At 56.3% G+C, this 55,848-nt stretch carries 43 protein-coding genes and 6 pseudogenes; 33 read left to right on the top strand and 16 right to left on the bottom strand.

Translation table 11 applies throughout. The annotated features are described in order from the left end of the window. The 6 genes and pseudogenes from HA48_RS11235 to fhuB all read left to right on the top strand — a co-directional run. A pseudogene (locus tag HA48_RS11235) lies at positions 1-1,056 on the top strand (ATP-dependent helicase C-terminal domain-containing protein); the annotation flags it as partial. Positions 1,057-1,155: 99 nt separating this feature from the next. After that, positions 1,156-3,685, top strand: a pseudogene (gene mrcB / locus HA48_RS11240) (bifunctional glycosyl transferase/transpeptidase). Positions 3,686-3,896: 211 nt separating this feature from the next. After that, positions 3,897-6,110, top strand: coding sequence for a ferrichrome porin FhuA (gene fhuA / locus HA48_RS11245; RefSeq protein WP_128601388.1), 2,214 nt, complete (start codon positions 3,897-3,899; stop codon positions 6,108-6,110). A 50-nt stretch (positions 6,111-6,160) separates the two neighbouring features. Next, positions 6,161-6,955 (top strand): Fe3+-hydroxamate ABC transporter ATP-binding protein FhuC, encoded by a 795-nt coding sequence (gene fhuC / locus HA48_RS11250; RefSeq protein ID WP_128601389.1) that lies wholly within the window; start codon positions 6,161-6,163, stop codon positions 6,953-6,955. An 8-nt stretch (positions 6,956-6,963) separates the two neighbouring features. Further along, positions 6,964-7,841 (top strand): annotated as a pseudogene (fhuD, locus tag HA48_RS11255) (Fe(3+)-hydroxamate ABC transporter substrate-binding protein FhuD). Continuing rightward, the gene (gene fhuB, locus HA48_RS11260) at positions 7,841-9,817 is read left to right on the top strand and encodes a Fe(3+)-hydroxamate ABC transporter permease FhuB (protein ID WP_128601390.1); all 1,977 of its coding nucleotides are present in this window, start codon (positions 7,841-7,843) and stop codon (positions 9,815-9,817) included. Before fhuD ends, fhuB begins: the two are co-directional and overlap by 1 nt. A 185-nt stretch (positions 9,818-10,002) precedes the next feature. Here the strand turns inward: fhuB and hemL are convergent, their stop codons facing one another. Continuing rightward, positions 10,003-11,283, bottom strand: coding sequence for a glutamate-1-semialdehyde 2,1-aminomutase (gene hemL, locus HA48_RS11265; RefSeq protein ID WP_128601391.1), 1,281 nt, complete (start codon positions 11,281-11,283; stop codon positions 10,003-10,005). 221 nt (positions 11,284-11,504) lie between these two features. Here hemL and erpA point away from each other — a divergent pair, with 221 nt between their 5' ends. Beyond that, positions 11,505-11,852, top strand: a complete 348-nt coding sequence (erpA, locus tag HA48_RS11270; protein ID WP_013507930.1) for an iron-sulfur cluster insertion protein ErpA — start codon at positions 11,505-11,507, stop codon at positions 11,850-11,852. Between the two features lie 32 nt (positions 11,853-11,884). On the opposite strand, the gene HA48_RS11275 is transcribed toward erpA, so the two are convergent. The 3 genes from HA48_RS11275 to mtnN form a co-directional block, all read right to left on the bottom strand. Further along, on the bottom strand, positions 11,885-12,136 hold the full coding sequence (locus HA48_RS11275; protein WP_128601392.1) for a hypothetical protein: 252 nt from the start codon (positions 12,134-12,136) through the stop codon (positions 11,885-11,887). A gap of 104 nt (positions 12,137-12,240) precedes the next feature. Beyond that, positions 12,241-13,050: a vitamin B12 ABC transporter substrate-binding protein BtuF gene (gene btuF / locus HA48_RS11280; protein WP_128601393.1), complete on the bottom strand. Its 810-nt coding sequence runs from the start codon at positions 13,048-13,050 to the stop codon at positions 12,241-12,243. After that, entirely contained in the window at positions 13,043-13,741 is a 699-nt protein-coding gene (mtnN, locus tag HA48_RS11285; protein ID WP_128601394.1) for a 5'-methylthioadenosine/S-adenosylhomocysteine nucleosidase, read from the bottom strand. Before mtnN ends, btuF begins: the two co-directional genes overlap by 8 nt. Positions 13,742-13,839: 98 nt before the next feature. Between mtnN and dgt the strand changes: the two genes are divergently transcribed. From dgt to HA48_RS11300, 3 genes are all read left to right on the top strand, one after another. Next, entirely contained in the window at positions 13,840-15,333 is a 1,494-nt protein-coding gene (gene dgt / locus HA48_RS11290; RefSeq protein ID WP_128601395.1) for a dGTPase, read from the top strand. A gap of 136 nt (positions 15,334-15,469) precedes the next feature. Next, positions 15,470-16,909: a serine endoprotease DegP gene (degP, locus tag HA48_RS11295; protein ID WP_128601396.1), complete on the top strand. Its 1,440-nt coding sequence runs from the start codon at positions 15,470-15,472 to the stop codon at positions 16,907-16,909. A gap of 192 nt (positions 16,910-17,101) precedes the next feature. Further along, positions 17,102-18,259, top strand: coding sequence for a CdaR family transcriptional regulator (locus HA48_RS11300; protein WP_128601397.1), 1,158 nt, complete (start codon positions 17,102-17,104; stop codon positions 18,257-18,259). A 39-nt stretch (positions 18,260-18,298) separates the two neighbouring features. Here HA48_RS11300 and HA48_RS11305 read toward each other — a convergent pair whose 3' ends face one another. The 4 genes from HA48_RS11305 to map all read right to left on the bottom strand — a co-directional run bounded on the left by HA48_RS11305 (position 18,299) and on the right by map (position 23,511). Beyond that, positions 18,299-18,691, bottom strand: a complete 393-nt coding sequence (locus tag HA48_RS11305) for a DUF3461 family protein (protein WP_010616197.1) — start codon at positions 18,689-18,691, stop codon at positions 18,299-18,301. 294 nt (positions 18,692-18,985) lie between these two features. Next, positions 18,986-19,810: a 2,3,4,5-tetrahydropyridine-2,6-dicarboxylate N-succinyltransferase gene (gene dapD / locus HA48_RS11310; RefSeq protein ID WP_128601398.1), complete on the bottom strand. Its 825-nt coding sequence runs from the start codon at positions 19,808-19,810 to the stop codon at positions 18,986-18,988. Positions 19,811-19,994: 184 nt separating this feature from the next. Continuing rightward, positions 19,995-22,649 carry a bifunctional uridylyltransferase/uridylyl-removing protein GlnD gene (gene glnD, locus HA48_RS11315; RefSeq protein WP_128601399.1) on the bottom strand — a complete coding sequence of 885 codons (2,655 nt, stop codon included), beginning with the start codon at positions 22,647-22,649 and terminating at the stop codon, positions 19,995-19,997. Positions 22,650-22,716: 67 nt separating this feature from the next. After that, complete coding sequence (gene map / locus HA48_RS11320; RefSeq protein WP_128601400.1) at positions 22,717-23,511, bottom strand: type I methionyl aminopeptidase; 795 nt, start codon at positions 23,509-23,511, stop codon at positions 22,717-22,719. A gap of 316 nt (positions 23,512-23,827) precedes the next feature. Here map and rpsB point away from each other — a divergent pair, with 316 nt between their 5' ends. The 21 genes and pseudogenes from rpsB to HA48_RS11425 all read left to right on the top strand — a co-directional run bounded on the left by rpsB (position 23,828) and on the right by HA48_RS11425 (position 48,306). After that, the gene (rpsB, locus tag HA48_RS11325) at positions 23,828-24,553 is read left to right on the top strand and encodes a 30S ribosomal protein S2 (protein WP_139807983.1); all 726 of its coding nucleotides are present in this window, start codon (positions 23,828-23,830) and stop codon (positions 24,551-24,553) included. Between the two features lie 182 nt (positions 24,554-24,735). Continuing rightward, entirely contained in the window at positions 24,736-25,587 is an 852-nt protein-coding gene (gene tsf, locus HA48_RS11330; RefSeq protein WP_128601401.1) for a translation elongation factor Ts, read from the top strand. Between the two features lie 153 nt (positions 25,588-25,740). After that, entirely contained in the window at positions 25,741-26,466 is a 726-nt protein-coding gene (pyrH, locus tag HA48_RS11335; RefSeq protein ID WP_128601402.1) for a UMP kinase, read from the top strand. Positions 26,467-26,728: 262 nt separating this feature from the next. Beyond that, entirely contained in the window at positions 26,729-27,286 is a 558-nt protein-coding gene (gene frr, locus HA48_RS11340) for a ribosome recycling factor (protein ID WP_128601403.1), read from the top strand. Between the two features lie 142 nt (positions 27,287-27,428). Next, positions 27,429-28,631: a 1-deoxy-D-xylulose-5-phosphate reductoisomerase gene (ispC, locus tag HA48_RS11345; RefSeq protein WP_208613127.1), complete on the top strand. Its 1,203-nt coding sequence runs from the start codon at positions 27,429-27,431 to the stop codon at positions 28,629-28,631. A 166-nt stretch (positions 28,632-28,797) separates the two neighbouring features. Beyond that, positions 28,798-29,550 (top strand): (2E,6E)-farnesyl-diphosphate-specific ditrans,polycis-undecaprenyl-diphosphate synthase, encoded by a 753-nt coding sequence (gene ispU, locus HA48_RS11350; RefSeq protein ID WP_128601405.1) that lies wholly within the window; start codon positions 28,798-28,800, stop codon positions 29,548-29,550. A gap of 18 nt (positions 29,551-29,568) precedes the next feature. Then, positions 29,569-30,426, top strand: coding sequence for a phosphatidate cytidylyltransferase (cdsA, locus tag HA48_RS11355; RefSeq protein WP_128601406.1), 858 nt, complete (start codon positions 29,569-29,571; stop codon positions 30,424-30,426). 12 nt (positions 30,427-30,438) lie between these two features. Then, a complete protein-coding gene (gene rseP, locus HA48_RS11360) occupies positions 30,439-31,788 on the top strand; it encodes a sigma E protease regulator RseP (protein ID WP_128601407.1) in 1,350 nt (449 codons plus the stop codon). Between the two features lie 51 nt (positions 31,789-31,839). Beyond that, a complete protein-coding gene (bamA, locus tag HA48_RS11365) occupies positions 31,840-34,251 on the top strand; it encodes an outer membrane protein assembly factor BamA (RefSeq protein WP_128601425.1) in 2,412 nt (803 codons plus the stop codon). Positions 34,252-34,365: 114 nt separating this feature from the next. Next, positions 34,366-34,863 (top strand): molecular chaperone Skp, encoded by a 498-nt coding sequence (gene skp, locus HA48_RS11370; RefSeq protein ID WP_128601408.1) that lies wholly within the window; start codon positions 34,366-34,368, stop codon positions 34,861-34,863. A gap of 3 nt (positions 34,864-34,866) precedes the next feature. Beyond that, the gene (gene lpxD, locus HA48_RS11375; RefSeq protein ID WP_128601409.1) at positions 34,867-35,892 is read left to right on the top strand and encodes a UDP-3-O-(3-hydroxymyristoyl)glucosamine N-acyltransferase; all 1,026 of its coding nucleotides are present in this window, start codon (positions 34,867-34,869) and stop codon (positions 35,890-35,892) included. A gap of 191 nt (positions 35,893-36,083) precedes the next feature. After that, positions 36,084-36,538 (top strand): annotated as a pseudogene (gene fabZ / locus HA48_RS11380) (3-hydroxyacyl-ACP dehydratase FabZ). 3 nt (positions 36,539-36,541) lie between these two features. Continuing rightward, positions 36,542-37,330, top strand: a complete 789-nt coding sequence (lpxA, locus tag HA48_RS11385; protein WP_128601410.1) for an acyl-ACP--UDP-N-acetylglucosamine O-acyltransferase — start codon at positions 36,542-36,544, stop codon at positions 37,328-37,330. Positions 37,331-37,333: 3 nt separating this feature from the next. Beyond that, positions 37,334-38,481: pseudogene (gene lpxB / locus HA48_RS11390) on the top strand (lipid-A-disaccharide synthase). Beyond that, positions 38,474-39,100, top strand: a complete 627-nt coding sequence (gene rnhB / locus HA48_RS11395; RefSeq protein ID WP_128601411.1) for a ribonuclease HII — start codon at positions 38,474-38,476, stop codon at positions 39,098-39,100. Before lpxB ends, rnhB begins: the two are co-directional and overlap by 8 nt. Positions 39,101-39,131: 31 nt before the next feature. Next, positions 39,132-42,614 (top strand): DNA polymerase III subunit alpha, encoded by a 3,483-nt coding sequence (gene dnaE / locus HA48_RS11400; RefSeq protein WP_128601412.1) that lies wholly within the window; start codon positions 39,132-39,134, stop codon positions 42,612-42,614. A 12-nt stretch (positions 42,615-42,626) separates the two neighbouring features. Continuing rightward, the gene (gene accA, locus HA48_RS11405; RefSeq protein ID WP_128601413.1) at positions 42,627-43,586 is read left to right on the top strand and encodes an acetyl-CoA carboxylase carboxyl transferase subunit alpha; all 960 of its coding nucleotides are present in this window, start codon (positions 42,627-42,629) and stop codon (positions 43,584-43,586) included. Between the two features lie 428 nt (positions 43,587-44,014). Further along, on the top strand, positions 44,015-46,165 hold the full coding sequence (locus HA48_RS11410) for a lysine decarboxylase LdcC (protein ID WP_128601414.1): 2,151 nt from the start codon (positions 44,015-44,017) through the stop codon (positions 46,163-46,165). Positions 46,166-46,240: 75 nt separating this feature from the next. Further along, the gene (locus HA48_RS11415; RefSeq protein WP_128601415.1) at positions 46,241-46,630 is read left to right on the top strand and encodes a VOC family protein; all 390 of its coding nucleotides are present in this window, start codon (positions 46,241-46,243) and stop codon (positions 46,628-46,630) included. Positions 46,631-46,684: 54 nt separating this feature from the next. Continuing rightward, on the top strand, positions 46,685-47,983 hold the full coding sequence (gene tilS / locus HA48_RS11420) for a tRNA lysidine(34) synthetase TilS (protein WP_128601416.1): 1,299 nt from the start codon (positions 46,685-46,687) through the stop codon (positions 47,981-47,983). Positions 47,984-47,997: 14 nt separating this feature from the next. Continuing rightward, complete coding sequence (locus HA48_RS11425) at positions 47,998-48,306, top strand: c-type cytochrome (protein ID WP_128601426.1); 309 nt, start codon at positions 47,998-48,000, stop codon at positions 48,304-48,306. A 39-nt stretch (positions 48,307-48,345) separates the two neighbouring features. Here HA48_RS11425 and rof read toward each other — a convergent pair whose 3' ends face one another. Then, on the bottom strand, positions 48,346-48,609 hold the full coding sequence (gene rof, locus HA48_RS11430) for a Rho-binding antiterminator (RefSeq protein WP_128601417.1): 264 nt from the start codon (positions 48,607-48,609) through the stop codon (positions 48,346-48,348). Next, entirely contained in the window at positions 48,596-48,796 is a 201-nt protein-coding gene (locus HA48_RS11435; protein WP_013507964.1) for a YaeP family protein, read from the bottom strand. The genes rof and HA48_RS11435 overlap by 14 nt, the downstream gene beginning before the upstream one ends. Positions 48,797-49,012: 216 nt before the next feature. On the opposite strand from HA48_RS11435, the gene arfB reads away from it, so the two are divergent. Beyond that, positions 49,013-49,423 carry an alternative ribosome rescue aminoacyl-tRNA hydrolase ArfB gene (arfB, locus tag HA48_RS11440; protein ID WP_128601418.1) on the top strand — a complete coding sequence of 137 codons (411 nt, stop codon included), beginning with the start codon at positions 49,013-49,015 and terminating at the stop codon, positions 49,421-49,423. A 31-nt stretch (positions 49,424-49,454) separates the two neighbouring features. Here the strand turns inward: arfB and proS are convergent, their stop codons facing one another. The 6 genes and pseudogenes from proS to metN form a co-directional block, all read right to left on the bottom strand. After that, on the bottom strand, positions 49,455-51,173 hold the full coding sequence (proS, locus tag HA48_RS11445) for a proline--tRNA ligase (RefSeq protein ID WP_128601419.1): 1,719 nt from the start codon (positions 51,171-51,173) through the stop codon (positions 49,455-49,457). Between the two features lie 68 nt (positions 51,174-51,241). Beyond that, a pseudogene (gene tsaA / locus HA48_RS11450) lies at positions 51,242-51,969 on the bottom strand (tRNA (N6-threonylcarbamoyladenosine(37)-N6)-methyltransferase TrmO). Continuing rightward, positions 51,966-52,367 (bottom strand): Rcs stress response system protein RcsF, encoded by a 402-nt coding sequence (gene rcsF, locus HA48_RS11455; RefSeq protein ID WP_128601420.1) that lies wholly within the window; start codon positions 52,365-52,367, stop codon positions 51,966-51,968. Before rcsF ends, tsaA begins: the two are co-directional and overlap by 4 nt. A 128-nt stretch (positions 52,368-52,495) precedes the next feature. Continuing rightward, positions 52,496-53,311 (bottom strand): MetQ/NlpA family lipoprotein, encoded by an 816-nt coding sequence (locus HA48_RS11460; protein WP_128601421.1) that lies wholly within the window; start codon positions 53,309-53,311, stop codon positions 52,496-52,498. A 37-nt stretch (positions 53,312-53,348) separates the two neighbouring features. Then, entirely contained in the window at positions 53,349-54,002 is a 654-nt protein-coding gene (locus HA48_RS11465; RefSeq protein WP_128601422.1) for a methionine ABC transporter permease MetI, read from the bottom strand. Continuing rightward, a complete protein-coding gene (gene metN / locus HA48_RS11470) occupies positions 53,995-55,026 on the bottom strand; it encodes a methionine ABC transporter ATP-binding protein MetN (protein WP_128601423.1) in 1,032 nt (343 codons plus the stop codon). Before metN ends, HA48_RS11465 begins: the two co-directional genes overlap by 8 nt. A gap of 188 nt (positions 55,027-55,214) precedes the next feature. Between metN and gmhB the strand changes: the two genes are divergently transcribed. Further along, entirely contained in the window at positions 55,215-55,775 is a 561-nt protein-coding gene (gene gmhB / locus HA48_RS11475; RefSeq protein WP_128601424.1) for a D-glycero-beta-D-manno-heptose 1,7-bisphosphate 7-phosphatase, read from the top strand. The last annotated feature ends 73 nt before the right edge of the window (positions 55,776-55,848 follow it).

Below are 55,848 nucleotides of genomic sequence, written 5' to 3' on the forward strand. Positions count from 1 at the left end.
TCATCCGCAGCCGCACTGGCAGCGGCGCGCGCGGCAGTGGCAGCAGCGGCTGAATGGCCGTGGCGGACAGGTAAACGCGGCGCTTTTCCCGTCGCTGCTGGCCGCCGGTTTTGCCGATCGTCTGGCGCAGCGTCGCGGTGACAGCGCGCGTTACCAGCTTGCTAATGGCATTGGCGCGATGCTGGATGAGCAGGACGGCTTAAGCCGCTCTGCGTGGCTGATCGCGCCTGCGCTATTACAGGGTGCCAGCGCCAGTGATGCACGTATGCTGCTGGCGCTGCCGGTTGATATTGAGACGTTGCGCCAGCAGTGCCCGAATCTGGTCACGCAGCGTATTGACGTCGAGTGGGATGAAGAGCGGGGCACACTGCGCGCCTGGAAACGCGAGCTGGCGGGCGCACTCATCCTGAAAGCCCAGCCGCAGGCGCGGCCAGCGGCTGAGGTGCTGCACCCGGCGATGCTGCGCTGGATTCGCACAAAAGGCTTATCGGTACTAGCTGGACGCCGGACGCTGAGCAATTACGCCTGCGCCTGCACTGTGCAGCGCAGTGGCTGCCGGAAGAGCACTGGCCCGCGTTTGATGATGATGCGCTGCTGGATACGCTGGAAACCTGGCTGCTGCCGGAGATGGGTACGGTACGCGATCTCAAAGGATTGCAGGGTATCAACCTGGCGCGCGCATTATTACATTTGCTGACATGGTCACAACGCCAGCGGCTGGATACTGTGCTGCCAACTCATTACACTGTGCCGACCGGAAGCCGCCTGCCGATTCGCTACGATGCGGAGAAGCCCCCGGCGCTGGCCGTGCGTATTCAGGAGATGTTTGGTGAAGCGCACAACCCCGCGGTGGCCGAAGGGCGTATTCCGCTGGTGCTGGAGCTGCTCTCGCCGGCGCACCGTCCGCTGCAGATCACCCGCGATCTTGCGGCGTTCTGGCGCGGCGCCTGGCCTGAGGTGCAGAAAGAGATGAAAGGGCGCTATCCCAAACATCTCTGGCCGGACGATCCGGCCAGTGCTTTACCGACCAAACGCACCAAAAAATTTTCCTCGTGAACCGCAGTGGTACGAATTCAGAGGGTTCTGCCATGCGCGGCGCGAGAAAGCAGTTAGAGTAACGGCCGCAGCTGAAGCTATGCCTGGAGAAGAGAGAGCATGTCTGGGAACGATCGCGAACCAATAGGGCGTAAAGGAAAAGCGCCAAAGCCGCCGCGCAGCAGTGCGCGCCGGGGTCGCCGCAGGGAGCTTGATGATGATATCGATCAGGACGATTTTGACGAAGATGATGAGGAGCGCGCGCCAGTGCCACCTAAAGGTAAAGGAAAACGCCCGCCGCGTGGCAAACGCCGCTGGTTAGGCTGGTTGATTAAACTCTTCCTGGTATTTGTGGTTGTGATGGTCGCCTGGGGCGTCTATCTCGACTCGGAAATCCGTAGCCGTATTGACGGAAAAGTGTGGCAATTACCGGCTGCCGTTTACGGCCGCATGGTGAGCCTTGAACCGGGCATGGCGTACAACAAAAAAGAGATGATTGCGCTGCTGGAAGGCACGCAGTATCGCGAAGTGTCACGCATTACCCGCCCGGGTGAGTTCAGCGTTAAAGGCAACACTATTGACCTGCTGCGCCGTCCGTTTGACTTCCCGGACAGCAAAGAGGGGCAGATCAACGCGCGTCTGACATTCAGCAATGATGAGCTGAACGAGATCAAAAACCTCGATACCGGACGTGATTTTGGCTTCTTCCGCCTCGATCCGCGGTTGATCACCATGCTGCAATCTCCTAACGGTGAGCAGCGTCTGTTCGTGCCGCGCGCCGGGTTCCCGGACCTGCTGGTCGATACGCTGATCGCGACAGAGGACCGCCACTTCTACGAGCATGATGGCATCAGCCTTACTCGATTGGTCGCGCGTTTCTGGCCAACATCACGGCCGGTAAAGCGGTGCAGGGCGGCAGTACCCTGACTCAGCAGCTGGTGAAGAACCTGTTCCTGACCAATGAGCGTTCGCTGTGGCGTAAAGCGCGTGAAGCTATATGGCCGTGATCATGGATGCGCGCTACAGCAAAGACCGCATTCTTGAGCTCTACCTCAACGAGGTCTATCTCGGCCAGGCGGGTAACGATCAGATTCGCGGCTTCCCGCTGGCGAGCCTCTACTACTTTGGCCGTCCGGTGGACGAGCTGAGCCTCGATCAGCAGGCGATGCTGGTTGGCATGGTAAAAGGGGCATCGCTGTATAATCCGTGGCGCAACCCGAAACTGGCGCTGGAGCGACGCAACCTGGTGCTGCGTCTGCTGCAGCAGCAGAAGGTGATCGATCAGGAGCTCTACGACATGCTGTCGGCGCGTCCACTCGGCGTGCAGCCAAAGGGCGGCGTGATTACACCGCAGCCCGCCTTTATGCAGATGGTGCGTAATGAGCTGCAGGCGAAGCTGGGCGATAAAGTGAAGGATCTCTCCGGCGTTAAGATCTTCACCACGCTTGATCCCATCTCCCAGGATGCAGCAGAGAAGGCGGTGGAAGATGGCATTCCAACGCTGAAAAAGCAGCGCGGCCTGAAAGATCTGGAGACGGCGATGGTGGTGGTTGACCGCTTCAGCGGTGAGGTACGCGCCATGGTCGGCGGTGCCGATCCGCAGTTTGCTGGTTATAACCGTGCACTGCAGGCGCGCCGCTCGATTGGCTCGCTGGCGAAACCCGCTACCTACCTGACAGCGCTCAGCCAGCCAAACAGCTATCGCCTTAACAGCTGGATCGCCGATGAACCGATCGCCCTGAAGCAGCCGAACGGTAGCGTCTGGAAACCGATGAACGACGATCGCCGCTTCAGCGGCAAAGTGATGCTGGTGGATGCGCTGACGAACTCAATGAACGTGCCAACGGTCAATCTGGGTATGACGCTGGGGCTGGATGCCGTGGTTGATACCTGGACCAAACTGGGCGTGCCGAAGGACCAGCTGCATCCGGTGCCCGCCATGCTGCTGGGCGCGCTGAACCTGACGCCTGTTGAAGTGGCTCAGGCGTTCCAGTCCATTGCCAGCGGCGGTAACCGCGCGCAGCTTTCGGCGGTACGTTCAGTGATCGCCGAAGATGGCACGGTGCTCTATCAGAGCTTCCCGCAGGCGCAGCGTGTGGAGCCGGCGCAGGCCGCTTATCTGACGCTCTATACGATGCAGCAGGTGGCGGATCACGGTACGGCGCGTGCGCTGGGCGCGCGTTATCCGAAGGCGCATCTGGCCGGGAAAACCGGTACGACCAATGACCTGATCGACAGCTGGTTTGCCGGTATTGATGGCAAAGAGGTGGCGATCACCTGGGTTGGCCGCGACAACAACCAGAGCTCGAAGCTCTATGGTGCCAGTGGTGCAATGCAGATCTACCGTCGCTACCTGGATAACCAGGCACCGATGCCGCTGGTGCTGACGCCGCCGGAAGATATCACGCAGATGAATATCGATTCTGCCGGTAACTTTGTCTGTGGCACCGGCAGCAGCACCTGGCGTTCGCTGCCGGTCTGGGCGCTGGATCCGAACGCGCTGTGCCAGCAACAGCAGCAGCAAATTCAGCAGCAGCAACAGCAGCAGATGCAGCAGGAACAGCAACAGCAGTCGCAACAGCAGCCGGATGAGCAAAAAGATTCGGACGGTGTCGCAGGCTGGATCAAAGATATGTTTGGCAGCAAATAGTTACCCAACGAAACCAGGGCGCTGCGGCGCCCTTTTTTGTGCCCGCTACTTTGTTAACCGCGATCATGGATATGCGCGATCCGGTGGCAAACTCACCGCTATCAGGCATTACATCTTGCGGATCTTCCGGCACTTCGCCTAAAATCCGTGCGTCTAATAATCATTCTCGTTTTCATTCGCCTGCATTGTTCTATTTTCAAGAGATCCCACTATGAATGCGCGAAACACTTTTCCTTGTTCTCTGCGCGCGATGACCTCCCGTCGTCCGCTCGCGGTATTAATTGCTTTAACACTGGGTACACTCAGCACACAGGTACTGGCCGAAGAGACCGTGGTCGTTACCGCCGATGGCGGCAGCGGCGTGGCGCAGGAGAGTGCCTGGGGGCCGTCACCGACCATTGCTGCTAAACAGAGCGCCACCGGCACCAAAACCGATACGCCAATCGAGAAGAACCCGCAGTCGGTGTCAGTGGTTACGCAGGAAGAGATGTCGATGCGCGCCGTCACCAGCGTGAAAGGGGCGTTTAACTACACGCCGGGCGTACTGACCGGCAACCGTGGCAGCTCGGACGTGATCGATGCGCTGTCGATTCGCGGGTTCAGCGAAACCAACACTAACCAGTACCTTGATGGCCTGAAACTGCAGGGTGATAACTACTCTGAGTTTGCGATCGATCCTTACTTCCTTGAGCGCGCCGAACTGCTGCGCGGTCCGGTTTCGGTGCTGTACGGGAAGAGCAACCCGGGCGGTGTGGTTGCGCTGGTGAGTAAGCGCCCGACCCAGGAGACGCTGCGCGAAGTACAGTTCCAGATGGGCACTGACAATCTCTTCTCCACCGGATTTGATTTTGGCGGCTCGCTGGATGATGACGGCGTTTACAGCTATCGGCTGACCGGTCTGGCACGCAGTGCCGACGCGCAGCAGGAGATGAACAAAGAGAAGCGCTACACCATCGCCCCCGCTTTCAGCTGGCGCCCGGATGCCAATACGCGTGTTGATCTGCTGACCTATTTCCAGAACGAACCGGAAACCGGTTATTACGGCTGGCTGCCGCGTGAAGGCACCGTGGTGGGGATCACCCGTCCGGATGGTAGCAGCTATAAGCTGCCAACCAATTTTGATGAGGGCGAGGACCGCAACAAGATTTCGCGCAACACCAAAATGGTGGGCTACAACGCGGAACACAGCTTTAACGACACCTGGACGGTCAGGCAGAATCTGCGCTATGCGGAGTTAAAAACAGATTATCGCAGTATCTACGGCCGAACTTTCAATCCAGCGACGCTGGAAATTAATAGAATGTATGCTGGTTCGAAAGAGAAGCTCGACCAGTTTGCTGTTGATACCCAAGCGCAGGCAAAATTTGCCACTGGCGCTCTTGATCACACTGTTTTAGTTGGTGTTGATTACCAGCGCACGCGAAATGATATTGATGCAATATTTACGGGCGCAACGCCAATAAGCATCGTCAATCCACAGTACGGTAATGATAGTCTGGTTGGTGCACCCTACTTATATCAATATCTGAATAAACAGGAGCAGACTGGCTTATACACACAGGATCAAATGGAGTGGAATAAATGGGTCCTGACGCTGGGAGGCCGCTATGACTACGCGATGACATCAGCGTTAAATCGTAACGGTGGTGTCCAGGATAAGAATCACGATCAGGCATTTACCTGGCGTGGTGGCCTGAACTATGTATTCGATAATGGTATTGCGCCTTATTTCAGTTATAGCGAGTCCTTTATTCCAACGTCCGGAACGACCTCAAGCGGTAAGTCTTTCGATCCTTCCCGCGCTAAGCAGTATGAAGCTGGCGTTAAGTACGTGCCTAAAGATCGACCGATCGTTATTACTACTTCGGTTTATCAAATTACCAAGAATAAAAATTTAACTGTCGATCCTGCTAACTCGTCATTTAGCGTGCAGAGCGGTGAAATTCGGTCGCGTGGCGTTGAATTCGAAGCGAAAGCAGCAGTCAACGCCAATATTAATGTGACCGCTGCATATGCCTACACAGATGCAGAATATACGCATGATACGACTTTAAAAGGCAGAACACCGGTTCAGGTGCCGAAGCATATGGCATCGCTTTGGACTGATTATACCTTCCATGAAACGGCACTGTCTGGGTTTACCATCGGTGCGGGTGTTCGCTATACCGGTGAAAGTAAGGGATTGTATGAAGAGTCAGCGCAGAACGGTGCAAAATCTAATCAAAACTTCGACGTTGCTGCCTACACTACGGTAGACGCCGCACTGAAGTACGATCTGGGCCGCTTTGGCCTGCCGGGCTCTACCGTTGGCGTCAACATCAACAACCTGTTTGATCGCGAATACGTTGCCAGCTGCTACCGCGACTACGCCTGCTACTGGGGCGCAGAGCGTCAAATCGTCGGAACCGCGACCTTCCGCTTCTAAAAATATCTGATGAACACGGGCGCTACGGCGCCCATTAACCAGGGATTATCATGCAGCATCCGCATCATGCAGAAACCACCTTCACGCTGGAGAATGTCAGCTTCCGTGTGCCGGGGCGCACGCTGCTGCATCCGCTGTCGCTGCGCTTTGCGCAGGGTAAAGTCACCGCGCTGATCGGCCATAACGGCTCGGGTAAATCCACCCTGCTCAAGATGCTTGGGCGTCACCATGCCGCCAGTGAAGGGCGGGTACTGCTCAACGATCGACCGGTGCAAAACTGGAGCAGTAAAGCCTTTGCCCGCGAAGTGGCTTATCTGCCACAGCAGCTGCCGGCAGCCGAAGGGATGACGGTACGCGAGCTGGTGGCGATTGGCCGCTATCCATGGCACGGCGCGCTGGGTCGCTATGGTCAGGAAGATCGCGATCGGGTAGAAGAGGCGATTGCGCTGGTGGGTCTGAAACCCTTTGCCGGCCGGCTGGTCGATAGCTTATCTGGCGGGGAGCGCCAACGCGCCTGGCTGGCGATGATGGTGGCGCAGAACAGCCGCTGCCTGTTATTGGATGAACCGACCTCTGCACTCGATATTGCCCATCAGGTGGATGTGCTGGCGTTGATTCAGCGTCTCAGCCGCGAGCGCGGCCTCACGGTGATTGCCGTCCTGCACGATCTCAACATGGCGGCGCGCTACTGCGATCGCCTGGTGGCGCTGCGCGGGGGAGACGTGATTGCAGAGGGCGGACCCGAAGCGATCATGCAGGCAGATGTACTCGGCGCTATTTACGGGATTCCGATGGGCATTCTGCCGCATCCACAGGGCGGTGCGCCCGTCAGTTTCGTCTACTGAGCTTCGCCATGTTTGATATCTCTCGCCGCGATCTGCTGGCGGCGCTGGCCTTGTCGCCGCTAATGAAGATTGCGCCCCTGCAAGCTGCCTCGCCAGATAATAGGCGCATTGTGGCGCTGGAGTGGTTGCCGGTTGAGCTGCTGATGGCGCTCGGCCTGGTTCCGCTCGGCGTGGCCGATGTGCACAACTACAACATCTGGGTGAGCGAGCCGCGCCTGCCGGCGACCACACTCGATCTTGGCCTGCGTACCGAGCCCAACCTGGAGCTGATGACACAGCTCGAGCCCTCGCTGATTCTGCACTCTAACGGTTACGGCCCGTCGCTGGATAAGCTAACGCGCATTGCGCCGACCATGGGGTTTGACCTCAATAGCGGCGATGGCAAACCGTTGACCACTGCCCGTCAATCCCTGCTGGCGCTGGCGCTCGACTGGGGCTGCAGGCGGTGGCGGAAGCGCACCTGCAGGTTGTCGATCGGCAACTGGCCGCCGCGCGTCAGCGCCTCAAGCCGTGGGCACATCGCCCGCTGCTGTTGATGTCGCTGATGGATCCGCGTCACGCCATTACCTTTGGTACCAATAGCCTGTTTCTGGAAGTGATGGAGCAACTTGGCCTGACCAATGCGTGGCACGGCGAAACCAACTTCTGGGGCAGCGCGGTCGTCGGGCTGGAGCGGCTGGCGGAAGTAGGGGATGTGCAGGTGATCTGTTTTGATCACGATAACGAGCGCGATATGCAGCAGGTGATGCGATCCGCCCTGTGGCAGGCGCTGCCGTTTGTCCGTGCAGGCCGTTTCCGGCGCGTGCCTGCGGTGTGGTACTACGGCGCGACATATTCGGCACTGAAATTTATCCGCGTGCTGGAACACGCGCTGGAGTCGCACTGATGCGCATTCGTCTGTTTCCCGTCCTGCTATTAAGCGCGCTCACTCTGCTGGCGCTGGCGCTCACGTTTCTCAACCTGCGTCAGGCGCTGCCGCCGGCGCAGTGGCAGCAGGCGCTCTTCTCGCCGGAGATCACTAACATCCGGCAGGTGGTGTTCCACCATAGTCTGCTGTCACGCCTGGCGCTGTCGCTGCTGGTGGGCGCGGGCCTCGGCCTTGCCGGGCTGCTGTTTCAGCAGGTACTGCGCAATCCGCTGGCGGAACCCACCACGCTCGGCGTGTCGTCCGGTGCGCAGCTGGGGCTGACCGTCGCCACCCTGTGGCAGCTTCCGGGCGGGGAGCTGACGCAGCAGTTTGCGGCGATGGGGGGCGCAGTGCTGGTCGGCGTGCTGGTCTTTGGCGTCGCCTGGGGCAAACGCCTGTCGCCGGTCACGCTGATCCTGGCGGGGCTGGTGCTCAGTCTCTACGCCGGGGCGGTGAATCAGATCTTTGCCATCTTTAATCACGATCAGCTGCAGAACATGTTCCTGTGGAGCACCGGCGCCCTTAACCAGCTCGACGGGCATAATGTGGCGCAGCTGTGGCCGCGTTTACTGCTGGCTTTTCTCGTGGCGCTGGCGCTGCTGCGCCCGCTCACGCTGATGGGGCTGGATGATGGCGTGGCAAAAAATCTTGGTCTGGCGCTCTCTGCCGCCCGCATCGCGGCGCTGGCGCTGGCCATTCTGCTCAGCGCGCAGCTGGTTAACGTTGCCGGTATCATCGGCTTTATCGGCCTGTTTGCGCCGCTGCTGGCAAAAATGCTGGGCGGCCGTCGTCTGCTCAGCCGCATGCTGCTGGCGCCGCTGATTGGTGCGCTGCTGCTGTGGCTGGCCGATCAGATCGTGTTATGGCTGACGTCACACTGGCGTGAAGTCTCCACCGGTACGGCGACCGCGCTGATTGGCGTGCCGATTTTGCTGTGGCTGCTGCCCCGCTTGCGTACCGGCGCGGTGCCGCCGGCCATGAATCTCGGCGATAAGGTGCCGGCAGAGCGTCATGCGGTGCTGCGCAGTTGTCTGACAGGCCTGCTGGTGCTGGCGCTGCTCAGTCTGGCAGGGATAACCTTTGGCCGTGACGCGCACGGCTGGGCGTGGGTCAGTGGCGATATGCTGCAGCAACTGCTGCCGTGGCGCGCTCCACGCGTGCTGGCGGCGTTAGTGGTTGGCATGATGCTGGGCGTAGCCGGCGCGCTGATTCAGCGCTTAACCGGTAACCCGATGGCCAGCCCGGAGGTGCTGGGCATCAGCTCCGGTGCAGCCTGTGGTGTGGTCGTGATGATGTTCTTTGTGCCGGGCGATGCGGTGGCGTGGCTGTTGCCTGCCGGCGCGCTGGGTGCTGCGCTAACGCTGCTGGTGATTATGCTGGTAGCGAGCCGTGGCGGCTTCTCACCGGAGCGCATGCTGCTGGCCGGCATGGCGCTGAATAGCGCCTTTGTCACTCTGTTGATGGTGCTGCTGGCGAGCGGCGATCCGCGCATGGCCGGTTTGCTGAGCTGGATCTCCGGCTCGACGTACAACATCACCCTGACGCAGGCACTGCAGAGTGCCGCGGTGGCAATCGTGCTGGTGGCGCTGGCACCGCTTGCCAGCCGCTGGTTGACGCTGCTACCGCTCGGCAGCGCGACCGCGCGCTCCGCCGGTATGGCGCTGACCGGGTCACGATTGGCGCTGCTGCTGCTGGCGGCGGCGTTAACCGCGACGGCCACGCTGACTATCGGTCCGCTGAGTTTTGTCGGTCTGATGGCGCCGCATATTGTGCGCATGCTGGGCTTCCGCCGCGCGCTGCCGCAGCTGCTGATGGCCGGCTTGCTGGGCGGCGGTTTGATGATTTTCGCTGACTGGTGCGGCCGAATGCTGGCGTTTCCGGATCAGATCCCGGCGGGCCTGATGGCAACCTTCTTCGGCGCACCCTACTTTATCTGGCTGCTAAGGCGCAGCTAACACCGGCGCCGGGCGCATACCGAGAGACTGCTCAAAACCATCTGCAAAATTCGGTTTACGATCGATAAAAAGGGTAGTGTTCGTGCTGAGTAGCCGTTGGTTAAGGTTAAACCTTTCAGCAATCACAACATGAATAAAAATATTATTCAGCGGAAGGAAAGGCCGGCACTACACCGGCCTGAAGATTACAGCTTCGCGAAGCAGCGGCGCGCTGCCTCTACGGTGCGCTGAATGTCCTCCTGGCTATGCGCCAGTGACATAAAGCCCGCTTCAAAAGCAGAAGGCGCGAGGTAGACACCCTCATCCAGCATCAGGTGGAAGAAACGCTTAAAGCGTTCAACATCACACTGCGTGACGTCGGCATAGCAGGTTACGCTGGCGGCATCGGTAAAGAAGATCCCGAACATACCGCCAACGTGATTGACCACCAGCGGGATGTTTTCCGCCTGTGCTGCCGCCAGCAGGCCCTCACACAGCTGCGTGGTCAGATCGGTGAGCGTAGCGTGCGTGCCCGGCTGGGCAATCTGCGACAGGCAGGCAAAACCGGCGGCCATGGCGATCGGGTTGCCCGACAACGTGCCAGCCTGATAAACCGGACCGGTGGGCGCCAGCGCGTCCATAACGTCACGACGGCCACCAAACGCACCGACCGGCATACCGCCGCCGATGATTTTGCCCAGGCAGGTCAGATCCGGTGTGACATCGTAGTAAGCCTGAGCGCCGCCCAGGGCTACGCGGAAGCCCGTCATCACTTCATCAATAATCAGCAGCGCGCCAAATTCGTCGCACAGCGCACGCAGGCCCGGCAGGAAATCGGGCTGTGGCGGAATGCAGTTCATATTGCCTGCGACAGGCTCAACGATGATACAGGCGATATCCTGCGGATACTGTTCGAACGCGGCGCGTACCGATGCCAGATCGTTATAGGTGCAGGTCAGGGTATGTTTGGCAAAATCAGCCGGTACGCCTGGCGAGTTAGGCTGGCCCAGCGTCAGTGCACCAGAGCCGGCTTCCACCAGCAGGCAATCCGCATGACCGTGATAGCAACCTTCAAACTTGATGATTTTGTCGCGGTGCGTGAAGCCACGCGCCAGGCGAATGGCGCTCATGGTGGCTTCGGTGCCGGAGTTGACCATGCGCACCATATCCATGCTTGGTACCAGTTCGCATACCAGCTCTGCCATTTTCACTTCCATCTCGGTGGGGGCGCCGAAACTCAGGCCGCGCGCCGCCGCTTCAATAACGGCATTACGGATGGTGGCATTGTTATGACCCAGCACCATCGGGCCCCATGAGCCCACATAATCGATATAGGCTTTGCCATCGGCATCATACAGATAGGCACCATCAGCCCGTTCGATGAACAGCGGCACGCCGCCCACACCGGTAAAGGCACGTACCGGGGAGTTCACACCGCCAGGAATCAGGCGCTGCGCTTCGGCATACAGGTTTTCAGACTTACTCATGGTTCGGCTCCTGCTGTTCTGGAAAAATTTGTCGCCATTCTACGGGAATTAACGCCTGCGGTGAAAGGCGCGCAGGCATGAAAGGCGCTGACATCCGCTTACTTTAACGCATAACCGGCGGCACACAGTGTCAAGGGCGGCACTTGATTGCACCGGGCGGCTGGCAGATAATAGTAGGATTAAGGTCGTTTTCTGACCTGGACGTTTACCCGGAGTATAAGATGAGTGACGACGTAGCAGCGCTGCCTTTGCAATTTACCGATGCAGCCGCGAAGAAAGTGAAAAACCTGATTGCGGATGAAGAGAACCCGGAGCTGAAACTGCGCGTGTACATCACTGGTGGCGGCTGCAGCGGCTTCCAGTACGGTTTTACGTTTGACGATCAGATGAATGACGGCGACATGACCATTGAAAAACAGGGCGTGGCGCTGGTGGTTGATCCCATGAGCCTGCAGTATCTGGTGGGCGGTTCTGTGGACTATACCGAAGGTCTGGAGGGTTCACGCTTTATTGTGACCAATCCGAACGCGAAAACCACCTGCGGCTGCGGCTCCTCCTTCAGTATCTGATACTGCACGGGCTGCCGTTCTGGCGGCCCGTTTTACCACTCAATGGTTACCAGACGTGCGATTTCGCGACGTTGCGCATCACGGCTTATGACGCTTTGCGTGACGCGTGGCTGCGCGCTGGTGTGACCGCCGCACGCCACCGATGGCAATGTCTGCTCATTCTGCCGTGAAATATCACAGCGGGAAAAGATGGTTAGCGAGACGGCAATAGAGCCGGTTGTGGTTGCCGCGCCAGCAGGCGTGGCGATCGCGAGCCCTATGGCCAGCAGCAGTGCTCTGGTCATGAAAAGTTCCTGGTGTGTCAAAATGCGCAGTGCGCTAAAAGGGCACAGAGCATACGTGGCCGCTGTGCCTTGTATATTGATTAACGACAAATTCTGCCGAATCTTTACTCTTTAATCGTATTATTTTTCGCCGCATGTAAAGCTTCACACAGCTGTTTAGCGGCCAGTAGCAGACGCGGCCCGGGGCGGCTCAGCCAGTCATCGTTGATGGCGATTACTGGTACATTCAGCTGCGGCTGCCAGAACTTCACCACGCTGGCGGCGCGCGCGGCATCGCCACCGATGATAATCGCCTGCGGATGGCGCATCAGCACCTGCTCGCGGCTCACCTGCGGCCAGCTCACGGTACTGTCGGCAAAGATATTGCGGCCGCCGCACAGCGAGATGATTTCATTCTGCAGCGTGTTGCGGGAAGCCGTAAAGAGCGGCTGCTGACCAAACTGTAAAAACAGCGGCACGGCGGGTTGATGCTGATAGCGCTGCCGCAGTTCTGCTTCTCCGTCCCGCAGCGCCTGTGCGGCATCACGTGCCCGCTGTGGCTGCGGGCTCCACTGCTGCAGCTGCGTCAGTGCAGCGATCATCTGATCAAAACTCTGCGGATCGATCCACTCGACCTTTACGCCCAAACGCTGTAGCTGTTCAATTTGCCGCTGCGGATTGCCGCCACGCCACGCCAGCACCACATCGGGTTTCAGATGCAGAATGCGCTCGACGTTGATGCCTTGCCAGTTTGCCACCTGCTCCAGCGAGCGGGCGGCGGTAGGGTAATCCGACCACGCGCTGACCGCGACCGGCGTAATGCCGGCGGCGAATGCCAGTTCAGTCAGATGCGGTGATAAGGTGATAACGCGCGGCGCGGCCGCAAACAGGCTATTGCACAGCAGCAATAGCCCGCACAGCAGATATTTAGCCACGAACCAGCTGGGCCAGCAGGTTTTCCACCATCAGCGAGGACTGTTTTGCTGCCACGGTGAGGAACTCTTCAAAGCTCAGATGCGAGGCTTTGTCTGCAACGTCTGAAATCGCGCGGACCACGACAAAGGGCACACCAAACTGGTGGCACACATGACCAATCGCGGTGGCTTCCATCTCTACGGCAATGGCCTGCGGGAAGGTGCTACGAATACGTGCCAGCGGCTCGGCGCCGTTGATAAAGGCATCGCCGCTAACCACTAACCCGCGCACGGCGTTGAGATCCAGCTGTTTAATCACCTGCTCGGCTGCAGCAATCAGTTTATCATCTGCCACAAACGCTGCCGGGCAGCCAGCCATCTGGCCTGGTTCATAACCAAACGCGGTGACGTCGGCATCGTGATAACGCACTTCATCCGAGACCACAATGTCGCCAACCTGCAGGGTCGGCGCCAGGCCGCCGGCGGATCCGGTGTTAATAACCACGTCCGGTTTACACAGCTCCAGCAGCAGCGTGGTACCGAGCGCAGCCGCCGTTTTTCCGATGCCGGATTTCAGCAGGGCAACCTCAACGCCATTCAGCGTGCCGGTGTAAATTTCGCAACCGGCCAGCGTCAGCGTCTGACGGTTTTCAATTTTGTCACGCAGCAGCGTCACTTCCTGCTCCATCGCGCCAATAATGCCTGCTTTCATAAAGAATCTCGCTGTAGTTATGGATGTAAAAGGCCAAAGTGAGGCATAGTCTACCATGGCTGACAGAGGAAGAATTCACGAAAAAATAAGGGGTAATTATGGCGACGATCAATTTCAGGAAGAAGATCAGTTTCACCCGCCCTTATACCAGTCGCAAAGATCCCGAAGGGGAATATTTTATTACCCGCCACTTTGAAAGCGACCGCGGACGCATTATTAACTCCGCGGCGATTCGCCGCCTGCAACAAAAAACACAGGTGTTTCCGCTGGAACGTAATGCCGCCGTGCGCTCACGCCTGACGCATTCACTGGAAGTGCAGCAGACCGGGCGCTATATCACCAAAGAGATTTTGCATACGCTTAAGACGCAGGGCGGCGGGCTGGCTGCGTACGGCCTGGAAGGCTTCGAGGGCGCGGTAGAGAGCCTGGTGGAGATGGCATGCCTGCTGCACGATGTGGGCAATCCCCCTTTCGGGCATTTCGGTGAAGCCGCTATTAACGACTGGTTCGATGATAATTTACCCGCCGAGCTGGTGGACCCGCTGGTTGCCGGCGTGGCTGACGAGGCGCAGCGTGCCGATTTCGACCAGTTAAATGCAATGATTCGTCAGGATTTATGCCATTTCGAAGGGAATGCGCAGGCAATTCGGCTGGTGCACACGCTATTGCAGCTGAATCTGAGTTACGCCCAGGTTGCCTGTATTCTGAAATATACCGCGCCCGCCTGGTGGCAGGGGGATAAACCGGCAGCGTACAGCGTGCTGATGAAAAAGCCGGGCTTTTATCTCTCCGAGCGGGAATATGTTGCTAACTTGCGTGCGGCTACCGATATAGCCGAGCACCATCGCTACCCTTTAACCTGGATAATGGAAGCCGCTGACGATATCTCTTATTGCATTGCCGATCTTGATGACGCGGTAGAGAAAGATATCTTTACCGTGGATACGCTTTATCACGCCTTACTTAATGCGTGGGGCACGGTAAAAGCCGGCGATGCTTTTAGTCGCACTATCGGGGAAGCGTGGAAAGAGGCAAACCAGAAGACGCGGCGCAGCATCAGCGATCAATTCTTTATGTCGTTGCGTGTCAATGTGCAGAATGTTTTAGTGAGCCATGCGGTGCGACGCTTTGTGGATAATTTACCCGCTATTTACGCGGGCAACTTTAATCACGCTTTGCTCGAAGATGACGGTGACGAAGGGCGTCTGCTCAATTTGTTTAAAACAGTGGCGCGTCAGCAGGTATTTAATCATCCGGAAGTTGAGCAGCTTGAGTTACAGGGCTATCGGGTCATTAAAGGATTGCTGGAAATTTATCAGTCATTAATGCAACTGGATTATGAGCAGTTTACCCATCTGATGCGTGACGATTTCCTGGCTAAACATCCGATTGAAACGCGACTTTTTCATAAGCTTTCGGGCAAACATCGTAAAGCGTATCAGCAACAGATGCGGGCGCTGGTGGTTGACCATAAATATCAGCGTTTACTGTGGGAGCGCTATTATCGTTCACGGTTGATTCAGGATTATATTAGCGGGATGACGGACAATTACGCCTGGGATGAGTATCGTCGGTTAATGGCTGTGGAATAAGCGACGTTTTGTAAAGATGAAGAATAAATTTTTACCTTTGCCTAAAACTTTCACAGGAACTTCGCGCTAAAAACTTAATCTCACCATCACGACCACAGCAATGGTCTGGCCGTAATTCTAAGAGAGATACAGACGAATGAAAAAAAGCTCATTAATGTTAAGTGCGCTGGCGCTTAGTCTGGGCATGGCGTTAAGCCCTGCCGCTGTTTTCGCGGCAGAGACTGCCTCCTCCTCCAGTCAGCAACTGCCCAGCCTGGCGCCGATGTTGGAAAAAGTCATGCCTTCCGTCGTGAGTATTAGCGTGGAAGGGAGTACGACCGTAAAAACGCCGCGCATGCCGCAGCAGTTCCAGCAATTCTTTGGCGATAATTCGCCGTTCTGCCAGGACGGATCGCCGTTCCAGAGTTCACCGATGTGCCAGGGCGGTGGCGGTGATGGCAGCGATGATGGTGCCAATGCGCAGAAGCAGCAGTTCCGCGCGCTGGGTTCCGGTGTCATCATTAATGCCGACAAAGGTTATGTGGTAACCAACAACCACGTGGTCGATAACGCCACAAAAATTCAGGTGCAGCTGAGTGACGGCCGTCGCTACGAAGCGAAAGTGATCGGTAAAGATCCACAGTCCGATATCGCACTGATCCAGCTGCAGGACGCGAAGAACCTGACCGCCATCAAGCTCGCCGACTCCGATAATCTGCGCGTAGGCGATTACACCGTGGCGATCGGTAACCCGTATGGCCTTGGTGAGACCGTGACTTCAGGTATTGTCTCAGCGCTGGGCCGCAGCGGCCTCAACGTCGAAAACTATGAGAACTTTATTCAGACTGATGCGGCGATCAACCGCGGTAACTCGGGCGGCGCACTGGTCAATCTGAACGGTGAGCTGATTGGGATTAACACCGCGATTCTGGCGCCGGACGGCGGCAACATCGGGATCGGCTTTGCTATCCCAAGCTCCATGGTGAAAAACCTGACGGCGCAGATGGTGGAGTTCGGCCAGGTGAAACGCGGTGAGCTGGGCATTATGGGAACGGAGCTTAACTCCGAGCTGGCGAAAGCGATGAAGGTCGATGCCCAGCGCGGCGCGTTTGTCAGCCAGGTCCTGCCAAACTCTGCGGCGGCAAAAGCGGGTGTGAAAGCCGGCGATGTGGTGGTATCGATGAACGGTAAACCGCTGACCAGCTTCGCCGCGCTGCGTGCCGAGGTCGGTTCACTTCCGGTCGGCACCAAACTGCAGCTCGGCCTGCTGCGTGACGGTAAGCCGGTTAACGTAACGGTTGAACTGCAGCAGAGCTCACAGGATAAAGTGCAGTCGGCGACTATCTACACCGGTATTGAAGGCGCCGATCTCAGCAATATCGACAGCAACGGTCATAAAGGCGTACGCGTCGATAACGTGAAGCCTGGCAGTGCTGCGGCGCGTATCGGCCTGAAGAAGGGCGACGTGATTCTGGGCGTGAACCAGCAGGCAATCGCCAATCTTGGCGAGCTGCGTAAAATTCTGGATACGAAACCTTCAGTACTGGCGCTGAACGTGCAGCGTGGCGACAGCAGCCTCTATCTGCTGATGCAGTAAATAATCGCTAATAAAGTCAGGCGAGCTTCGGCTCGCCTTTTTTATTGTGCCACGGAGCCAGCCAGCCTGGCAGATTCAGTGTGACGTCCGCCGCAATTCCCGGAATCTCCATCCGGCTATGTGCATTTGCACAATGCCAGGCGCTGACAGGATGCGTATTCTGTCGGTTCGTCCTTTTATCTGGAGTGATTGATGGCCACCTATCATCTCGATGCGCGACTGGCTCAGGATATTGTTGCCCGCACCATGCAAATTATTGACAGCAATGTCAACGTGATGGATGCGCGCGGCCGCATCATCGGCAGTGGCGATCGTGAGCGTATTGGCGAATTGCACGAAGGTGCATTGCTGGTGTTGTCGCAGGGAAGGGTAGTGGACATTGATGAGGCCGTGGCAAAACACCTGCACGGCGTGCGGCCCGGCATTAACCTGCCGCTGCGAATCGATGGCGAAATCGTCGGCGTTATCGGCCTGACTGGCCTGCCCAGCGCACTGCGTCACTATGGTGAGCTGGTCTGCATGACGGCCGAAATGATGCTGGAACAGGCGCGACTGCTGCATATGCTGGCCCAGGATAGCCGGCTGCGTGAAGAGCTGGTGCTGAACCTGATTCGCAGCGACACCTTATCGCCGGCGCTGAGTGAGTGGGCACAACGCCTGGGGATCGATCTCAATCAGCCGCGCGTAGTGGCGGTAGTGGAAGTGGACAGCGGGCAGCTTGGCGTCGACAGCGCGATGTCTGAACTGCAGCAGCTGCAAACGCTGCTGACCACGCCGGATCGGGACAACCTGATCGCGATCGTCTCACTCACTGAAATGGTGGTACTGAAACCGGCGCTCAACGCCCATGGCCGTTACGATCAGGAGGATCACCGGCGGCGCGTCGATCAGCTCCTGCAGCGTATGAAAGAGAGTGGCCAGGTCAGGATGCGCATTGCGCTCGGCAACTTTTTTACCGGACCGGGCAGCATTGCCCGCTCCTATCGTACCGCGCGCACCACCATGATGGTCGGCAAACAGCGCATGCCGGAGCAGCGCAGCTTCTTTTACCAGGATTTGGTGCTGCCGGTGCTGCTTGATAGCCTGCGCGGTGGCTGGCAGGCTAATGAGCTGGCACGTCCGCTGGCAAAGTTAAAGGCAAACGATAACAACGGCTTGCTGCGCCGTACGCTGGTGGCGTGGTTCAGCCACAACGTGCAGCCGAGCGCCACGGCCCGCGCGCTGTTTATTCATCGCAATACGCTGGAGTACCGGCTTAACCGCATATCGGAACTGACCGGCCTGAATCTGGGTAACTTCGACGATCGGCTGCTGCTCTATGTTGCGCTGCAGCTGGACGAACAGGCATAAAAAAAGCCAGCATCGGCTGGCTTAGGGTAAACGCGGATATTAACGACCGTTGCGGGTCAGCTGATCCAGATCGGATTCGATCTCAGCAATTTTATTCGATACCACGTTTTCCAGATGGCGCAGGTCGGCCAGAATTTTGCGCTTCAGATCCACTTCAACCTGATCGCGCTGGCAAATCTGATCCAGCTCATCGATTACATAACGCAGATTCGGGCTGATCTCCTGAATCTCTTTATACCCCTGCGTAGTGTGGTCGGCGACCACGGTTTTACGCTGACGCGGGTATTTGAATTTCACGCTTTTCGCGAAAAACTCCCCTTTGTCTTTGCGGAAGTAGATTTTCAGGATGTCGTTGTTGGCTTCCTGACGCAGGCTGTAACGGTCAATGTCTTCAGGATTGCTGATACCTAAGCTTTTCAGGTTGTCGTACATAGCGTTTAAATTCCATCTAAGAGTGGGTGAGCGCGCAGGACTATCATCATCATTCGGGTGCGGCTTAAGCGCAGCAACCAGAACGCTTACGGCATACTTAATCAACTGTAGACACAAAAACCGGGATGAACAGTGCGCGACCGGAGTTAACTGGCGCGGATTATGAACTGTTTGAAAAACAAACGCACCTGTTAATTCGCGTCGCGAATCAGGTAATTGGCGGAAGAGTGTAAAGAAAAAATGACGGGCCTGAATACAGGCCCGTCAGGCAGGATAATCCGCATCAGGCAGCGCTTAGTCGATGGTGCGCAGCAGCTCGTTGATGCCTGTTTTTGCCAGCGTTTTCGCGTCTACTTTCTTCACGATAACGGCACAGTAGAGGCTGTAGCTGCCATCTTTTGACGGCAGGTTGCCGGAGACCACAACAGAGCCAGCCGGTACGCGGCCATAGTGGATCTCACCGGTTTCACGATCGTAGATTTTGGTGCTCTGACCAATGTATACGCCCATAGAGATGACCGAGCCCTCTTCGACGATAACGCCTTCAACGATCTCGGAGCGTGCGCCAATGAAGCAGTTGTCTTCAATAATGGTTGGGTTAGCCTGCAGCGGCTCCAGTACGCCACCGATGCCGACGCCGCCGGACAGATGAACGTTTTTACCAATCTGCGCGCAGGAACCAACGGTCGCCCAGGTATCAACCATGGTCCCTTCATCAACAAACGCGCCGATGTTGACATAAGAGGGCATCAGTACGGTATTGCGGGCGATAAATGCACCCTGACGCACCGCAGCGGGTGGCACCACGCGGAAGCCGGCCGCTTTGAAACGTGCGTCATCCCAGTTGGCGAACTTCATCGGAACCTTGTCGTAGAAACGGGTTTCTGCGCCGTCGATCACCTGATTGTCATTGATGCGGAACGACAGCAGAACTGCTTTCTTCAGCCACTGATGCGTTACCCACTCACCGTTGATCTTTTCAGATACGCGCAGTTCACCGCTATCCAGCAGGCTGATGACCTGGTTAATGGCATCACGCGTTGCGCTGTCTACGCTGGCTGGCGTGATATCTGCCCGGCGTTCAAAGGCAGATTCGATAACGCTCTGTAACTGTTGCATAATAATTTCCTGAGTCTGTCATACGGGTTCAGCCTCTGCTGAACATGATTTTAGGTAGCCACCCTAAATCATTCAGGTTGCAGGAAGGTGGCAACGCAGCGAATCTCCGGGAGCATACATAGGTATGTGACCAGGGTGAGCGAGGAAAGCCAACGCACCTGCAGCGTGAATGATGACGGGTAGATCACACTTTATCGTTTGGATTAAGGGCCTCTGTCAACCGTTGTTGCAATACATTGCGCATTTCAGCGCCAAGTGCGCGGCGTTCACTGTCGGCAAGGATGAAAAGATCTTCTACCCGCTCGCCGATGGTGCTGATGCGTGCACCGTGCAGTGAAACGCCTAAATCAGCAAACACCTCCCCGACGCGCGCCAGCAGCCCCGGCTGATCCAGCGCCACCAGCTCCAGATAGCTGCGGCGGTCGGTATGCGTGGGCAGGAAGTTCACCTCCGTATCTACACTGAAGTGCTTCAGGCGCGGCGACTGGCGGCGCGTGCGCGGCGGCACCCACTGCGTCTGCGTAATGGCCTGCTCCAGCGCCTGGATGATCATCGCATGGCGGTCGGCGGCCAGCGGGCTGCCGTCGGGCTCCAGTACGATAAAGGTATCCATCGCCATGCCATCGCGGCTGGTAAAGATCTGCGCATCATGCACGCTCAGATTGCGACGATCGAGCTCACCGGCTACGGCGGCAAACAGATAGGGGCGATCCGGGCTCCAGATAAAGATCTCCGTGCCGCCGCGCGTGGCGTGCGGGCTCACCAGCACCAGCGGCTTGCTAAGGTCGTGATCGATCAGATGGCGGGCGTGCCAGGCCAGCTGATTTGGCGTGTGGCGCAGGAAATAGTCCGCGCGACAGCGACCCCAGATATGGTGCAGCCGCTCCTCGTTGAGGTTCTCCATGCGTAGCAGCGCCAGCGCCTGCAAGCGGTGATGACGTACGCGCTCACGCAGGTCCGGGCTGTTTTCCATGCCGCGACGCAGTTGCTTCTCGGTGGCAAAAAACAGCTCGCGCAGCAGGCTCTGTTTCCAGCTGTTCCACAGGCTTTCGTTGGTGGCGCAGATATCGGAGACCGTCAGGCACACCAGATAGCGCAGACGATTCTCGTTCTGCATCACTTCGGCGAACTGCTGAATTACCGTCGGGTCCTGAATATCACGGCGCTGCGCCGTTACCGACATGAGCAGGTGATGACGCACCAGCCATGCCACCAGCTGGGTTTCACGTGAATTGAGGCCGTGCATCTCAGCGAAATCCAGCGCATCCTGCGCGCCGAGAATCGAGTGATCGCCGCCGCGCCCTTTGGCGATGTCGTGCAGCAGCGCGGCCATCAGCAGCAGCTCCGGCTGCGGTAAACGCGGCCAGAGCTCCACGCACAGCGGATGCATGGAGCGCGTGGTTTCGCTGGCAAAGCTCTCCAGCTTCTGCAGCACGCGAATGGTGTGCTCATCCACGGTATAGGCGTGGAACAGATCGAACTGCATCTGACCCACAATGTTGCCCCACAGCGGCGTGTAAGCCCACAGCACGCTGTGGCGGTGCATCGGCAGTAGCGCACGCTTTACCGCGCCCGGATGACGCAGAATAGCCATGAACGTCTGCCGCGCCTCAGCGATCTGGCACAGCGGCTGCTTCAGGTGGCGCCGCGCATAGCGCAGCTGGCGCAGCGTCGTCGAGTAGATACCGGTGATATTTTGGTTACGCACCATGACATAAAACATGCGCAGAATGGCCTGCGGTTCACGCTCGAACAGGGCGGGATCGCGCAGGTCAATCAGGCTGCCGCGCAGCTGGAAGTCGTCGTCGATGCTGCGCGGCTTTTCGGTGGTGGAGAGCGCCAGAATCGCCTCATCAAACAGCTGCAGCAGCATCTGATTCAGCTCGCCGATGCGACGCGTGACGCGATAGAAATCCTTCATCATGCGCTCAACCGGCTCATTACCTTCACCAAGGTAGTTGAGGCGCTGTGCGACGGTAAGCTGGCGATCAAACAGCAGGCGATTATCGTAGCGCGGCAGGCTCAGGTGCAGAGCAAAACGGATGCGCCAGAGAAACGTCTGGCACTCGTTGATCTCATTGCGTTCGGCTTCGGTCAGAAAGCCAAAGCCTACCATTTCATCCATCGTGGTGGCGCCAAAATGGCGGCGCGCGACCCACTGCAGCGTGTGAATATCACGCAGTCCGCCCGGGCTGCTTTTAATATCCGGCTCCAGGTTGTAGCTGGTGCCGTGATAGCGCTGATGGCGCTCCTGCTGCTCGTCAATTTTGGCGGCGAAGAAACGCGAGGAGGGCCAGAAACCGTCGCTGAAAATGTTCTTTTGCAGCTCAAGGAACAGGGCGACATCGCCGGTCAGCATACGTGATTCAATCAGGTTGGTGGCGACGGTAAGGTCTGATAACCCCTCCAGCAAACACTCTTCCAGCGTCCGCACGCTATGGCCAACTTCCAGCTTGAGATCCCACATTAGCGTCAACAGCTCCGACGCGCGCCGGGCGGCATCGTCATCCAGCGGCTGACGGCTGAGGATCAGGACATCAATATCGGACAGCGGGTGCAGCTCACCCCGGCCGTAGCCGCCCACGGCAACCAGCGCGATCTCTTTAATCTGGTCAAAACCAAAGAAGCGCCACAGCCGGCGCAACAGGCGGTCAATAAACAGCGTGCGGACATCGATCAGCGACTCAATGTCGCTGCCGGCGTCAAAGGCGATGCCCAGATGCTGCTGAAACTGCTCCAGATACTGTTTGAGTTTTTCACGCGTGAGGGCTTCATCGGGCCAGCTGGCAGGGGAATCGGTCAGGCCTTTGTGTACTGCTTCGGTCACGCTACCACTCATTGACATGCCTCTTCGTCACCATAAAAAAAGCCGGCTATTAGCCGGCCTGATTATCTCATGAAGATCGTTACGCGTTATTTTCCAGCACCGCCGGAATTGTGTCATCTGCACGCAGCGTCAGGATCTCACAGCCGTTTTCTGTCACCACAATAGTATGCTCGTACTGTGCGGACAAGCTGCGATCTTTGGTTTTCACCGTCCAGCCATCCTTCATGGTACGGATGCGGTAATCGCCGGCATTGACCATCGGTTCAACGGTAAAGGTCATGCCCGCCTGCAGGACCACGCCGCTGTCGTCAGCATCGTAGTGCAGCACCTGCGGCTCTTCATGGAAGCCCTTGCCGATGCCGTGGCCGCAATATTCACGCACCACGGAGAAATCCTGTGCTTCAACATACTTCTGAATTGCACGGCCCAGCTCGCGCAGGCGAATGCCCGGTTTTACCAGACGCAGCGCAATATAGAGGCTCTCCTGGGTGACGCGGCAGAGGCGCTCGCCCTGGATGGTGGGTTTACCCACGATAAACATCTTCGAGGTATCGCCGTGATACTCATCTTTGATCACCGTGACATCCACGTTAACGATATCGCCATCTTTCAGCACGCGGTCGTCAGCCGGAATACCGTGACACACCACTTCATTGACCGAAATGCAGACGGATTTCGGGAAGCCGTGATAGCCGAGGCAGGCGGAGATAGCCTGCTGCTTTTCAGTGATGTGAGCGTGACAGAGGCGGTCAAGTTCACCGGTAGTGACGCCCGGCACCACGTGCGGAGCGATCATTTCCAGCACCTCGGCAGCCAGACGGCCCGCCACGCGCATTTTTTCAATTTCTTCTGGGGTTTTGATTGAGATGGCCATTAAATAATCCGCAATCGCCGAAATTTTCAGCAATAATGAGTTCTGTGGCACTCATGTTAGCAGCCAGAAAATGGGCTGCCAAATCGGGATTGTCCCACGCTTCGCGCGCCAACAACTGTTGGCGTATTCCTGTGCTTTATGGTATAAAGCGCGCCGACGATTCTCTGTCACTTCGTATGAAGCGGCAGGAAACGCATAAATCTCATTATGTGTACTAAAACACACATGTATCGACACATACGCCGGGGTGCCTTGAAAGAGGTCGGTTGTATGGGATACATGGAGGCCCAACCCCAAACTACTTTTAGAGGTAATCATGGCAACTGTTTCCATGCGCGACATGCTCAAGGCTGGTGTTCACTTCGGTCACCAGACCCGTTACTGGAACCCGAAAATGAAGCCATTCATCTTCGGTGCACGTAACAAGGTTCACATCATCAACCTTGAGAAAACTGTACCAATGTTCAACGAAGCTCTGGCTGAGTTGCAGAAAATTTCTTCGCGTAAAGGCAAAATCCTTTTCGTTGGTACTAAGCGCGCTGCTGCCGAATCGGTAAAAGAGTCAGCACTGAGCTGCGACCAGTTCTTCGTTAACCACCGCTGGTTGGGTGGTATGCTGACTAACTGGAAAACCGTTCGTCAGTCAATCAAACGCCTGAAAGATCTGGAAACTCAGTCTCAGGACGGTACTTTCGACAAACTGACCAAGAAAGAAGCATTGATGCGTGCTCGTGAACTGGCCAAGCTGGAAAACAGCCTGGGCGGTATCAAAGATATGGGCGGTCTGCCGGATGCACTGTTCGTTGTTGATGCTGACCACGAACACATCGCCATCAAAGAAGCAAACAACCTGGGTATCCCGGTATTTGCTATCGTTGATACTAACTCTGATCCAGACGGCGTTGATTTCGTTATCCCAGGTAACGACGATGCAATCCGTGCTGTAAGCCTGTACCTGACTGCTGTAGCGACCACCGTGCGCGAAGGCCGTTCTCAGGACCTGGCTGAGCAGGCTGAAGAAGCGTCTTTAGAAAACGCTTAATAAGGTTCGCTCTTTCTGAGAGCCCTTAGACATCAGATGTTATCTGTTAAGGGGGCCGCACAGGCCCCTTTATTTTATCTAAGTTTGTCACGCTCAGCGCTGAGCGAGCGGGGCAGAGTAAATTTTCCGCAACAAGTTTCTGGCAGTGTGAAAGCACACAGAGACGAATCGAGGATTCTGGAATGGCTGATATTACCGCTGCATTGGTAAAAGAACTGCGTGAGCGTACTGGCGCAGGCATGATGGACTGCAAAAAAGCGCTGACCGAAGCGAACGGCGACATTGAGCTGGCGATTGAGAACATGCGTAAGTCTGGCGCGATCAAAGCCGCTAAGAAAGCAGGCAACGTTGCTGCTGATGGCGTGATCAAAACCAAAATCGCTGACGGTTTCGCAGCGATTCTGGAAGTTAACTGCCAGACCGACTTCGTGGCTAAAGATGGCGGTTTCCAGGCTTTCGCTGACAAAGTGCTGGATGCAGCCGTTGCGGGTAAAGTGACTGATGTTGACGTTCTGAAAGCGCAGTTCGAAGAAGAACGCGTAGCGCTGGTTGCGAAAATCGGTGAGAACATCAACATCCGTCGTATTGCTATCCTGGAAGGCGCTCAGCTGAACAGCTATCAGCACGGTGCACGTATCGGCGTTGTGGTTTCAACTACGGGTGCTGATGAAGAGCTGAGCAAGCAAGTAGCAATGCACATTGCGGCGAGCAAGCCTGAGTTCGTTAAGCCAGAAGATGTGTCTGCTGACGTGGTTGAGAAAGAGCACCAGGTTCAGCTGGACATCGCTATGCAGTCTGGCAAGCCAAAAGAGATCGCTGAAAAGATGGTTGAAGGCCGCATGAAGAAATTCACCGGCGAAGTGTCTCTGACCGGTCAGGCGTTCGTAATCGATCCTTCCAAGACCGTAGGTCAGGCTCTGAAAGAGAAAGGCGCTGACGTCATCAACTTCATCCGCTTCGAAGTGGGCGAAGGCATTGAGAAAGTTGAATCTGACTTCGCAGCAGAAGTTGCTGCAATGTCCAAACAGTCTTAATGATTTGCCGGAACCGCCGCAAGGCGGTTCTTTTTTGTCTGCGTTTTGGCGCAGCGTTTTTCAGTGTCATCCCAATAGCTTTTCTCACGCGTTAAGCGGATGATCGATCAGATTAAACTTCTCATTCATCTTATCTTCCAGGAAGAATTGACCATGGCGACCAACGCAAAACCTGTATATCAACGTATCTTACTGAAACTGAGTGGCGAAGCACTGCAAGGTGCCGAAGGTTTTGGTATCGACGCGAGCGTGCTTGACCGTATGGCGCAAGAGGTGAAAGAGCTGGTTGAGCTGGGCATCCAGGTGGGTGTGGTGATTGGCGGGGGTAACCTGTTCCGCGGTGCGGGCCTGGCGCAGGCCGGGATGAACCGTGTGGTGGGCGATCACATGGGTATGCTGGCGACCGTGATGAACGGCCTGGCTATGCGTGATGCGCTGCACCGTGCCTATGTCAACGCGCGTCTGATGTCGGCTATTCCGCTGAATGGCGTGTGCGACAACTACAGCTGGGCAGAGGCTATCAGCCTGCTGCGCAACAACCGCGTCGTGATCTTCTCAGCCGGTACGGGCAACCCGTTCTTTACCACTGATTCAGCGGCCTGCCTGCGCGGTATTGAAATCGAAGCGGATGTGGTACTGAAAGCCACCAAGGTTGATGGTGTCTACTCGGCCGATCCGGTGAAGAGCCCGGATGCAACGCTGTACGATCAGCTGACATATGCTGAAGTACTGGATAAAGAGCTTAAAGTGATGGATCTTGCCGCCTTTACGCTGGCGCGCGACCATCAGCTGCCTATCCGCGTCTTTAATATGAACAAGCCTGGTGCACTGCGTCGCGTTGTGATGGGTGAAAAAGAAGGCACCCTGATTACGCATTAATACCCGACGCAAGATAAAATAAGGTATATTCTGTTGACGCGCAGCCTGAACGCCGCGCGTTTTATCCGCACTGTTTGCGTTGCAGGAAGGCGGCAAGTGAGTGAGTCGCCGGGAGCTTACATCAGTAAGTGACCGGTGTGAGCGAATGTAGCTAACGCACCTGCAGCGCGAAATATGCCGGGTATCAGGATGATCGATGTTTATCGATACCACTTCCGACGCTCGGAAATGGCCAGGTCAAACCGAATCCAAGGGTTTCAACGTGATTAACGATATTAAAAAAGATGCTGAAACGCGCATGGACAAATGCGTGGAAGCATTCAAAAACACCATCAGCAAAGTGCGCACCGGTCGTGCTTCACCTTCACTGCTCGACGGCATCATGGTGCCTTACTACGGCACGCCGACGCCACTGCGTCAGGTTGCGAGCGTAACGGTGGAAGACTCCCGCACGCTGAAAATCAACGTGTTTGACCGCTCGCTGAGCGCAGCCGTTGAGAAAGCGATCATGACCTCTGATCTGGGTCTGAACCCAAGCTCAGCCGGTAGCGACATCCGTGTTCCGCTGCCAGCACTGACGGAAGAGCGCCGTAAAGATCTGATCAAAATCGTGCGCGGTGAAGCCGAGCAGGGCCGTGTCTCTGTGCGTAACGTGCGCCGTGACGCGAACGACAAGATCAAAGCGCTGCTGAAAGACAAAGAGATCAGCGAAGACGACGAACGTCGTGCGCAGGATGAGATCCAGAAAATGACCGACGTCAGCATCAAGCACGTTGATGCAGCGCTGGCTGAGAAAGAGAAGGAGCTGATGGAGTTCTGATTCCGTCACTCTTACGTATACCCGTCACACGGGTATAAAACGCCGTACAGATTTGTGTTCGTTGTGAATACACTCTGGCGGCGTTTTACATTGTGCCTGGCGCTGATGCTGGCACCCTCCACGACTTCACAGGGATAGCATGATGAAGCGATTAACTCTGCTGGGCTCCACCGGCTCGATTGGCACCAGTACGCTGGCGGTCGTCGCGGCCAATCCTGAGCTGTACCAGGTTACCGCGCTGGTGGCTGGCCAGAACGTAGCGCTGATGACCGAACAGTGTCAGCAATTTACTCCCCGCTATGCTGCGATGGCAGACGACGCTTCTGCCACCGCGCTGCGTGAGCGACTGAGAGCACTCAATATCAAGACCGAAGTGCTCTCCGGCGTTCAGGCTGCCTGCGAGCTGGCTGCGCTGGATGATGTTGATCAGGTCATGGCCGCCATTGTCGGCGCTTCCGGCCTGCCGCCTACGCTGGCCGCAATCCGCGCCGGCAAAACCGTGCTGCTGGCTAACAAAGAGTCCCTTGTCACATGCGGCCGCTTGTTTATGGAGGCGGTACGCCATCATCAGGCGCAGCTGCTGCCGGTCGATAGCGAGCACAACGCCATTTTTCAGAGTTTGCCCGCTTCCATACAGCATCAGTTGGGGTACGCTGACTTGCGGGAGAGTGGCATTGAGTCGATTCTCCTTACGGGATCGGGTGGTCCTTTTCGTGACACGCCATTAGCCGATTTAGCGATGATGTCGCCAGACCAGGCCTGTGCGCATCCGAACTGGTCAATGGGGCGTAAAATCTCCGTTGATTCGGCCACCATGATGAATAAAGGTCTTGAATACATTGAAGCCCGCTGGCTCTTTAACGCTTCCGCCGCACAGATGGAAGTCATCCTGCATCCGCAGTCGGTGATTCACTCCATGGTGCGCTATTGTGACGGCAGCGTACTGGCACAGCTGGGTTCACCCGATATGCGTACGCCAATCGCCCACAGCATGGCCTGGCCAGCGCGTATTACAGCTGGCGTGACGCCGCTGGATTTCACCCGAATGAAAGCGCTGACGTTTGCCGAGCCGGATTATGAACGCTATCCCTGCCTGAAACTGGCCATCGATGCGTGTTCAGCCGGCCAGGCAGCCACGACTATGCTGAACGCAGCAAACGAAGTGGCGGTGGCCGCATTCCTGCAGCATCAGATCCGCTTTACCGCTATCGCAGCCATCAACAGTGAGGTGCTGGCGAGCCTGACGTGTCAGGAGCCGGGCAGCATTGATGATGTACTGGAGATCGATCGGTTAGCGCGGAACCGGGCCACGGAACTGCTGCCGCGTTTTCATTTAGCAGGTTGATTGTCCCCGCTATTTGTTCGCTCAGGGTGAAAATGGTATAGTCGCTCGCTCGCGTTTCACGGCCCGACATTGTTTTGATGTCATCCGGCGCAGTTGCCGGTGTTTGCCGCAGGCGCAATGTATTCAGAAACCACAGCATTTCTGATGAAAGGAATTATTACGCGTTATGTCGTCCAACAATCACAACACAATCGATGACGAGTCGTACTGTACGCCACGTCACGTGGCCATCATTATGGATGGTAATGGTCGCTGGGCAAAAAATCAGGGCAAACTGCGTATTTCAGGCCACAAAGCCGGGGTAAAATCAGTACGCCGTGCCGTCAGCTTTGCGGTCAGCCACAAGCTGGAAGCGCTCACGCTCTATGCGTTCAGCAGTGAAAACTGGAGCCGGCCGGCACAGGAAGTAACCGCATTAATGGAGCTGTTTGTCTGGGCGCTGGATAGCGAAGTTAAAAGCCTGCACAAACACAACGTCCGTCTGCGTGTTATCGGCGATATCGGCCGTTTTAATCACCGTATTCAGGAGCGTATTCGTCGCGCCGAGGAACTGACTCAGCAAAATAATGGACTAACCCTCAACATTGCTGCCAACTATGGCGGACGTTGGGATATTATCCAGGGTGCCAGAAAACTGGCCGAACAGGTTCAGGAAGGTCTGCTGCGTCCTGACCAGATAACTGAAGAGAGCCTGGCTCCGTATTTGTGTATGCAGGAGCTGGCGCCAGTGGATTTAGTGATAAGGACCGGGGGAGAGCATCGGATTAGCAACTTCCTGCTGTGGCAGATCGCCTATGCTGAGTTTTGGTTTACCGACGTTCTCTGGCCTGATTTTGATGAACACGTTTTTGAAGGTGCACTGAATGCATTCTCTCTGCGAGAGCGTCGCTACGGCGGCGCTGCACCAGGCAGCACCTGAGCAACCTGGGGGTAACCTTTGCTGAAGTCTCGTCTGATCACCGCGTTTATTTTAATTCCGCTGGTGATCGCTGCACTGTTCTGGTTACCGCTGTCGGGTTTTGCGATTACCACCATTATCATCTGCATGCTTGCCGCCTGGGAGTGGGGACAGCTTGCGGGTATGGCATCGCGTCAGCAACGTATCTGGCTGGCCGTGCTTTGCGGGCTGCTGCTCTCGGCGATGCTCTTTAGCCTGCAACCCTATCAACGCAATCTGCACCAGTTCCAGATGGAGAGCTCGCTCTGGGCGTCGCTGGGCTGGTGGATTGTCGCGCTATTTTTAGTGCTGTTCTATCCCGCTTCTGCTGTGCTATGGCGCGGTTCACGTCCGCTGCGCCTGCTGTTTGGCATTCTTACCGTCGTGCCCTTCTTCTGGGGCATGCTGGCTCTGCGCCAGTATCACTACGATACCGATCACTTTGCGGGCGCCTGGTGGCTGCTGTTTGTGATGTTCCTCGTGTGGGGCGCGGATTCCGGCGCTTACATGTTTGGCCGCCTGTTCGGCAAACACAAACTAGCACCGAAAGTGTCACCGGGTAAAACCTGGGAAGGCTTCTTCGGTGGACTGCTCTCCTCGGCGATTATTGCGTGGCTGTTTGCGCTGCTGGCGCCGCTCTCCGTGGCGCCGGGCACACTTATTATCTGTGCGGTGATTGCCACGCTGGCCTCGGTGCTGGGCGATCTCACGGAAAGCATGTTTAAACGTGAAGCCGGTATCAAAGACAGCGGTAACCTGATTCCTGGCCACGGTGGTATCCTCGACCGCATTGATAGCCTGACAGCCGCAGTGCCGGTATTTGCCTGCCTGCTGCTGCTGGTGTTCCGCACCCTCTGAGGATAAGCGACAATGTTGAGCATACTCTGGAGTTTTGTCGCCTTTATCGTGGCGCTCGGCGTACTGATTACCGTGCACGAGTTTGGCCATTTCTGGGTCGCGCGCCGTTGTGGTGTCAAAGTTGAGCGCTTCTCTATTGGCTTTGGTAAAGCGCTCTGGCGCCGCAGCGATCGCCAGGGCACCGAATATGTCATCGCACTGATTCCGCTTGGCGGCTACGTTAAAATGCTCGACGAACGCGTCGAGAGCGTGCCGGCGGAGTTACGTCACCAGGCTTTCAACAATAAAACCGTGCTGCAGCGTGCCTCAATTATTGCCGCCGGCCCCATCGCCAATTTCATCTTTGCCATCTTCGCCTGGTGGGTGGTCTTCATCCATGGCGTCCCCGGCGTGCGTCCGGTTGTCGGTGAAATACTGAACGGTTCCGTCGCAGCTGAAGCGCAAATTAGCGCCGGCATGGAACTTAAAGCGGTTGACGGTATCGAAACGCCTGATTGGGATGCAGTGCGCATGGCGCTGATTGGCAAAATCGGTGACGACAGCGCAACGCTGACCGTCTCGCAGTTTGGCGAAGAGGCCACGCAGCAGAAGCAGTTGAACCTGCATGACTGGCAATTTGAGCCGGATAAGCAGGATCCGGTGGTCGCGTTAGGTATTCGTCCGCGCGGGCCGCAGATTGAAACGACGCTGGCAGAAGTGCAGGCGAACTCACCGGCAAGTGCTGCCGGTTTGCAAGCAGGCGACAGGATCGTTAAAGTCGATGGTCAGTCACTGGCGCAGTGGCAGACTTTTGCGGCACAGGTGCGGGATAATCCGGGTAAACCGATGGCGCTGGCGGTTGAGCGTAACGGCGAGCCGGTTACGCTAACGCTGACGCCAGAAGCGAAACCTGGCAATAACGCGGAAGGCTTTGCGGGCGTCATTCCCCGCGTCATCCCGCTGCCGGATGAGTACAAAACGGTAAAACAGTACGGACCTTTTGCCGCTATCGGTGAAGCCAGTGTCAAAACCTGGCAACTGATGAAGCTCACGGTCTCCATGCTGGGCAAGTTGATAACCGGTGATGTAAAGCTTAATAACCTGAGCGGGCCAATTTCTATTGCGCAGGGTGCCGGGTTATCAGCGGAATATGGGGTGATTTACTACCTGATGTTCCTGGCGCTGATTAGCGTCAACTTAGGGATCATCAATCTGTTCCCTCTGCCGGTATTAGATGGTGGACATCTGCTCTTTCTGGCGATCGAAAAGATCAAAGGTGGACCGGTGTCCGAACGAGTTCAGGACTTCAGTTATCGCATTGGCTCGATTCTGCTGGTGTTATTAATGGGGCTTGCACTTTTCAATGATTTCTCACGTCTGTAATAGCCGGAACGCAGACAGGCGCGGGATGTGTTAGGAAAACGCATAACAACGATGGCGATGAAAAAGTTGCTCATAGCGTCGCTGCTGTTTAGCAGCGCCACCGTTTACGGTGCAGACGATTTCGTAGTGAAGGACATTCATTTCGAAGGTCTCCAGCGAGTCGCCGTCGGCGCGGCTCTGCTCAGCATGCCGGTACGCGTCGGTGATACGGTGAATGATGATGACATCAGAAACACCATTCGCTCACTGTTTGCCACCGGTAACTTTGAAGATGTCCAGGTTCTGCGCGACGGAACAACCCTGATTGTTCAGGTGAAAGAACGTCCGACCATTGCCAGCATCACTTTCACCGGTAACAAAGCGGTGAAAGAGGATCAGCTGAAGCAGAACCTTGAAGCCTCTGGTGTGCGGGTCGGCGAAGCGCTTGATCGCACCACGCTCTCTTCAATCGAGAAGGGGCTGGAGGATTTCTACTACAGCGTCGGTAAATATACCGCCAGCGTCAAAGCGATTGCTACACCGCTGCCGCGCAACCGTGTCGATCTGAAATTCGTCTTCCAGGAGGGCGTGTCAGCCAAAATCCAGCAGATCAACATCGTCGGCAACAAAGCGTTTAGCTCAGACGAGCTGATCTCCCGTTTCCAGCTGCGTGATGAAGTGCCGTGGTGGAACGTGGTGGGCGATCGCAAATACCAGAAGCAGAAGCTGGCGGGCGACCTTGAGACCCTGCGCAGTTTCTATCTGGATCGCGGTTATGCGCGCTTCAACATCGATTCGACGCAGGTGAGCCTGACGCCGGACAAGAAAGGCATCTATATCACCGTCAACATCACCGAGGGCGATCAGTACAAGATTGCCGGCGTGATCGTTAACGGCAGTATGGCGGGCCACTCCGCAGAGATTGAACATCTGACGCAGATTCCAAGCGGCGAGCTGTATAACGGCACCAAAGTTACGCAGATGGAAGATGACATCAAGAAACTGCTGGGTCGCTACGGCTATGCCTATCCGCGCGTGGTGACGCAGCCGGAGATCAACGACGCTGACAAGACCGTGAAGCTGCATATTAATGTGGATGCCGGCAACCGCTACTACGTGCGTAAAGTGCGCTTTGAAGGTAACGACACCTCGAAAGATGCGGTACTGCGCCGCGAGATGCGTCAGATGGAAGGCGCATGGCTGGGCAGCGATCTGGTTGACCAGGGTAAAGAGCGTCTGAACCGTACCGGTTACTTTGAAACCGTGGATGTCGATACCCAACGCGTGGCGGGCTCGCCAGACCAGGTGGATGTGGTTTACAAGGTGAAGGAGCGTAACACCGGTACCTTCAACTTTGGTGTGGGCTACGGCACAGAAAGTGGCGTTAGCTTCCAGGTAGGCGTCACACAGGACAACTGGCTCGGCACCGGTAATACCGTGGGTATTAGCGGGACCAAAAACGATTACCAGACCTATGCAGAGTTCTCACTGACCGATCCGTACTTCACGGTTGACGGCGTGAGCCTTGGCGGTCGTTTATTCTATAACGACTTTAAAGCGGATGACGCGGACCTGTCAGACTACACCAACAAAAGCTACGGTGTAGACGGAACGCTGGGCTTCCCGGTCAATGAAAACAACACGCTGCGCGTTGGTTTAGGTTACGTCCACAATGACCTGTCCAATATGCGTCCACAGATTGCGATGTGGCGTTACCTGGATTCAGTGGGACGTCACCAGGGGCTGAACGACGACGGTGAGTTCTCAACCAACGACTTCACCTTCAACTACGGCTGGACGTATAACACGCTGGACCGCGGCTTCTTCCCGACACGGGGTAACCGCACCAACCTGAACGGTAAAGTGACCATTCCGGGCTCCGATAACGCCTTCTACAAAGCGACACTGGATACCCAGCAGTACGTACCGTTGAACCGTGACGGCACCTGGGTGGTGCTGGGACGTGGCCGTGTAGGATATGGTGATGGGCTCGATGGCAAAGAGATGCCGTTCTATGAGAACTTCTATGCCGGTGGTTCCAGCACCGTGCGTGGCTTCCAGTCCAACACCATTGGTCCGAAAGCTGCCTATCTCAATGACGGCTCGTCCTCCTGTAATCTGACCGATCCAAACGGTGTCTGTAAGTCAGATGACGCAGTAGGCGGTAACGCCATGGCAATTGCCAGCCTTGAGCTGATCACGCCAACGCCGTTCCTGAGCGAGAAATACGCTAACTCGGTGCGTACTTCGGTGTTTATGGATGCCGGTACGGTCTGGGATACCAAATGGCAGAACACTGCAGAAACACGCGCGGCGGGCATTCCGGATTACAGCGATCCAAACAATATTCGCGTCTCTGCGGGTGTTGCATTGCAGTGGATGTCGCCACTGGGACCGTTGGTATTCTCGTATGCCCAGCCGGTGAAGAAAGTCGAGGGAGACAAAGCAGAGCAGTTCCAGTTTAACATCGGTAAAACCTGGTAATGTTCTGAGCACGGAAGCAGAAACGAAGTACGGCATCGCTCCAGCGCCCGCGGGCTGGCTGGACGATGCAAACACTGTGTCGCTGACACAAACGTTGATGGTAAGGAGTTAATAGTGAAAAAGTTGTTGTGTGCCGCAGGTCTGGGTCTTGCTTTAGCGGTTTCCGCTGGCGTTCAGGCTGCTGACAAAATCGCAGTGGTAAACGTGTCCAGCATTTTCCAACAGTTACCGCAACGTGCGACCGTTGCTAAACAGCTGGAGAGTGAGTTCCAGGGCCGTGCCAACGATCTGCAAAGCCAGGAGCGCGATCTGCAGACCAAAATGCAGAAACTGCAGCGTGATGCTTCAACCATGAAGGCCAGCGAACGCAGCCGCATGGAAAAAGACATCATGTCACAGCGCGAAGCGTTCTCCACGAAAGCGCAGGCTTTCGATCAGGATAACCGCCGTCGTCAGACTGAAGAGCGTAACAAACTGCTGAGCCGCATCCAGGATGCTGTGAAGAAGGTTGCTGACAGCGAAGGTTATGACGTTGTTATCGACGCCAACGCCGTTGCTTACGCGTCAAACGCGAAAGACATTACTGCTGACGTGCTGAAACAGGTTAAATAATCGATGTCATCTATTCGACTGGCTGATTTAGCCCAGCAGTTGGATGCAGAATTGCACGGAGATGGCGATATCGCCATCTCCGGCATTGCTTCTATGCAATCCGCCACCCCTGGTCAAATCACTTTTCTTTCAAACAGCCGCTACCGCGAGCAGCTCGCAAACGTTCAGGCTTCAGCCGTGGTGCTGACGGAAGCGGATCTGGAGTGGTGTAAAACCGCCGCGCTGGTGGTGAAAAATCCTTACCTGACCTATGCCCGCATGGCACAACTGCTGGACACTACGCCGCAGCCCGCGCAAAATATCGCGCCCAGTGCAGTTATCGATCCTGGCGCGAAGCTGGGGAACAACGTTTCGATCGGGGCCAATGCGGTAATCGAATCGGATGTTGAGCTGGGCGATGATGTCGTTATCGGCGCCGGCTGCTTTGTGGGCAAACGTACACGTATTGGTCGCGGTTCACGCCTGTGGGCCAACGTGACGATTTACCACGAAATTCAGATAGGCCAGGATTGTCTGATTCAGTCAGGCACCGTTATTGGTGCTGATGGTTTTGGCTATGCCAACGATCGCGGCAACTGGGTGAAAATTCCGCAGCTGGGCACGGTTATCATTGGCGATCGGGTCGAAATTGGTGCCTGTACGACCATCGATCGTGGTGCTCTTGATAACACTCTGATCGGCAATGGTGTTATCATAGACAACCAGTGTCAGATTGCGCACAACGTTGTGATCGGGGATAACACCGCGGTTGCCGGTGGTGTGATCATGGCGGGTAGTCTGAAGATTGGACGTTACTGTATGATTGGCGGTGCCAGCGTCATTAACGGCCATATGGAGATCTGTGACAAAGTCACCGTAACCGGTATGGGCATGGTCATGCGCCCAATCACAGAGCCTGGGGTATACTCATCGGGTATCCCACTGCAACCCAACAAAACCTGGCGTAAAACGGCAGCTTTAGTGATGAACATCGATGACATGAGCAAACGCTTAAAAGCCATCGAACGCAAGCTCGGCAAAGACGAGTAAGCGCACCACGCTAGCCGCTTTCATAATAAAGCAGCGTACCTTCTCTTCACTCCGGAACACTCCAGCGTGCGGCGGCAGGTATCTTAAGTAAGTGAAACGCCACTGAACTGATTTGCGGCCTGCGAATGATCATTTGATCGGTGCAGGCCGTGTTATTGTTGCCATCAGATTTTTAGGACAGGAAGAGTATTTTGACAACTGAAACGCATACTCTGAAAATTGAAGAGATTTTAGAACTGCTGCCGCACCGCTATCCGTTTTTGCTGGTTGATCGCGTGCTGGATTTTGAAGAGCACAAATATCTGCGTGCGGTAAAGAACGTTTCTGTTAATGAACCGTTTTTCCAGGGCCATTTCCCTGGTAAACCGATTTTCCCAGGCGTTCTGATTCTGGAAGCGATGGCGCAGGCGACCGGTATTCTGGCGTTCAAAAGCGTCGGTAAGCTGGAACCAGGCGAGCTCTACTACTTTGCCGGTATCGACGAAGCGCGCTTCAAGCGCCCGGTGGTACCAGGCGACCAGATGATCATGGAAGTGACCTCGAGAAAACCCGTCGTGGTCTGACGCGTTTTAAAGGCGTTGCCACCGTTGACGGCAAAATTGTCTGTGAAGCGACCATGATGTGTGCCCGTAGCCGGGAGGCATAATTAGTGATTGATTCAACCGCCATTATTCATCCGACGTCCATCATTGAAGAGGGTGCCGTGATCGGTGCCAATGTTCACATCGGCCCGTTCTGCATCGTTGGTGCTAATGTGGAGATCGGTGAAGGGACGGTACTCAAATCACACGTTGTGGTGAATGGCCACACGCGTATCGGCAAAGATAACCAGATCTACCAGTTCGTTTCGATTGGTGAAGTGAACCAGGATCTGAAATATGCCGGTGAGCCGACCCGTGTTGAAGTTGGCGATCGCAACCGCATCCGCGAGAGCGTCACCATCCATCGCGGCACCACGCAGGGCGGCAACCTGACCAAAGTCGGCAGTGATAATCTGCTGATGGTCAATGCTCACGTTGCACATGACTGCGTAATCGGTAACCGCTGCATTCTGGCCAACAACGCCACGCTGGGCGGCCATGTGACCATTGATGATTTTGCTATCATCGGCGGTATGACGGCGGTGCATCAGTGGTGCACTATCGGCGCACACGTGATGGTCGGCGGTTGTTCTGGCGTTGCGCAGGATGTACCGCCGTACGTTATCGCTCAGGGCAACCATGCCACGCCGTTTGGCGTGAACATTGAAGGCCTGAAGCGCCGTGGCTTTAGCAAAGAGGCGCTACACGCTATCCGCAACGCGTACAAACTGCTGTACCGCAGCGGCAAAACGCTGGATGAAGTGAAGCCAGAGATCGAAGCGCTGGCGAAGCAGCACAGCGAAGTGCAGCCTTTCTACGACTTCTTTGCCCGTTCTACCCGTGGATTGATCCGTTAATCCATGTCAGTGCGTCCCTTAACGATTGCCCTGGTCGCCGGAGAAACCTCCGGCGATATTCTTGGTGCAGGTCTCATCCGTGCGCTTAAAGCGCGCCATCCCGATGCGCGCTTTGTGGGCGTGGCCGGCCCGCTGATGCAGGCCGAGGCTGTGAAGCCTGGTATGAGATGGAAGAGCTGGCGGTAATGGGCATTGTGGAAGTGCTTGGTCGGCTGCGCCGTTTACTGCACATTCGCAAAGATTTGACGCAGCGCTTTAGCACGCTCAAACCTGATGTGTTTGTCGGCATTGATGCACCCGATTTCAATATCACGCTTGAGGGCAACCTCAAACGCGCCGGTATTCGTACTATTCACTATGTCAGCCCTTCAGTCTGGGCCTGGCGCCAGAAGCGCGTATTCAAAATTGGCCGCAACACTAATCTTGTGCTGGCCTTTCTGCCGTTTGAAAAAGCCTTTTACGATCGGTATAACGTGCCGTGCCGCTTTATTGGTCACACCATGGCCGATGCCATGCCGCTGCAGCCCGACAAAGCCGCTGCGCGCCGTGAATTAGGGATTGCTGAAGAGGCGATTTGTCTTGGCCTGCTGCCGGGCAGTCGTGGGGCAGAAGTGGAGATGCTCAGCGCGGATTTCCTGCGTGCTGCACAGCTGCTGCGCCAGCGTTACCCGACGCTGGAGATCGTTGTACCGCTGGTAAACGCCAAACGCCGTGAGCAGTTTGAGCAGATCAAAGCGGAGGTAGCACCAGAGCTGCCCATGCATCTGCTGGATGGCAAAGGCCGTCAGGCTATGCTGGCCAGCGACGCCGCAATCCTGGCATCCGGCACTGCCGCGCTGGAGTGCATGCTGGCAAAATGCCCGATGGTGGTGGGCTATCGCATGAAGCCCTTTACCTTCTGGCTGGCAAAACGGCTGGTTAAAACGCCTTACGTCTCGCTGCCTAATCTGCTGGCCGGGCGCGAGCTGGTGAAAGAGCTGTTGCAGGACGAATGCCAGCCGGAGGCACTGGCCTCCGCGCTTGAACCACTGCTGCACGCTGGACCGGAGCGCGACGCACTGCTGCACACCTTTACTGAATTACACCAGCAGATTCGCTGGAATGCCGACGAGCAGGCCGCGGATGCAGTACTGGAGATCGCCAATGGCTGATTTTATTTATCCCGATGCCCGGCTGATTGCCGGCGTTGACGAAGTCGGACGCGGTCCGCTGGTGGGCGCAGTGGTGACCGCGGCCGTGATCCTCGATCCTGCCCGGCCGATTGTCGGTCTGGCGGATTCAAAAAAGCTGTCTGAAAAGCGCCGTCTGGCGTTATACGATGAGATCAAAGAGAAGGCGCTGGCCTGGAGCCTGGGGCGCGCTGAACCGGAAGAGATCGATCGGCTCAATATTCTGCACGCCACCATGCTTGCCATGCAGCGCGCGGTGGCAGGATTAGCGATTGCCCCCGATTTTGTGTTGATTGACGGTAATCGCTGTCCGGCCTTGCCGATGCCATCGCTGGCGGTGGTGAAGGGCGATAGCCTGGTACGTGAGATCAGTGCAGCCTCAATCATTGCGAAGGTCACGCGCGATCGTGAAATGGCCGAGCTGGATGTACAATTCCCGCAGTATGGCTTCGCCCGGCACAAAGGCTATCCCACTGCGCTGCACATGGAAAAACTGACGCAGTTTGGCGTCACACCTCACCATCGCCGCAGCTTTGCGCCGGTGCGTAACGCCCTGATTGATGCTGACGTGCTGGCGGCACGCACGACAACTACGCTTTAATAGCCTGACGCTGTTTTAACCGGAAACTGATATGGCTGAACCCCGTTTTATACATCTGCGCGTCCATAGCGACTACTCGATGGTTGATGGTCTGGCAAAAACCGGGCCGCTGGTAAAAAAAGCCGCGGCGCTGGGCATGCCGGCCATTGCCATCACGGACTACATCAATCTGTGCGGGCTGGTGCGCTTCTACGGCAGCGCACACAGCGCAGGCATCAAGCCGATTGTCGGCGCTGATTTTCACGTCGCCAGCGAGTTAATGGGTGATGAGCTGACGCAGCTGACGGTGCTGGCGGCAAATAACACGGGTTATCAGAACCTGACGCTGCTGATTTCGCGTGCCTATCAGCGCGGTTACGGCATTGCCGGCCCGATTATCGATCGCGACTGGCTGGCTGAGCTGGGCGAAGGCCTGATTCTGCTCTCCGGGGGTCGGCGTGGTGATGTTGGCCGCAGCCTGCTGCGCGGCAACAGTGCGCTGGTGGCTCAGTGCCTCAGCTTCTATCAGCAACACTTTCCTAATCGTTACTACCTTGAACTGACGCGTACCGGTCGCGCCGACGAAGAGGCGTATCTGCATGCCGCCGTTGAACTGGCGATTGCCGAAGGCGTGCCGGTGGTGGCCACCAACGAAGTCTGCTTCCTGAATGAAGAGGATTTTGACGCGCATGAAATCCGCGTAGCGATTCACGACGGCTACACGCTGGACGATCCCAAGCGTCCGCGCAATTACAGTCCTCAGCAATATATGCGCAGCGAAGAGGAGATGTGCGAGCTGTTCTCGGACATCCCGGAAGCGCTGGCAAACAGCGTAGAGATTGCTAAGCGTTGTAACGTCACGGTACGCCTTGGCGAGTACTTCCTGCCGCAATTCCCGACCGGTGAAATGACCACCGAAGACTTCCTGGTGATGAAGTCCCGCGAGGGGCTGGAGGAGCGTCTGGCATTTCTGTTCCCGGATGCGGAAGAGCGCGCGCAGAAACGTCCGGAGTACGATGAGCGTCTGGAGATTGAACTTAACGTTATCAACCAGATGGGTTTCCCCGGCTACTTCCTGATCGTGATGGAGTTTATTCAGTGGTCGAAGGATAACGGCATCCCGGTTGGACCGGGCCGTGGTTCCGGCGCCGGTTCGCTGGTGGCCTATGCGCTGAAAATCACCGACCTCGACCCGCTGGAGTTTGACCTGCTGTTCGAACGTTTCCTTAACCCGGAACGTGTCTCGATGCCCGACTTCGACGTCGATTTCTGCATGGAGAAACGTGACCAGGTGATCGATCACGTGGCGGAGATGTACGGGCGCGAAGCGGTTTCGCAGATCATTACCTTCGGTACGATGGCGGCGAAAGCGGTTATCCGCGACGTGGGCCGCGTGCTCGGGCATCCGTATGGCTTCGTGGATCGCATCTCCAAGCTGATCCCGCCCGATCCCGGTATGACGCTGGAGAAAGCGTTCCAGGCTGAGCCACAGCTGCCGGAAATTTACGAGGCAGACGAAGAGGTCAAAGCGCTGATCGACATGGCGCGTAAGCTGGAAGGCGTTACGCGTAACGCCGGTAAACACGCCGGTGGTGTGGTTATCGCGCCGACCAAAATCACCGATTTTGCCCCGCTTTACTGTGACGAGAACGGCCAGTTCCCGGTGACGCAGTTCGATAAGAACGATGTAGAGTATGCCGGACTGGTGAAGTTTGACTTCCTCGGTCTGCGCACGCTAACCATCATCGACTGGGCGCTGAAGATGATCAACCCGCGCCGTGAGAAGCAAGGGTTACCGCCGATCGATATCGCCGCGATTCCGCTGGATGACAAGAAAAGCTTCGACATGCTGCAGCGTTCGGAGACCACCGCCGTATTCCAGCTTGAATCGCGCGGCATGAAAGATCTGATTAAGCGCCTGAAGCCGGACTGCTTCGAAGATATGATCGCACTGGTGGCGCTGTTCCGTCCGGGGCCGCTGCAGTCAGGCATGGTGGACAACTTTATTGACCGTAAGCACGGGCGTGAAGAGATCTCCTATCCGGATATTCAGTGGCAGCATGAAACCCTGAAGCCGGTACTGGAACCCACCTACGGCATTATCCTGTATCAGGAACAGGTGATGCAGATTGCGCAGGTGCTCTCCGGCTATACGCTGGGCGGCGCAGATATGCTGCGACGCGCGATGGGTAAAAAGAAACCCGAAGAGATGGCCAAGCAGCGTTCGGTATTCAAGGACGGCGCGGAGCAGATGGGCGTCGACGGCGAGCTGTCGATGAAGATCTTCGACCTGGTAGAGAAATTTGCCGGTTACGGTTTTAACAAGTCGCACTCCGCCGCTTATGCGCTGGTCTCCTATCAGACACTGTGGCTGAAAGCGCACTATCCGGCCGAGTTCATGGCAGCGGTTATGACCGCCGATATGGATAACACAGAGAAGGTGGTCGGCCTGGTGGACGAGTGCTGGCGCATGGGGCTGAAGGTGCTGCCGCCGGACATTAACTCCGGGCTCTATCCCTTCCACGTCAATGACGAAGGGGAGATCGTGTACGGCATCGGCGCCATTAAAGGCGTGGGTGAAGGCCCCATTGAAGCGATTCTTGAGGCACGTAATCAGGGCGGCTACTTTAAAGAGCTGTTCGATCTCTGTGCCCGTACCGACACGAAGAAGATCAACCGCCGCGTGATGGAGAAGCTGATCATGTCGGGGGCGTTTGATCGGCTGGGTCCACATCGCGCTGCGTTAATGAGCGCGCTGGGCGATGCGCTGAAAGCTGCCGATCAGCATGCCAAAGCCGAAGCCATCGGGCAGGCGGATATGTTTGGCGTGCTGGCGGATGAGCCGGAACAGGTGGAGAATTCCTACGCCAGCGTTACGCCGTGGCCGGAGCAGGTGCAGCTGGATGGCGAGCGGGAGACGCTCGGCCTGTATCTGACCGGCCATCCGATTAATCAGTATCTGAAAGAGATTGATCGCTACGTTGGCGGCATGCGCCTGAAAGACATGCATCCAACAGAACGTGGTAAAGTAATCGTCGCGGCGGGGCTGGTGATTGCCGCCCGCGTGATGGTCACCAAGCGCGGCAACCGAATTGGTATTTGTACTCTCGACGACCGCTCTGGTCGTTTAGAAGTGATGTTATTTACCGATGCGTTAGATAAATACCAGCAGTTGCTGGAGAAGGACCGTATCCTGATCGTCAGTGGACAGGTCAGCTTTGATGACTTTAGCGGTGGACTTAAAATGACCGCCCGTGAAGTTATGGACATCGACGAAGCGCGGGAAAAATACGCGCGTGGACTTGCTATCTCGCTGACGGACAGGCAAATTGATGACCAGCTTTTAAACCGTCTCCGCCAGTCTCTGGAGCCTCACCGCTCCGGGACGATTCCGGTGCATCTCTATTACCAGAGAGCAGATGCGCGGGCGAAGCTGCGTTTCGGTGCAGCGTGGCGTATTTCGCCCAGCGATCGTTTACTTAACGATTTGCGGTCGTTAGTAGGGTCGGAGCAGGTGGAACTGGAGTTTGACTAAAACAGGAACATTATGAGTCTTAATTACCTGGATTTTGAGCAGCCAATCGCAGAACTGGAAGCGAAGATCGATTCGCTGAAATCGATTGGTCGTTCGGATGAAAAACACGATATTAATCTGGATGAAGAAGTGCAGCGTCTGCGCGAGAAAAGCGTCGAGCTGACCCGTAAGATCTTCTCCGATTTGGGTGCATGGCAGGTTGCGCAGCTGGCGCGCCATCCGTTGCGTCCTTACACGCTGGATTATGTCCGTAACGCGTTTGATGACTTTGACGAGCTGGCGGGCGATCGCGCTTACGCGGATGACAAAGCCATTGTCGGCGGCATTGCCCGTTTAGACGGGCGCCCGGTGATGATCATTGGTCATCAGAAAGGCCGCGAAACCAAAGAGAAAATCCGCCGCAACTTCGGTATGCCTGCACCAGAAGGCTATCGTAAAGCGCTACGTCTGATGGAGATGGCAGAGCGCTTCAAAATGCCTCTGATTACCTTCATCGATACGCCTGGTGCTTATCCGGGCGTGGGTGCAGAAGAGCGTGGCCAGTCAGAAGCGATTGCACGTAACCTGCGCGAGATGTCCGGGCTGAAGATTCCGGTGATTTGTACCGTGATCGGTGAGGGCGGCTCCGGTGGCGCGCTGGCTATCGGCGTTGGCGATAAAGTGAATATGTTGCAGTACAGCACCTATTCGGTGATTTCACCGGAAGGCTGTGCGTCGATTCTGTGGAAAAGCGCCGATAAGGCGCCGCTGGCTGCCGAAGCGATGGGCATCACAGCCGATCGTCTGAAAGAGCTGAAGCTGATCGATTCGATCATTCCTGAACCTTTGGGCGGCGCGCATCGTCACCCGGTGGATATGGCTGCGGCGCTGAAACAGCAGCTGCTGGCGGATCTGGCCGATCTCGATGTGCTGAACACCGAAGAGCTGCTCAACCGCCGCTATCAGCGTTTGATGAGCTACGGCTACGCGTAAATACGTTGGCTGGTATAAGAAAGCGGACTCCGGTCCGCTTTTTTTATGCCTGTTTTCTGCTGTGGGATCACCGCGCTGTTAATCTGCGTAGGGTGGCCATTTATGGCCACCTGGTTCGCGGGCGTCGCTGCAGGTTAGGGTGTCTGGTCCGGACAAGGCCAGCCCGATCGCAAAGACACAACGCATCCCTGCAGATCGGCCGGGCCATCCCTGGCCCGGACGCTTTGCTCTTCGGGCTGGCCTGGTCCGGCCCCACAGCGTTCTGCGTCGCAGTTGCCCCGCAGCGTTCTGCGTCGCGACAGGCGAGTGCAATTAATTGTTGCGGCGCGATTAATCGCGCCAGACCTATTCAGCCCCGCTTTCCGGAACATTCACCCGCCACTTTTCGCTATCCTTATTCAGTGCCACAACACCACAGGAGGTGAGCATTGAATATTATTGCGATCATGGGACCGCACGGCGCGTTCTACAAAGATGAACCGATTCGCGAGCTGGATGCAGCGCTTAAGCTTCAGGGTTTTCAAACCGTCTATCCCAGCAACGCCAGCGACCTGCTGAAACTGATCGAACACAATCCGCGCATCTGCGGCGTCGTCTTTGACTGGGATGAATACAGTCTGGCGCTGTGCAGCGATATCAATCAGCTTAACGAATCCCTGCCGCTGTACGCTTTCATTAACACGCACTCCCAGATGGATGTCAGCATTAATGAGATGCGCATGGCGCTGCAGTTCTTTGAATATGCGCTTAATGCTGCCGATGACATCGCGCTGCACATCCGGCAATACACCGATGAGTACATCGATAAAATTATGCCGCCGCTGACTAAAGCGCTGTTCACGTACGTCAAAGAGGGCAAGTACACCTTCTGTACGCCGGGCCATATGGGCGGCACCGCGTTTCAAAAAAGCCCGGTCGGCAGCCTGTTTTATGATTTTTTCGGCGCGAACACGTTAAAGGCGGATGTCTCAATATCGGTGACTGAACTCGGCTCGCTACTGGATCACACCGGCCCGCATTTAGAGGCGGAGGAGTATGTGGCGCGCACCTTTGGTGCCGAACAGAGCTATATGGTGACCAACGGTACCTCAACCTCCAATAAAATCGTGGGGATGTACGCGGCGCCTGCGGGCAGCACGGTACTGATTGACCGCAACTGCCATAAGTCGCTGACGCACCTGCTGATGATGAGCGACATTATCCCGATTTGGCTCAAGCCAACGCGCAACGCGCTGGGAATTTTAGGCGGCATTCCGCAGCGTGAATTTACCCGCGACAACATCCAATACAAAGTGGATAACACGCCGCGCGCCAGCTGGCCGGTGCATGCGGTGATCACGAACTCTACCTATGACGGCCTGCTGTATAACACCCAATACATCAAACAAACGCTGGAGGTGCCGTCGATCCACTTTGACTCCGCCTGGGTGCCGTACACCAACTTTCACCCGATTTACGCCGGCAAAAGCGGCATGAGCGGTGAGCGGATTCCCGGCAAAGTGATTTATGAAACCCAGTCAACGCACAAACTGCTGGCAGCGTTTTCTCAGGCCTCGCTGATTCATATCAAGGGGGATTACGATCACGACACCTTCAACGAAGCGTACATGATGCACACCACCACCTCACCGAGCTATGCGATCGTCTCCTCAATTGAAACGGCGGCGGCGATGCTGCGCGGTAATCCGGGCAAAAGGCTGATTAATCGCTCGGTGGAGCGGGCGCTGCATTTCCGGCGCGAAATACAGCGGCTGCGTGAAGAGTCAGATGGCTGGTTCTTTGATATCTGGCAGCCTGAACAGGTTGATGAAGCAGAGTGCTGGGCAATCCAGCCGGGTGACGAGGCGTGGCACGGCTTTACCCTGGCGGATCGCGATCACATGTATCTCGATCCGATCAAAGTCACTATTCTGACGCCGGGCATGAGCGAGTTGGGTGAGATGGCGGAAGAGGGGATCCCGGCGGCGCTGGTGGCAAAATTCCTTGATCAGCGCGGCATCGTAGTAGAGAAAACCGGACCGTACAATCTGCTGTTCCTGTTCAGTATCGGCATTGATAAAACCAAAGCGATGAGCGTACTGCGCGGCCTGACGGAGTTCAAACGCGCTTACGATCTCAACCTGCGGGTGAAAAATATGCTGCCGGATCTTTATGCCGAAGATCCGGATTTCTATCGCAATATGCGTATCCAGACGCTGGCGCAGGGTATCCATCAGCTGATCCTGCAACACGATCTGCCGCGCCTGATGCTCAAAGCCTTTGACGTGCTGCCTGAGATGAAAATGACGCCGCACCAGGCGTTTCAGCGCCAGGTTAAGGGGCAGGTGGAGACTGTGGATATCCGTGAGCTGGTGGGGCGCATCTCTGCCAACATGATTCTGCCCTATCCGCCAGGCGTGCCGCTGGTGATGCCCGGTGAGATGATCACGGAGCAGAGTCGCGCGGTACTCGATTTCCTGCTGATGCTCTGCACCATCGGACGGCACTATCCCGGCTTCGAGACGGATATTCACGGCGCCACCTTAACCGAAGATGGACGCTATCTGGTGCGCGTGCTACGTGAGGATAACCCACGTTAAGTTCGGATAAATGCCTCTTTTCAGCATGGCACAGGGCACGTAGGCTAAGCGGCTCAGAATCATACCGGAGCCGCTATGCTGCAGATAAAACAGATCCACCACATCGCCATTATTGCCACCGATTATCAGCGCAGTAAGGCGTTTTATTGTGACGTATTGGGCTTTGAGTTACTGGGTGAGTACTACCGTGCCGAACGCGATTCATGGAAAGGGGATCTTGGCCTGAAGGGTGTCTATACCATTGAGCTGTTCTCGTTCCCTTCACCGCCGCCGCGCGTCAGCGGGCCGGAAGCCTGCGGCCTGCGCCATCTGGCGTTCTGCGTAGAGGATGTGGAACAGTCGGTTGCTGCGCTGGCGGACAAGGGCGTCGTGTGCGAGCCCATTCGCATTGACGCGCTGACCGGCAAAGCCTGTACCTTCTTCCCCGATCCGGACGGTTTGCCGCTGGAGCTCTATCAGGCGTAAAATAGCGCCCGCTGCGGGCCGCAATCAGGCGGCTCGCTCTGACGGAACGCGCGCATGTCTCTTCCTTCTCTTACTGCCCAACTGCAACCCGACGGCTGTTATGCCGTGGCGTTCAGCGGCGGGCTGGACTCTACCGTACTGCTGCATCAACTGGTGTGCTGGCAACAGCAGCACCCGCAGCTGCGCGTGCGTGCGTTGCATGTACATCATGGCCTGAGCCCCAATGCCGACAGCTGGGCGGAGCACGCTCTTCGCATCTGCCAGCAGTGGCAGATTCCCTGTGCGGTGTTGCGTGTGCAGGTAGATAGCCGTGACAGCGGTATCGAAGCGGCAGCGCGGACCGTACGTTATCAGGCGCTGTTTGCTGATCTGCAGCCCGGTGAGCAGCTGCTGACGGCTCAGCATCTCGACGATCAGTGTGAAACCCTGTTGCTGGCGTTGAAGCGCGGCAGCGGTCCGGCCGGGCTGGCGTCGATGCCGGCGCAGCGTCAGTACGGTGCGCATCAGCATCTGCGTCCGCTGTTGTCGGTCAGCCGCCAGCAGCTGGAGAGCTATGCGATGCAACATCAGCTCAGCTGGATTGAGGACGAAAGCAATGCCGATGTCCGCTACGATCGTAACTTTCTGCGCCAGCAGATTTTGCCGCTGCTACAGGCGCGCTGGCCGCACTTCAGCGCTGCCGCTGCGCGCAGTGCCGCGCTGTGCGGTGAGCAGGAGCAACTGCTTGATGAACTGCTGGCGGAGCAGCTGGCACAGCTCACCGATCAGCAGGGCGCGCTGCATTTCCCGCCGCTGTTGGCCATGAGTGAAGCGCGACGTCACGCGCTGCTGCGCCGCTGGATTACCCGCCAGGGCGGTGCCATGCCGTCACGTGAGGCGCTCAGGCGTATTACCGATGAGGTTATGCACTGCCGGGAGGACGCACAGCCCTGTCTGCGCTTCGGCGCTTTTGTACTCAGGCGCTATCGTGAGCAGCTTTTCTGGTTGCCGCACCAGACCTCATTACGTCAGCATGCGCTGGTCTGGCATACGCTTAGCCAGCCGCTGTCACTGCCGGATGGGCTGGGAACCGTGCAGGCTGATTTCACGACGTGCGCCATGCGGCTGCCGGCAGAGGATGAACAGATCAATGTTCGCTTTCAGGCGCACGGCTATTATCACCTGCAAGGCCGTGCTGGCGGCCGCGAGATGAAAAAACTGTGGCAGGAGTTAGGCGTTCCGCCGTGGCAGCGTGAACGTATCCCGTTGATTTACTACAACCAGACACTTATGGCTGCTCCGGGGCTGTTTATTACCCGAGAAGGCGCAACCCGCGATACAGCGGGCTGGCAGGCGATCTGGTCACAACAATAACAGGAAGAGCAATGATGAAACACTGGATGGCAGCTGCGTTGCTGGCTGCGACTTTACCGGCCTTTGCAGAGGGCGATGCCAATGCCGGCGCACAGAAAGCGGCGAGCTGTATGGCGTGTCACGGTGCGGAAGGGAAAAGCGCGGTACCGCTCTATCCGAATCTGGCCGGACAGCATGCGCCGTATTTGCTGCACTCACTGCAGGCTTACAAAAAAGGGGAGCGCAGCGGCGGACAGGCTGAAGTGATGAAAGCGTTTGTGGCAGGGCTGAGCGATCAGGATATGGAAGATTTGTCGGCGTATTACAGCTCGCTTAAGCCGTAAGCGGGAAGGGCGGGAGAGGTTTCCCGCCCGTGAGAGGGATTACTCGTCTTCGCTGACGATAACCGTACCCAGATCGGGATGGCTGAAGCTGGCGATATGGTCAAGCCGCAGTTCGCGGGTTTCTCCGGAGAGATCCACCACCAGATATTCGACGTTTTTACGCGAAACCATATCTACGGCTTTCGCCTTGAGATGATCGCCATTTTTCAGTTCCAGCGACAGCGTCCAGTGTTTGGTGCAGGCGAGTTCGAGGTTGTCGTAATCATCGCAATTGATGGGTTTGTAGGCTTCATTCGTCAACATAGTCGCTCACCAATAAGTTTGCAGCGGCATACGCTGCTTGTTCCCTGACAGAAGAGTTTAGCGCAGAATTAGCGGCAATATCATTGAGTGCATTCAGCGCGCAGCCAATCGCGTCCGGCACATACCCCAGGTCGCCGCTACCGATTTCGGCATACTTCTGGCGAACTAACTCACAATACTTTTGCACTTACACCTCCTCAGCAGAGCATTAATACTCTGGTTGATATGCGACTATATCACAGGGTTTTCATGGAAATCAGCCTGGGGGCCGCAGGATGGAGACAAAGAAAATGAGAAAAGTGACAGCCAGCACTGGACTCAGCAGTTCAGGCTGCGCACAAAAGGTTAAGTTGATGAACAGGTTATTTAACGATACAACGCCGCTGTTAACGGCGGGTGACAGATGATTGTGCTGTCACGTTCGGTTGCACTTCCCGACAATGAGGTAGAGCTTAGTGCCATTCGTGCTCAGGGGGCGGGTGGCCAGCATGTGAACAAAACCTCTACCGCCATTCACCTGCGCTTCGATATTGCGGCCTCATCGCTGCCCGCTTTTTACAAGGAGCGCCTGCTGGCGGCGAACCATCACCTTATCACTGCCGATGGCGTGGTGATCATTAAGGCGCAGGAGTACCGCAGCCAGGAGATGAACCGCGAAGCGGCCCTGCAGCGGCTGATAAATCTGATTCAGGAGTTGACCACACCAGAAAAAGTGCGGCGCGCCACGCGACCTACGCGGGCATCGAAAGAGCGGCGGCTGGAGGGAAAATCACGCCGCAGTAGTGTCAAAGCTATGCGCGGCAAAGTGCGCTAAAAAAAACGCCTCCGGCTGGAGGCGTTTACGCTTACTTGTTAAGGGCTTTCGTCAGGAAAGCGATGATATCGTGCTGCTTAATCATCTGCTTCTCGCTGGCAGAGCGAGATTTATACTCAATCTCTTCGTTATCAAGATTGCGATCGCCGATGACGATAGTGTGCGGCACGCCAATCAGCTCCATGTCCGCGAACATCACGCCCGGGCGCTCTTTACGGTCATCAAGAATGACGTCGATGCCTTTAGCGCGCAGCTCGCTGTAGAGCTGCTCTGCCAGCTCTTTCACGCGGAAAGATTTGTGCATGTTCATCGGCAAAATCGCCACTTCGAACGGTGCCAGCGCCGCCGGCCAGATGATGCCGCGTTCGTCATGGTTCTGCTCAATGGCTGCAGCCACCACGCGGGTGATGCCGATGCCGTAGCAACCCATGGTCATAACCTGGTTACGCCCATCTTCGCCCTGCACGGCGGCTTTCATCGCATCCGAATATTTGGTACCCAGCTGGAAGATGTGGCCGACTTCGATACCGCGTTTAATCTGCAGAACACCTTTACCGTCCGGACTTGGATCGCCCTCTACTACGTTACGGATATCCTCTACGCGCGCTTCCGGCAGATCGCGACCCCAGTTGATGCCCACAAAGTGCTGACCATCAATGTTTGCGCCGGCAGAGAAGTCGCTCATTTTGGCGACGGTACGGTCGGCAATCACCGGAATGGTCAGGCCAACCGGGCCGATAGAGCCGAAACCAGCACCGACGACGGCGCGGATCTCCTCTTCGCTGCCCATCTCCAGCGGTGCAGCCACGATATCCAGATGCTCCGCTTTGATCTCGTTCAGCTCATGGTCGCCGCGTACCAGCAGGGCAACCAGCGCATGGCCGCTCTCCCCGGTCGCCTTGACGATCAGTGTCTTAACGGTTTTCTCAACCGGAATCTGATGCTGCTCAACCAGCTCGGCGATGGTTTTAGCATTCGGCGTAGCGAACTGCGTCATCGCTTGCGTGGCAGCCGGACGCTCACCCGCAGGGGCCAGCGCTTCTGCTTTCTCAATGTTGGCCGCGTAATCGGATTCGCTGGAGAAGATCACATCGTCTTCGCCGCTCTGCGCCAGGACCTGGAACTCATGCGAACCGCTACCGCCGATGGAGCCGGTATCGGCCTGCACCGCACGGAAATCCAGACCCATACGGCTAAAGCTCTGGCTGTATGCGCGGTACATCGCGTCGTAGGTCTCCTGCAGAGACTCCTGCGACGTATGGAATGAGTAGGCGTCTTTCATCACGAACTCACGTGAACGCATGACGCCAAAGCGCGGGCGCACTTCGTCACGGAACTTGGTCTGAATCTGGTACAGGTTCAGCGGCAGCTGCTTGTACGAGCTCAGCTCGTTGCGGATCAGATCGGTCACCACCTCTTCATGCGTCGGGCCCAGCACGAACGGACGCTCATGGCGATCTTTAATGCGCAGCAGTTCCGGGCCGTACTGCTCCCAACGACCGCTCTCTTCCCACAAATCGGCAGGCTGTACCACCGGCATAGAGATCTCAATCGCGCCCGCGTTGTTCATCTCTTCGCGCACGATGTTTTCGACTTTTCGCAGTACGCGAATACCGGTTGGCAACCAGGTATAGAGACCGGAAGCCAGTTTGCGGATCATACCGGCGCGCAGCATCAGCTGGTGGCTGATCACTTCCGCGTCAGAAGGTGTCTCCTTCAGGGTGGAGAGCAGATATTGAGTAGTACGCATTGATTACGATTCCAGTTGTACGGAAGGACACGGACAAAAATTTGCTGGCGGCTAGTGTACCAGCGAGATCAATCACTCAAAAGCTTGTTTTCACGCGGATCAAGGGCGAGCACCTCAGTGCCTGTCTCATCAATGCGCCAGCGCACATTAAAATCGAGCAGCCAGGCGGCATACTCGCGATCGCGGCTTTCACCTTTGCGGTAAGCCGGGCGCGGATCCTGTGCCAGCACGTCAGTGATAAAGCGCATCAGCTGAGGATGATGACGCTGCTGTTGCTGGATCTGCTGCTGTGCCAGCGGTGAGAAGCGTATCGGCATACTGGCATCGGGCGCGGTCTGCGCGAAGCCAGCGCGCGCATCCGGCAGCGCTTCGGCAAAGGCAGATAGGGTTTGATATCCACTACCGGCGTGCCATCCACTAAATCAAGGCTGCCCAGCTGCAAAATCACCTGCTGCTTCTCACAGCGTATGCCTTTCAGCTCTACCAGCGACATGCCGATCGGGTTCGGGCGGAAGGTAGAGCGTGTCGCAAACACCCCCATGCGCGCATTGCCGCCAAGGCGCGGCGGACGCACGGTAGGGCGCCAGCCACCCTCCATCGTTTGATGAAAGACAAACAGCACCCACAGGTGGCTAAAGGCTTCCAGGCCGCGCACGGCTTCCGGCTGATTATAAGGCGGCAGCAGATGCAGCTCGCCGCCGCCATCCCGGACCAGCCCCGGCTGGCGCGGCACGGCGAACTTCTCTTTCCACGGCGATCGAATCACGCCAATTTGCGCGAAGGCAAATTCACTCATTGATTCGAGACTTTCAGCGCGGAGCCCTGACACACCGCCTGGCGGTAGCAGCCTGGCGTGCTGGTCACGATTTCGCATTTGTGCAGCAGAACCGCATTGGCCTTCATTCCAGCAGCTTTAATCTGCAGGCGCTTACGTGCGGTATTGAGATTGGGTGGCGAATCCTGGTTGCTGCTCTGGCAATCTTCACCAGCCACTTCACCCAGATCGCGGAACGGGTTGCTCACCAGGTCAGCGGCATCGGTGTAGATTTTTACCGGCGCCGGACGTGGAGCTGGCTTGTGCTGGGTTTCACTGGATGACTGCTGCGGGCGAGACGGAGCACTGCTTATCGGGTGATATTCACGAACACACCCGGTCAGCATCAATGCCAACAAGCAGAGCGGTAAAAAACGCATGGCAACATCCTCATGTAATAAAAAGTGGCGTTATTGAAACAAGGACGACCACAAATAACAAGTGAGCTGCGACATGCAGAAATAGAAAGGGCGGCCGAAGCCGCCCTGCAAGGCATGAAAAGTGAAACTTACCAGCCTTTCACTGCGCCGCCGTTGAAGATTTTATTAGCGGCTTCAGAGACCTCGTCAGATTGGTAAGCCTGCACGAATTTCTTCACGTTTTCCGCGTCTTTATTGTCTTCACGGCTCACGATCAGGTTCACGTAAGGGGAGTCTTTGTCTTCAACAAAGATGCCGTCTTTCGCTGGCGTCAGGCCAATCTGGCTGGCATAAGTGGTGTTGATTACCGCCAGAGCGATTTGTTGATCGTCCAGTGAGCGTGGCAGCTGCGGAGCTTCCAGTTCAACAATCTTCAGGTTTTTCGGGTTACCGGTGATATCCAGTGAGGTTGGCAGCAGGCCAACACCATCCTTCAGTTTGATCAGACCCACTTTCTGCAGCAGCAGCAGGGAGCGGCCAAGGTTGGTTGGATCGTTGGGGATAGCGATTTGCGCACCGTTCTGCAACTCATCCAGCGATTTGATCTTTTTCGAGTAACCGGCGATCGGGTAAACGAATGAGTTACCGACCGATACCAGCTTATAGCCGCGATCTTTGATCTGCTGATCCAGATACGGTTTGTGCTGGAAGGCGTTGACGTCGATATCGCCTTTGCTCAGCGCTTCGTTTGGCAGCACGTAGTCGTTAAACGTCACCAGCTCAACATCCAGGCCGTACTTGTCTTTAGCTACTTTTACCGCCGCTTCCGCGACCTGCTGCTCGGCACCGACAATCACACCCACTTTAATATGGTTGGGATCTTTTTCTTTCTGATCGCATCCTGCCAGCGCAATCGCGCCAATTAACGCACCCAGAGCGGCAATCTTTTTAAAGGTAATAGCCATATCCATTCCTTAATAGAGAAGTATTGATGTTGTTTGCTTATTTATGGGACACAGCGCGCACAATGCGGTCGCCACAGAATTGGATTAAATACACCAGAACGACCAGCAGAATCAGTACGGTATTCATCACGGTGGCGTTATAACCGATGTAACCGTACTGATATCCGATCTGGCCCAGACCGCCAGCGCCAACGGCTCCGCCCATTGCAGAGTAGCCGACCAGCGTAATCAGGGTAATTGTAGCGGCATTCACCAGACCCGGCAGCGCTTCCGGCAGCAGCACTTTACGCACGATCTGCAGCGGCGTAGCGCCCATTGCGCGTGAGGCTTCAATCAAGCCGGTTGGCAGCTCCAGCAGGGCGTTTTCGACCATACGTGCAATAAAGGGAGCAGCACCGACGGTGAGCGGCACAATCGCTGCCTGCAGACCAATCGACGTACCGACAATCGCACGGGTAAAGGGAATCATCCACACCAGCAGGATGATGAACGGAATAGAGCGGAAGATGTTTACCAGCGCAGACAGCACGCGATACAGCGCCGTATTGGCAAGAATCTGCCCCGGACGCGTGACGTAAAGCAGTACGCCTACCGGCAGACCGAGCACAAAACCAAAGAAGCCGGAGACGAAGGTCATCATCAGCGTTTCCCAGACGCCACGCGTCAGTAACCACAGCATCGCTTCAGACATAACCCAGCACCTCTACTTTTACATGATTCTCTTTCAGCCAGGCAATCGCGGCTTGCGTATCTGTTTCACTGCCGTCCATCTCAGCCAGCATAATGCCGAACTTTACACCACCGGCATAATCCATCTGCGCGCTGATGATGTTGTTATTCACGTTGAAGCGACGCGCAGCTTCAGAGAGCAGTGGCGCATCAACCGATTTACCGGTGAATTCAAGGCGCAGCAGCGGCACACTATCCGCGATGGCGGTTGCACTCATACGCTGTTGGTAATCGTCCGGAATATCCAGGTGCAGCGTGGACTGAATAAACTGCTGCGCCAGTGGCGTTTTCGGATGGGAGAACACTTCGCTTACGCTGTCTTTTTCAATCAGCTCACCGTTGCTGATCACGGCAACCTGATCGCAGATGCGCTTTACTACATCCATCTCATGGGTGATCAACAGAATAGTAATACCGAGACGGCGGTTAATGTCCTTCAGCAGTTCAAGGATAGAGCGCGTGGTTGCCGGATCGAGCGCGCTGGTGGCTTCATCGCAGAGCAGCACTTTAGGATTGCTTGCCAGCGCACGGGCAATCGCCACGCGCTGCTTCTGACCACCGGACAGATTCGCTGGCCAGCTATCGTGCTTATCCGCAAGACCAACCAGCTCCAGTAACTCTTTCACGCGCTTCTTTATCTCTTCGCGCGACAGGCTGCCCAGCTCCAGCGGAAGCGCAACGTTGCCAGACACGGTACGGGAGTTCATCAGATTAAAGTGCTGGAAAATCATGCCAATCTGACGGCGGGCCTGAGTTAACTGCCCGGAGGAGAAGGCGGTAAGATCCTGACCATCAACCAGTACGCGACCGGATGTCGGACGCTCAAGCAGATTGACGCAGCGAATCAGCGTACTTTTACCGGCACCGGATGAGCCGATGACGCCATAAATTTGTCCGGCAGGCACGTGCAGGCTAACGTTGGATAACGCCTGCACAGTACGTGACCCCTGCTGGAACACTTTGGTAATGTTTTCGAGTTTAATCATTTGTTTAATAGTTATCGTGTTGCGTTGTCCGTGGTGTATCGGCTTTCGCGCAGCCGCGCTGTGCGAAATTTGAATGGATGTTAAGGCATCCAGACGGCTAAATCAATCGAAGTCAATCAATCTGCGATTCTCCCGGCACACACAATCATGCGATACTGCGCGACATTATTTGCAGCAGGAGTTTCTACGTGGCGAACAAAGTCCCGGCTATTTTTCTTGATCGTGATGGCACCCTGAATATCGATCATGGCTATGTGCATGAGATCGACAATTTTCAGTTTATAGATGGCACCATTGAAGCGCTGCAGGCGTTAAAGAAGATGGGCTATGCGCTGGTGCTGGTGACAAACCAATCCGGTATCGCGCGCGGCATGTTTACGGAAGAGCAGTTCATGCAACTGACCGAGTGGATGGACTGGTCACTGGCGGACCGTGACGTCGATCTCGACGGTATCTATTTCTGCCCGCATTTACCCGATGCAAAAGTAGAGGCGTATCGACAGAGTTGCGACTGCCGTAAGCCGCAGCCAGGAATGTTGCTTTCAGCTCAGCAGGAGCTGGATATCGATATGGCCTCTTCTTATATGGTTGGCGATAAATTAGAAGATATGCAGGCAGCGCTGGCAGCAGGAGTAGGAACAAAAGTACTGGTCCGCAGTGGCAAACCCGTAACGGCAGAGGGTGAAGCAGCCGCCGACTGGGTTCTTAATAGTCTGGCGGACCTGCCGGCACGCATTAAAAAGGCGTAAATACAGGCGTATTGCACAAATTTCAAACGAACGGTAAAAAAGTTGAAATTTGCACTTGCGCTTCCGCAGAGTC

Source organism: Pantoea wallisii (assembly GCF_002095485.1).
GTDB lineage: Bacteria > Pseudomonadota > Gammaproteobacteria > Enterobacterales > Enterobacteriaceae > Pantoea > Pantoea wallisii.

Bases quoted from the DNA above. Each gene is read 5' to 3' on its own strand.
- ispU (WP_128601405.1), top strand. From the start codon at position 28,798: ATGTCGTCCAACAATCACAACACAATCGATGACGAGTCGTACTGTACG.
- rof (WP_128601417.1), bottom strand. From the start codon at position 48,609: ATGTTGACGAATGAAGCCTACAAACCCATCAATTGCGATGATTACGAC.
- HA48_RS11460 (WP_128601421.1), bottom strand. From the start codon at position 53,311: ATGGCTATTACCTTTAAAAAGATTGCCGCTCTGGGTGCGTTAATTGGC.
- HA48_RS11275 (WP_128601392.1), bottom strand. From the start codon at position 12,136: ATGACCAGAGCACTGCTGCTGGCCATAGGGCTCGCGATCGCCACGCCT.
- proS (WP_128601419.1), bottom strand. From the start codon at position 51,173: ATGCGTACTACTCAATATCTGCTCTCCACCCTGAAGGAGACACCTTCT.
- ispC (WP_208613127.1), top strand. From the start codon at position 27,429: ATGAAGCGATTAACTCTGCTGGGCTCCACCGGCTCGATTGGCACCAGT.
- rnhB (WP_128601411.1), top strand. From the start codon at position 38,474: ATGGCTGATTTTATTTATCCCGATGCCCGGCTGATTGCCGGCGTTGAC.
- fhuB (WP_128601390.1), top strand. From the start codon at position 7,841: ATGCGCATTCGTCTGTTTCCCGTCCTGCTATTAAGCGCGCTCACTCTG.
- lpxD (WP_128601409.1), top strand. From the start codon at position 34,867: ATGTCATCTATTCGACTGGCTGATTTAGCCCAGCAGTTGGATGCAGAA.
- rcsF (WP_128601420.1), bottom strand. From the start codon at position 52,367: ATGCGTTTTTTACCGCTCTGCTTGTTGGCATTGATGCTGACCGGGTGT.
- HA48_RS11465 (WP_128601422.1), bottom strand. From the start codon at position 54,002: ATGTCTGAAGCGATGCTGTGGTTACTGACGCGTGGCGTCTGGGAAACG.
- tilS (WP_128601416.1), top strand. From the start codon at position 46,685: ATGTCTCTTCCTTCTCTTACTGCCCAACTGCAACCCGACGGCTGTTAT.
- dapD (WP_128601398.1), bottom strand. From the start codon at position 19,810: ATGCAACAGTTACAGAGCGTTATCGAATCTGCCTTTGAACGCCGGGCA.
- rpsB (WP_139807983.1), top strand. From the start codon at position 23,828: ATGGCAACTGTTTCCATGCGCGACATGCTCAAGGCTGGTGTTCACTTC.
- pyrH (WP_128601402.1), top strand. From the start codon at position 25,741: ATGGCGACCAACGCAAAACCTGTATATCAACGTATCTTACTGAAACTG.
- fhuA (WP_128601388.1), top strand. From the start codon at position 3,897: ATGAATGCGCGAAACACTTTTCCTTGTTCTCTGCGCGCGATGACCTCC.
- HA48_RS11415 (WP_128601415.1), top strand. From the start codon at position 46,241: ATGCTGCAGATAAAACAGATCCACCACATCGCCATTATTGCCACCGAT.
- HA48_RS11305 (WP_010616197.1), bottom strand. From the start codon at position 18,691: ATGTACGACAACCTGAAAAGCTTAGGTATCAGCAATCCTGAAGACATT.
- degP (WP_128601396.1), top strand. From the start codon at position 15,470: ATGAAAAAAAGCTCATTAATGTTAAGTGCGCTGGCGCTTAGTCTGGGC.
- HA48_RS11300 (WP_128601397.1), top strand. From the start codon at position 17,102: ATGGCCACCTATCATCTCGATGCGCGACTGGCTCAGGATATTGTTGCC.
- tsf (WP_128601401.1), top strand. From the start codon at position 24,736: ATGGCTGATATTACCGCTGCATTGGTAAAAGAACTGCGTGAGCGTACT.
- metN (WP_128601423.1), bottom strand. From the start codon at position 55,026: ATGATTAAACTCGAAAACATTACCAAAGTGTTCCAGCAGGGGTCACGT.
- dgt (WP_128601395.1), top strand. From the start codon at position 13,840: ATGGCGACGATCAATTTCAGGAAGAAGATCAGTTTCACCCGCCCTTAT.
- glnD (WP_128601399.1), bottom strand. From the start codon at position 22,649: ATGAGTGGTAGCGTGACCGAAGCAGTACACAAAGGCCTGACCGATTCC.
- rseP (WP_128601407.1), top strand. From the start codon at position 30,439: ATGTTGAGCATACTCTGGAGTTTTGTCGCCTTTATCGTGGCGCTCGGC.
- HA48_RS11425 (WP_128601426.1), top strand. From the start codon at position 47,998: ATGAAACACTGGATGGCAGCTGCGTTGCTGGCTGCGACTTTACCGGCC.
- accA (WP_128601413.1), top strand. From the start codon at position 42,627: ATGAGTCTTAATTACCTGGATTTTGAGCAGCCAATCGCAGAACTGGAA.
- fhuC (WP_128601389.1), top strand. From the start codon at position 6,161: ATGCAGCATCCGCATCATGCAGAAACCACCTTCACGCTGGAGAATGTC.
- erpA (WP_013507930.1), top strand. From the start codon at position 11,505: ATGAGTGACGACGTAGCAGCGCTGCCTTTGCAATTTACCGATGCAGCC.
- bamA (WP_128601425.1), top strand. From the start codon at position 31,840: ATGGCGATGAAAAAGTTGCTCATAGCGTCGCTGCTGTTTAGCAGCGCC.
- arfB (WP_128601418.1), top strand. From the start codon at position 49,013: ATGATTGTGCTGTCACGTTCGGTTGCACTTCCCGACAATGAGGTAGAG.
- mtnN (WP_128601394.1), bottom strand. From the start codon at position 13,741: ATGAAAGCAGGCATTATTGGCGCGATGGAGCAGGAAGTGACGCTGCTG.
- map (WP_128601400.1), bottom strand. From the start codon at position 23,511: ATGGCCATCTCAATCAAAACCCCAGAAGAAATTGAAAAAATGCGCGTG.
- dnaE (WP_128601412.1), top strand. From the start codon at position 39,132: ATGGCTGAACCCCGTTTTATACATCTGCGCGTCCATAGCGACTACTCG.
- hemL (WP_128601391.1), bottom strand. From the start codon at position 11,283: ATGAGTAAGTCTGAAAACCTGTATGCCGAAGCGCAGCGCCTGATTCCT.